General features: G+C 62.5%; 41 protein-coding genes and 1 pseudogene (1 of these 42 only partly in view). 23 read left to right on the top strand and 19 right to left on the bottom strand.

Annotated features, from left to right (window positions below; translation table 11 throughout):
* The first annotated feature begins 661 nt into the window (after positions 1-661).
* From NMG70_RS17035 to NMG70_RS17010, 5 genes are all read left to right on the top strand, one after another.
* Positions 662-1,138: a helix-turn-helix domain-containing protein gene (locus tag NMG70_RS17035; protein ID WP_301555160.1), complete on the top strand. Its 477-nt coding sequence runs from the start codon at positions 662-664 to the stop codon at positions 1,136-1,138.
* A gap of 127 nt (positions 1,139-1,265) precedes the next feature.
* A complete protein-coding gene (locus tag NMG70_RS17025; RefSeq protein WP_254025613.1) occupies positions 1,266-1,736 on the top strand; it encodes a hypothetical protein in 471 nt (156 codons plus the stop codon).
* A gap of 349 nt (positions 1,737-2,085) precedes the next feature.
* Positions 2,086-4,347 carry a 2OG-Fe(II) oxygenase gene (locus tag NMG70_RS17020; RefSeq protein ID WP_254025612.1) on the top strand — a complete coding sequence of 754 codons (2,262 nt, stop codon included), beginning with the start codon at positions 2,086-2,088 and terminating at the stop codon, positions 4,345-4,347.
* A 364-nt stretch (positions 4,348-4,711) separates the two neighbouring features.
* A complete protein-coding gene (locus NMG70_RS17015) occupies positions 4,712-4,996 on the top strand; it encodes a hypothetical protein (RefSeq protein WP_254025611.1) in 285 nt (94 codons plus the stop codon).
* Entirely contained in the window at positions 4,986-5,552 is a 567-nt protein-coding gene (locus NMG70_RS17010; protein WP_254025610.1) for a type II toxin-antitoxin system VapC family toxin, read from the top strand. Before NMG70_RS17015 ends, NMG70_RS17010 begins: the two co-directional genes overlap by 11 nt.
* Positions 5,553-5,861: 309 nt before the next feature.
* Here NMG70_RS17010 and NMG70_RS17005 read toward each other — a convergent pair whose 3' ends face one another.
* The 3 genes from NMG70_RS17005 to NMG70_RS16995 all read right to left on the bottom strand — a co-directional run bounded on the left by NMG70_RS17005 (position 5,862) and on the right by NMG70_RS16995 (position 9,596).
* Positions 5,862-7,076: an aldo/keto reductase gene (locus tag NMG70_RS17005; protein ID WP_436798404.1), complete on the bottom strand. Its 1,215-nt coding sequence runs from the start codon at positions 7,074-7,076 to the stop codon at positions 5,862-5,864.
* Between the two features lie 169 nt (positions 7,077-7,245).
* Positions 7,246-8,106: an AraC family transcriptional regulator gene (locus NMG70_RS17000; RefSeq protein ID WP_254025609.1), complete on the bottom strand. Its 861-nt coding sequence runs from the start codon at positions 8,104-8,106 to the stop codon at positions 7,246-7,248.
* 677 nt (positions 8,107-8,783) lie between these two features.
* The gene (locus NMG70_RS16995) at positions 8,784-9,596 is read right to left on the bottom strand and encodes a PDDEXK family nuclease (protein ID WP_254025608.1); all 813 of its coding nucleotides are present in this window, start codon (positions 9,594-9,596) and stop codon (positions 8,784-8,786) included.
* 233 nt (positions 9,597-9,829) lie between these two features.
* Between NMG70_RS16995 and rnk the strand changes: the two genes are divergently transcribed.
* The 11 genes from rnk to NMG70_RS16940 all read left to right on the top strand — a co-directional run bounded on the left by rnk (position 9,830) and on the right by NMG70_RS16940 (position 19,676).
* Positions 9,830-10,279, top strand: a complete 450-nt coding sequence (gene rnk, locus NMG70_RS16990) for a nucleoside diphosphate kinase regulator (protein WP_254025607.1) — start codon at positions 9,830-9,832, stop codon at positions 10,277-10,279.
* A 146-nt stretch (positions 10,280-10,425) separates the two neighbouring features.
* The gene (locus tag NMG70_RS16985; protein ID WP_254025606.1) at positions 10,426-10,965 is read left to right on the top strand and encodes a GreA/GreB family elongation factor; all 540 of its coding nucleotides are present in this window, start codon (positions 10,426-10,428) and stop codon (positions 10,963-10,965) included.
* Between the two features lie 108 nt (positions 10,966-11,073).
* On the top strand, positions 11,074-11,541 hold the full coding sequence (locus NMG70_RS16980; RefSeq protein ID WP_254025605.1) for a GreA/GreB family elongation factor: 468 nt from the start codon (positions 11,074-11,076) through the stop codon (positions 11,539-11,541).
* A 41-nt stretch (positions 11,542-11,582) separates the two neighbouring features.
* Positions 11,583-14,507 (top strand): monovalent cation/H+ antiporter subunit A, encoded by a 2,925-nt coding sequence (locus tag NMG70_RS16975; protein ID WP_254025604.1) that lies wholly within the window; start codon positions 11,583-11,585, stop codon positions 14,505-14,507.
* Positions 14,498-14,839 carry a Na+/H+ antiporter subunit C gene (locus tag NMG70_RS16970; protein ID WP_254025603.1) on the top strand — a complete coding sequence of 114 codons (342 nt, stop codon included), beginning with the start codon at positions 14,498-14,500 and terminating at the stop codon, positions 14,837-14,839. Before NMG70_RS16975 ends, NMG70_RS16970 begins: the two co-directional genes overlap by 10 nt.
* The gene (locus NMG70_RS16965; RefSeq protein ID WP_254025602.1) at positions 14,839-16,473 is read left to right on the top strand and encodes a monovalent cation/H+ antiporter subunit D; all 1,635 of its coding nucleotides are present in this window, start codon (positions 14,839-14,841) and stop codon (positions 16,471-16,473) included. The genes NMG70_RS16970 and NMG70_RS16965 overlap by 1 nt, the downstream gene beginning before the upstream one ends.
* Positions 16,470-16,955 carry a Na+/H+ antiporter subunit E gene (locus NMG70_RS16960; RefSeq protein ID WP_254025601.1) on the top strand — a complete coding sequence of 162 codons (486 nt, stop codon included), beginning with the start codon at positions 16,470-16,472 and terminating at the stop codon, positions 16,953-16,955. The genes NMG70_RS16965 and NMG70_RS16960 overlap by 4 nt, the downstream gene beginning before the upstream one ends.
* A complete protein-coding gene (locus NMG70_RS16955; protein WP_254025600.1) occupies positions 16,952-17,233 on the top strand; it encodes a K+/H+ antiporter subunit F in 282 nt (93 codons plus the stop codon). The genes NMG70_RS16960 and NMG70_RS16955 overlap by 4 nt, the downstream gene beginning before the upstream one ends.
* On the top strand, positions 17,230-17,685 hold the full coding sequence (gene mnhG, locus NMG70_RS16950) for a monovalent cation/H(+) antiporter subunit G (protein ID WP_367185544.1): 456 nt from the start codon (positions 17,230-17,232) through the stop codon (positions 17,683-17,685). Before NMG70_RS16955 ends, mnhG begins: the two co-directional genes overlap by 4 nt.
* Before the next feature lie 575 nt (positions 17,686-18,260).
* Positions 18,261-18,575 carry a DUF1127 domain-containing protein gene (locus tag NMG70_RS32970; protein ID WP_367185543.1) on the top strand — a complete coding sequence of 105 codons (315 nt, stop codon included), beginning with the start codon at positions 18,261-18,263 and terminating at the stop codon, positions 18,573-18,575.
* Between the two features lie 639 nt (positions 18,576-19,214).
* Positions 19,215-19,676 (top strand): PTS sugar transporter subunit IIA, encoded by a 462-nt coding sequence (locus tag NMG70_RS16940; RefSeq protein ID WP_254025599.1) that lies wholly within the window; start codon positions 19,215-19,217, stop codon positions 19,674-19,676.
* A 283-nt stretch (positions 19,677-19,959) separates the two neighbouring features.
* Here the strand turns inward: NMG70_RS16940 and NMG70_RS16935 are convergent, their stop codons facing one another.
* Positions 19,960-20,259, bottom strand: coding sequence for an XRE family transcriptional regulator (locus NMG70_RS16935; protein ID WP_254025598.1), 300 nt, complete (start codon positions 20,257-20,259; stop codon positions 19,960-19,962).
* A 347-nt stretch (positions 20,260-20,606) separates the two neighbouring features.
* Between NMG70_RS16935 and NMG70_RS16930 the strand changes: the two genes are divergently transcribed.
* Complete coding sequence (locus tag NMG70_RS16930) at positions 20,607-23,150, top strand: NAD-dependent epimerase/dehydratase family protein (protein ID WP_254025597.1); 2,544 nt, start codon at positions 20,607-20,609, stop codon at positions 23,148-23,150.
* A gap of 132 nt (positions 23,151-23,282) precedes the next feature.
* On the opposite strand, the gene NMG70_RS16925 is transcribed toward NMG70_RS16930, so the two are convergent.
* The 3 genes from NMG70_RS16925 to NMG70_RS16915 all read right to left on the bottom strand — a co-directional run bounded on the left by NMG70_RS16925 (position 23,283) and on the right by NMG70_RS16915 (position 26,435).
* Positions 23,283-24,131 (bottom strand): sensor histidine kinase, encoded by an 849-nt coding sequence (locus tag NMG70_RS16925; protein ID WP_254025596.1) that lies wholly within the window; start codon positions 24,129-24,131, stop codon positions 23,283-23,285.
* Entirely contained in the window at positions 24,104-25,273 is a 1,170-nt protein-coding gene (locus NMG70_RS16920; protein WP_254025595.1) for a CBS domain-containing protein, read from the bottom strand. Before NMG70_RS16920 ends, NMG70_RS16925 begins: the two co-directional genes overlap by 28 nt.
* A 313-nt stretch (positions 25,274-25,586) precedes the next feature.
* Positions 25,587-26,435 carry a LysR family transcriptional regulator gene (locus tag NMG70_RS16915; RefSeq protein ID WP_254025594.1) on the bottom strand — a complete coding sequence of 283 codons (849 nt, stop codon included), beginning with the start codon at positions 26,433-26,435 and terminating at the stop codon, positions 25,587-25,589.
* Positions 26,436-27,065: 630 nt separating this feature from the next.
* Here NMG70_RS16915 and NMG70_RS16910 point away from each other — a divergent pair.
* The 3 genes from NMG70_RS16910 (at position 27,066) to NMG70_RS16895 (ending at position 28,634) form a co-directional block, all read left to right on the top strand.
* Positions 27,066-27,362: a hypothetical protein gene (locus NMG70_RS16910; RefSeq protein WP_254025622.1), complete on the top strand. Its 297-nt coding sequence runs from the start codon at positions 27,066-27,068 to the stop codon at positions 27,360-27,362.
* Between the two features lie 324 nt (positions 27,363-27,686).
* Positions 27,687-28,367: a hypothetical protein gene (locus tag NMG70_RS16900; protein ID WP_254025593.1), complete on the top strand. Its 681-nt coding sequence runs from the start codon at positions 27,687-27,689 to the stop codon at positions 28,365-28,367.
* A gap of 45 nt (positions 28,368-28,412) precedes the next feature.
* The gene (locus NMG70_RS16895) at positions 28,413-28,634 is read left to right on the top strand and encodes a hypothetical protein (RefSeq protein ID WP_023797592.1); all 222 of its coding nucleotides are present in this window, start codon (positions 28,413-28,415) and stop codon (positions 28,632-28,634) included.
* A gap of 140 nt (positions 28,635-28,774) precedes the next feature.
* On the opposite strand, the gene NMG70_RS16890 is transcribed toward NMG70_RS16895, so the two are convergent.
* The 10 genes from NMG70_RS16890 to NMG70_RS16845 all read right to left on the bottom strand — a co-directional run bounded on the left by NMG70_RS16890 (position 28,775) and on the right by NMG70_RS16845 (position 37,918).
* Positions 28,775-29,791: a formate dehydrogenase subunit gamma gene (locus NMG70_RS16890; protein WP_436798403.1), complete on the bottom strand. Its 1,017-nt coding sequence runs from the start codon at positions 29,789-29,791 to the stop codon at positions 28,775-28,777.
* A 53-nt stretch (positions 29,792-29,844) separates the two neighbouring features.
* Positions 29,845-30,441, bottom strand: a complete 597-nt coding sequence (fdh3B, locus tag NMG70_RS16885) for a formate dehydrogenase FDH3 subunit beta (RefSeq protein ID WP_027151217.1) — start codon at positions 30,439-30,441, stop codon at positions 29,845-29,847.
* 15 nt (positions 30,442-30,456) lie between these two features.
* Positions 30,457-33,369 carry a formate dehydrogenase subunit alpha gene (locus tag NMG70_RS16880; RefSeq protein WP_254025592.1) on the bottom strand — a complete coding sequence of 971 codons (2,913 nt, stop codon included), beginning with the start codon at positions 33,367-33,369 and terminating at the stop codon, positions 30,457-30,459.
* 7 nt (positions 33,370-33,376) lie between these two features.
* Positions 33,377-33,595: a formate dehydrogenase gene (locus NMG70_RS16875; RefSeq protein WP_029350210.1), complete on the bottom strand. Its 219-nt coding sequence runs from the start codon at positions 33,593-33,595 to the stop codon at positions 33,377-33,379.
* 33 nt (positions 33,596-33,628) lie between these two features.
* Positions 33,629-34,300: a TorD/DmsD family molecular chaperone gene (locus NMG70_RS16870; RefSeq protein ID WP_254025591.1), complete on the bottom strand. Its 672-nt coding sequence runs from the start codon at positions 34,298-34,300 to the stop codon at positions 33,629-33,631.
* 103 nt (positions 34,301-34,403) lie between these two features.
* On the bottom strand, positions 34,404-35,099 hold the full coding sequence (locus NMG70_RS16865) for a DUF3306 domain-containing protein (protein ID WP_254025590.1): 696 nt from the start codon (positions 35,097-35,099) through the stop codon (positions 34,404-34,406).
* On the bottom strand, positions 35,096-35,608 hold the full coding sequence (locus NMG70_RS16860) for a DUF3305 domain-containing protein (protein ID WP_254025589.1): 513 nt from the start codon (positions 35,606-35,608) through the stop codon (positions 35,096-35,098). The genes NMG70_RS16865 and NMG70_RS16860 overlap by 4 nt, the downstream gene beginning before the upstream one ends.
* A 26-nt stretch (positions 35,609-35,634) precedes the next feature.
* Positions 35,635-36,651 carry a DUF6352 family protein gene (locus NMG70_RS16855; RefSeq protein WP_254025588.1) on the bottom strand — a complete coding sequence of 339 codons (1,017 nt, stop codon included), beginning with the start codon at positions 36,649-36,651 and terminating at the stop codon, positions 35,635-35,637.
* Positions 36,648-37,190 carry a DUF6505 family protein gene (locus NMG70_RS16850; RefSeq protein WP_254025587.1) on the bottom strand — a complete coding sequence of 181 codons (543 nt, stop codon included), beginning with the start codon at positions 37,188-37,190 and terminating at the stop codon, positions 36,648-36,650. Before NMG70_RS16850 ends, NMG70_RS16855 begins: the two co-directional genes overlap by 4 nt.
* Positions 37,181-37,918 (bottom strand): biotin/lipoate--protein ligase family protein, encoded by a 738-nt coding sequence (locus NMG70_RS16845; protein ID WP_254025586.1) that lies wholly within the window; start codon positions 37,916-37,918, stop codon positions 37,181-37,183. The genes NMG70_RS16850 and NMG70_RS16845 overlap by 10 nt, the downstream gene beginning before the upstream one ends.
* A 101-nt stretch (positions 37,919-38,019) precedes the next feature.
* Here NMG70_RS16845 and NMG70_RS16840 point away from each other — a divergent pair, with 101 nt between their 5' ends.
* Together NMG70_RS16840 and NMG70_RS16835 are read left to right on the top strand one after the other, a co-directional pair.
* Positions 38,020-40,059, top strand: a complete 2,040-nt coding sequence (locus NMG70_RS16840; RefSeq protein ID WP_254025585.1) for a 4Fe-4S binding protein — start codon at positions 38,020-38,022, stop codon at positions 40,057-40,059.
* A gap of 122 nt (positions 40,060-40,181) precedes the next feature.
* Positions 40,182-40,945 (top strand): annotated as a pseudogene (locus NMG70_RS16835) (GGDEF domain-containing protein); the annotation flags it as partial.
* Positions 40,946-41,070: 125 nt separating this feature from the next.
* On the opposite strand, the gene NMG70_RS16830 reads toward NMG70_RS16835, so the two are convergent.
* Positions 41,071-42,351, bottom strand: coding sequence for a c-type cytochrome (locus NMG70_RS16830; protein ID WP_254025584.1), 1,281 nt, complete (start codon positions 42,349-42,351; stop codon positions 41,071-41,073).
* Between the two features lie 109 nt (positions 42,352-42,460).
* On the opposite strand from NMG70_RS16830, the gene NMG70_RS16825 reads away from it, so the two are divergent.
* On the top strand, positions 42,461-42,667 hold the full coding sequence (locus NMG70_RS16825) for a DUF6494 family protein (protein ID WP_128180972.1): 207 nt from the start codon (positions 42,461-42,463) through the stop codon (positions 42,665-42,667).
* Positions 42,668-42,709: 42 nt separating this feature from the next.
* Here NMG70_RS16825 and NMG70_RS16820 read toward each other — a convergent pair whose 3' ends face one another.
* A protein-coding gene (locus tag NMG70_RS16820; RefSeq protein WP_254025583.1) for a substrate-binding domain-containing protein crosses the window boundary here: on the bottom strand, positions 42,710-43,228 show its 3' portion. It continues 357 nt past the right edge of the window; only the last 519 of its 876 coding nucleotides appear in the window; the start codon falls outside the window, past its right edge; its stop codon occupies positions 42,710-42,712.

Here is a 43,228-nt window from a genome sequence, read left to right as displayed (position 1 = left end):
TCCGCATACAGCTTGCCAGCCTCGTGCGAGGCAAATGTAGAGCGAATGTCGGCTTTGAAGAGACCTCGGGAACATCGGCAGATGGCGCGACTTTGTTGTCGCAGAGCAGGGCTCCGGGCAGTCAGCTCGTGAGGATGATCCGGGTCCGGCTTTCCAGGTCCGACCAACTCACCTGCAGATTTCCTCCTGCCGCATCGCCGTCGAAGCCGCGAAGCGGATGATCCGGCCAATTGGTGCAATCTGACAAGGATTTGCGTCGAAATGCGCGATCAGCCGATCGAGTTCATCCCGTATCGGTCGCCGGTCGTGCTCTTGGCGCTTTCCAACGAGCCCGAGCCGCTTCATGGCAATCCCGCTGTGTGCATGTCTTTTCGCGATGCCTGGCCGAATCTACGATGAGCACTTTGCAGGCTTAGGCGAGGGCAGGGCGCGAAGCTAACTTACTCTGACTTCGATCACCTTCTCTGCAGTTTGCCAGCCATTGAGCAGAAGCGAATCGGATCGAAGTGTTGGGAAAAATCGCAAGGTGGCGGGCAATATCGCACTCTGGCGTAGATTGCCGTTCCCGAGAGATGGGTGACAGTTCATTCAAGAGACATGGTGTAGTGCACCCCGATTCTGAGACACGAGAAGGGTAACAGTTCTCCATTAAGGAGAGCTGATGAGGAAAGAAGACCCGGGGCGGCGGTTCAGTGGCGATTTCAAGATAGCTGCGGTGCAACGCATGGCTGCAGGCGCCAACGTGAGCAAGTTGGCGCGGGAGCTCGGCATCTCTCGCAAAGGTCTCTATCAATGGCAGAAGCAGTTTCGTGCAGGCGGGCCAGCAGCTCTGCGCGGTGGCGTGGGTCCGCCGCGAGCGGCACGCCGGCTGGGTGAGGCGCATGACCCGGGCGGTGCAGCGCCGGCATTGCCGTCGGAAGCGCTTGACGAGCTTTCGAAAGCATTGGCTCGGATCGGCGAACTGGAACGTCTCGTCGGACAGCAGGCGGCCGACCTCGATTTTTTTCAAGAAGCCTTGCAGCACGTCGGGAAAGCGCCACCATCGGAGCGGCGCGCGTTATCCCGATCATGCACGACGTGTTCTGGGGGCCAATGGCCTACGCCATTGTCGGCGGGCTCGCCGTCGCGACTGTACTGACGCTCGTCTTCCTCCCGGCCCTTTATGTCGCCGTAAACGGCATTCGGGAAAAGCATGAACCTGTAGCAGCGCCTGACGTTCCGGCAATGCCCATTCTCGCCCCCCAGCATTGAGAAAGGGGCTTGCCATGCCGGAAACCTCCTCTCTTGTCGACCGCTTTCTGAGATCGGATGCCGGCATGTATGCCGGACCAGGCGAGATTACACGCGAGTATGCCGACAAGATGCTCCTCGCCGCGCTTCAGGAAGCACAAACTGTGGCGCGTTCCTACGACAACAAGGCGCCAATCGTTGGCGTGGGTTACATCCTCGCCCTCAACCTCGTGCTGCGCTTCGGCGATCTTTTGCCGACGCATGCGCCGATCGGGCCCCTGTTCTATGCGGTCGTTTGGGGGATCGTCATCATGCCGATTCTTCAGTTCGGCCAGGTGCTCTATCCGAGCCGGACACGCGCGGAGAGGGAATTCAATGGCAAGACGTCTCATGGTTCCAAGGCCCTACCGGTGTGCTATGTCGACCCCAGCTACTTTGCCGATGTGCGTGACCTGATGCACCAGGCCTTGAGGTCGGACTGGACCTCGGTTTTGGCCACCATCTGAACCGGCCTTGCGGTGGCTTTTGCCAGCTCGGCCTGGAAGGCGATTTGCCGGACCATTCGACATTCTCGAAGTGCGCATCATAGTCGCTTCCGCAATGCCTGCTGCACGAGCTGCCGTGGTGTGGCGCCGCATGACAGAACGCCTAGTTGGCGGCGAGGGCTTTGTGACGACTAGATTGATATAGGGAGGGTCGTCGTCGGCGGATGAACGAGAAGGGCCATTTCTCAGATAAAGCGCAACGACAAGTATCGGGTGTCTTGCTGTGCAAATTTCTTGAGAGGCCGACGCGCCGGGTCTAGGTAAGGTTTTCCATGCGTTGTGTTCATTTTCCAGACTGTCGGGAGTACTCATGTCGTCGATCGCCGCCGCCCTGCCTGATTGCCTGCGCTCGGTCGAGCGCCCCGGCGACTTCTGCGTCGGTGGCCTGCGCGAAATCTTCATGCCGACGATCGACGTGGAGGGCGTGGGCAGGATCGCCTTCCCGCTTCCGGCGGCGCAGGCTGAGCGACTGGTCGCCGTAGCCGAGGCGGCACCCCATGGACGCGGCGAGGAAACGGTGCTCGATCGCGACGTGCGCAGAACCTGGCAGATCGACCCGCGCAGGATCCAGATCGGCGGGCGAAGTTGGGAGACGACGCTGGCCGAGCTCGTAACCGACGCGGCCCGCGGCCTTGGCGTCGAAGAGCCAGTCGAGGCGGACTTCTACAAGCTTCTCGTCTATGACGCCGGCAGCTTCTTCCTTAATCACCGGGACACCGAAAAGACGCCCGGCATGTTCGCGACCCTGGTGATCGTGCTTCCCTCTGCTCATCGTGGCGGCGAGCTGGTCGTGCGGCACCTGGGTCGAGAGGTGATGTTCGATCTGCACCCCGAAGATCCGTCGGAAATTGGTTTCGCCGCCTTCTATGCAGACTGCTTGCATGAAGTGCGCCCGGTCATCACCGGACATCGCCTGATCCTCGTCTATAATTTGCGCTTCCTCGGCAAGAGACGCTCGCTGCGGGCGCCCGACTATCGCGCGGTCGAGGCGCACGTCGCGGACCTGCTGCGCGGGTGGGCTGGCGCGGAGGACGAGCCCGACAAGTTGATCGTGCCGCTCGAGCATGCCTACACGCCGGCGGAGCTGTCGTTCGACGCCCTCAAGGGGGCCGATGCGGGCGTGGCGTCGGTGTTGATCGAGGCGGCAGCGGCGGCGGAGTGCGATCTCCATCTTGTCCTGGTATCGATCGAGGAGAGCGGCAGCGCCGAGCACACCGGCAATTATCGCCGCAGGCGCTGGGATCGAGACGACGAGGGCGATGAAGAATTCGAAGTAGCGGAGGTTTTCGACCGCTCGCTGACCCTGTCAGCGTGGCGGCGTCCGGACGGCGGCGAGGTCGGGTTTCACGACTTTCCATTCGATGAGGAGGAACTCTGTCCGCCCGATGCGTTCGAAGATCAGAGGCCCGACGAGCAGCATTTCCACGAGGCGACGGGCAACGAGGGCGCCTCTTTCGACCGTACCTATCGCCGCGCCGGTCTGGCGCTGTGGCCGCGCGCGCGGCGGCTCGCGGTGCTTAACCAGGCCGGCCTCGGGGCAACGCTGCCGCATCTTGAAGACTTGGTCAGGCGTTGGGAGACGAGCAACACCGAGATCAGGTCGCAGTTATGGCGAGAGGCTGACGAGCTTTCCAGATACATGCTGAGCTCCTGGTCCCGTGAGACATGGCGCAGGGAGGACGATACCGATGCCGGTCGGATGCTCGACTTGCAGGTCCGGCTGAGGAATGCGGCGCGCATCGACGAATTTGTCGCGGAGTTGTCGGCCAACGGCCACTACGCCGCGTCCGATAACGACGCCATCGTGCGTGCCGCCGCGCTTCTTCCCCGACGGCGGGCCACGGACTTGCTGGTCGAGATCGTCAGACGCAATGCCGCGGCCCATCTCGGCGCCTGCGGCGACTTGCTGCTGCGTTGCGTAGCGGCGACCACCGACTCCATTGGCGACGCCGCGAAGATCGGCGCAGCCTTGATCGATGTCTTACCGGGCGACCCGGCAAAGCGTGCCAAGCTCGACCCCTGGACGCGACCTGCGTCCGTACGGCCTGACTTCGTCGTCGATCTCCTGACGGCGACGAGCAAGATCGACGCCGGGCTTGCGGCGCGCGCGATCGAGCACTTGCTGGCCTGGCCCCGGACCTACACGCCGGACGCGGTGCTGGTCCCGGCGGCACTGGCCTTCGCCAAGCGGGGGGAGAGCACGGCATGGCCGGCGATCGGCCGGCTGCGTGAGGCGGCTCTCGACCATCTGCGCGGTCGCATCGCGCTGCCGCTGGAGACCCCGCGGGACTGGTCGCGGACCAACCCGCTCAAATGCACATGCGACGACTGTCGCGCACTGGGCGCATTTCTGATCGACCCAAATCAACAGCAATGGCGCCTGAGGGCGGCCCAGAACCGGCGGACCCACGTCGAGGAGAGCGTCCGAAACGCCGCGTGCGACCTTGACCTCGCCACCGAAAGGCGCGGCAGCCCGCACACGTTGATCGCGACCAAGAACCAGGCCAGTTACGAACGACGCGCGAAACAGCGCCGGCAGGATCTGGAACATGTATCGGCGCTGGGCGGATGAAGGCTTGCCCGCGTTTGCTGGAACAGCAAATCTGGCCACAGGGCGATGAGTCGGAAGAAACGGACTCCACTTGCAAGTCGAATCATCAAGCCTGCGGAGGCGGCGCCTGCGCAAAGGGCTATGTGAGTTCCATTGACGTAGTCGTCGGGACGCGACGCGATCTGGAAGATCGGCGACACGGACAAGCGGTTGCGGGAGAGTCCGGACGACAGCCGCAATGATGAAGGGCCGCTCCGGATCAGTCTTCAGGGGGAGGTTCAAACCAGTCCGAACTGCTGCAGGCGCGGCGGTGAGCGCGGATCAACAGTCCGCATCTTGAATCTGTTGGCCAGAATCGCTATTTTGTCTAACAAGGAGATCTCTGATGCTGAAGTCGTCCCATGAAACTCCACCGATTCAGGCAAGTCTGCGGCGGCGAACGGTCATTGATACGGCGCGGCAGCTCGGGTTGCTTGAGGGCGAGAATGGCCGGATCGGCGGCCGGATCCGACGCCACCTCATAGCGGCTGCCAAGGAAAAGTCCGGCATTACCACCGATACAGAACTACTGGAATACGCTTTAGCGAAGGTCGCGCTTGAGGACGACTTTGGGGTGAAGTTCGTCCGCCGGAAGGGCCGGGTCGCGAAAGAAATCGACCTTGAGTTTTGATCTGTCCCGTGCGCTGCGGCGGATCAAGCCGCAACGCACCACAGATACTCTCCAACGCCGCTCGGCCGCCGATCTGCCTATTCTTCGGAAGCCGATTTCAGCGGGCCTTGAGCTGTTGCTCGATACCTGCGTCTATATCGACGTACTCCAAGGGCGCTCTCCCGTAAGCGTGGACGAACTGCTTGAGACCCGGATTGTCAATCACTCCACCGTTTGCCTGGCTGAGCTGACGCACCTGTTCGGCCGCCTCGATCCGTTGCACCCGGCCACGAAGACCGTGTTACGCGAAATCCGGCGCACCCTCGAAGACATACCCGGCCACCGGCTCTTTTCCCCATCGGAGACCGCCATGGGCGAGGCCGGAATGCTAGCCGGCTTGGTGATGCGTCTGTCAGGCGCTGCCCGCGGCGAGAGCCCAACCCTGCTGAACGATGCGAGCTTATATCTCCAAGCGCTGGAACGCGGCTGGATCGTTCTCACACGCAATGTGCGCGACTTCGACTATTTCGATCAGCTTCTGCCAGTGGGTCGTGTTCTTTTCTATGAGCAGGGGTAGCCGATTTGAGTCTATCGGTTGTCGATATGTGTTGCAGCTGAGAAGTAGCTGGGAATTTCGGTCTCGTGGCAATATTTCGAGCACGCCCTCCGGGCCCACCAAAGTCCCGCTAATGGTCAATTTCGCATTGAAGTGGGCCAATCTAGATTCGCTATTCCACCACTCAGGTGCATTCACCATAAGCGAGGAAAGGCGTTATGCCTGCTCTCACGTCCTATTGGCCGCTCGTTCGTCAGTCAGGGTTCGTGCAGCCATGTATAGTCTAGCTATGTATAGTCTAGCTATTTGACGGGCAGGCGGTCACCCGGACTAAGCCTTGGGAGGGGCCTCCACGCCGGACATTGCGAGAACCGGGAGAGGAAGCCGAGCGCCTTCGATCTTGACCGCAGCCACGGCAGCATTGAGCTCGTGCAGCTCGTCCCCGGTAAAGGTGATGGCAGCGGCCGCAATGTTCTCGTCGAGATGGGCGGCCTTCGTTGTACCCGGGATCGGCACGATGAACGGCTTCTGTGCCAGCAGCCAGGCCAGCGCCAGCTGGGCGGGTTTGACCTCCTTGCGTTGCGCCCACGTCCGCACGACATCGACGAGCGCCATATTGGCCGCCAAGGCATCCTCAGCCATGCGGGGGACCCAGGCGCGGAAGTCTCGCCCGGGGTCGTCGCCAAAGCGGGTTTCTGCCGTAATCGTGCCGGTCAGGAAACCATAGCCCAGCGGAGCCCAGCTCACGAAGCCGATGCCCAGTTCCTCGCACAGAGGCAGCACGTCGGCCTCGGGACCACGCCAGACCATCGAATATTCGTTCTGGATGGCGGCGAGCGGCAGAACCGCGTGCGCGCGTCGGATGGTCTCCAGTCCCGGCTCAGAGAGCCCGAAATGCAGAACCTTGCCCTCGGCGACGAGATCCTTGACCGCGCCGGCGACGTCCTCGATCGGCACCCGCGGGTCGACGCGGTGCTGGTAGAGCAAGTCGATGCGGTCGGTGCGCAGGCGGCGCAAGCTGCCTTCGACGGCGCGCTTGATGTGCTCGGGCCGGCTGTTCAGGCCCTCTCCGATCTTGCCGGTCTCAAGATCGACGTTGAACCCGAACTTGCTCTCCAGAACGACGGTCTCGCGCAGCCCCTGCAGCGCATCGCCAACGATCTCCTCCGAAAGGAAGGGTCCATACACTTCCGCCGTATCGATGAGGGTGACGCCTTGGTCCACCGCGCGCCTGATAAGCGCAACGGCGGCGGAGCGATCTATGCGGCTGCCGAAATAATCCTGGGCGGTGCCGTCGCCCTGGCCAGGTTTCCACTGGCATCCGAGCCCCACGGGAAACACTTCGAGGGCGCCCAGCTTGCGGCGCTGGCTCGCGGGTTGCGGGCTGGCCGTTTGCGCCGCCGCTTCGCCAAGCGAGGACAGCAGCCAGGGCGCAACGCCGAGAAAAGCTGCCGACGCCAGAAATTGCCGCCGCTGCGGGTTGTCAATGTTCGAGGGAGACCGGTTGTTTGAGGGAGACTGGTTGGTTCGGTGAGATTTCGTCATGTCACGATCCTTGGCTTGGGATAGGCCATGGGGCCGACGCGGATGCTCGGTGCGGTCGCCGGCCTCAAAGGGTGGTTTGCTGAAGATAGGCACGGCCGGCGCCACCGACAGGGTCGATTCTTGCTCACTTCGTGGCTCGCCGGCTTGAGGCGAAGCTGTCGCCCGAAGCCTATCGGTGCCGGATCGACTGAGCCCGCGCCTGCCTGCCTATGTCTGATGGCGGCACGCCGTACTGCCGCCGGAACAGTTGACGAAAATGATGCAGGTTCGAGAACCCCGCAGCCGCAGCCGCCTGCGGCACGGTTGCCTGGGTCGACCGCAGAGCGTGAAACGCTCGATCCAGCCGACTTGCCGTTACAAAGCGATGCGGCGGCATGCCGAAGGTGTTGGCAAAACTGCGCGCGAAGTGAAACGGGCTGAGTGCGGCCGCCTCGGCAAGATCTCCAAGGGTCAGCGGTTTGTCGGCGGTGTCCAGCACCAGTTCCACCACACGCTGACGCCGCCGCGCGTCAAGCGTTCGCGGGATACGATCGCGGCCACCGAAGTGCCGCCGCAGCACTTGAGCATAGGCGGCGCGAACCAGTGTCTCGGCCTCCATGTCCGACATCGATATCCAGCCGCGCAGGGCGGCGCGCAGCCTGGTCGCGACCGCCTGGATGATCGGGTCCTGCCAGCCATGCACGTCGTCGAGATCGGCGTGGCTTTCGACTCGCATGTCCCGCGCCATCTCGCGGCGCAGCCCGGACGCCCCGGTGATTTCCAGAACGTCGGAGGGAGAGTCCGTCTCCAACCAGGCGATCGGCGTGTCGCCGCCAAGCCCGATTGTCATAGGCAGCACGGGCCGCGGCCTTGCAGTGCCACCGGCTACGCGCACAACGGCAGCCGCCTGGCCTGTGAAAGCCATGCCGATCGACCCGGGCGCCGACTCCGACTCGATCTCGCCGTCGCGCCATGCCGGCAAAAGGCAATGCGCCAATCGGAAGGTCTTGCTTTCCCGGCGGATGATCTCGGGTTGTGCGCGGCTCGTCATCCTTCGGCTTTTCCCGCTGATGTGTGGGCGAAAACGGCCGCCTGAGCGGCTCCGCGGCTAAAATACGCCGCTGATTTGCGGCATTTTTTCGTCCGCGGCCTTTCTCCCAAGACGGCAGATTGGCTGCCGTGCCAAACAAATTGCCCACGGCGCGGCGACCGACAAGAGAGCGACCAAATGCGCCTCCTGAAGAGTCGAGAAGGCCGCGGGATCGCGGGTTTATCGATCCAATCTGAAACCCATGCGGCCGCTGTTTTCTTACTTTGGTTGCTCGGACCAACGGGAAATTAATGGACGAAGGGCGTGACGAGCTTGTTTGAGGTATCTCGCAGCCAGTGTTGCTGTGCGACTTCATCGGCAACCGCCGCCCTTGAGACGGTGGTGCTTACCTTACCCTCATTCGACCCGGTCTGGCCCGTCTCAAACTGAAGATCCAAGCCGCTCTCCTGTCGGGCAGCGTCCGCTTGGCTTAAGAGCCACTCGTAAAATGCGAAATCTGTTTCCCCCGATAGCGCCATAAAGAGCCCGATCTTGTCCTTGCTTCTATAGGCGGTAATCGATCGAACTGCACCGAGTCAATGAATGCCTGCCAGAACAGGCGGTTGGATTTCCGCGCCATCGCCTGTTCGGGATCGATCACCTGTTCGTTTGATTCGATGCTGTCGTCACTCTCATCCTCAACGCGCAGGGGGCGGCCCCGCATCGGTCATCAGGACGCGCTGGCGAATGACCTCAGTCCGGACGGGAATGGAAGGAACGATGAACGTGCGATCCTGGCTATCTTTCCAGAGTTGAATCTCCAGCAAGGAAAATCGGGCTGCTGCCAAACCGGACGAATTAAGATGGTCCGAGATCGCGTGAAGGTCGGATCGGATGCCGTCATCTGCCACGATCAAATAGAAATCTCCGAGATCGAGAGAGCGTGACACTGCATCGACGAAAGTGCTTTCGTCGAGCTCGGGCCAACGCTGCTTCGCGAGATCGTAAATCGGGTTGAGAGATAAGTGATTTCCCGTGCTTTGCCTCACCTTGGCTGTCAGGTCTCCATAGGTCAGTCCGCGCGTGAACGCGGCATACTCCAGCGTTTGGGCGATTACCTCCCGGCGCGCCTGAGGATTGCGCCAGAGCTTGCACTCGATCAGGACCAGGCGTCCTGTTCGGCTGACTCCAAGAATCTCCAGGAAGACGACACCGCCTAAGCGGGTCAGCGGAAGCTCGCGGACGATCGGAACGAAATTGCCTGCATCGGCATCCATACGATCGAGGATCACCAGTTCGGGACTCTCGAAAAGCAGCGACTGCAACCCCTTCTCGTTGTGCGCTCCCTCGCCAGCGTGAAGGCGTGAACGCTTGAAGAACGATGGGCGTTCGCCATCGCTCGGGATGAACATTGCAACCGGGTTAACGGTCACGCCGACGGGGCGCCCGCGATCGAGCGCCGGCGTCGTCGTCGGCGATTTCCGGGAGGCTTGACTTTCCGTCCTCGCCACCCCAAGTTCCCAGCATGTCGACCGAGCGCTTCACACTTTTCCTTACACGGGTGTGTCCCATCGCGGGCAACTAACCCCCGGCTCGGTCGCGTCGCGATCCGGCCGCGGGGCATAGGCTTCCTGCTCCCGTACTCCGGGACGCCACGAGCCTCACACGGCGACACCAATCCAATGACGAAAATCAATACCCCGGGCGCGCTGCGCACGGCGGTGGAATTCTTTAGGAGGCCGAGATGGCTCCCCATAACAAGAGACAGCGCAAGCCGGCGATTTCGATAACGCGCTCCGATTACGAGCGGCTGTCGCGTCTGGCTCAATCCTATGCCTTGAGAATGCCTGATGTCGCGGATGAACTTCTGGCCGAACTCGACCGCGCGCGTGTCGTGGGAGATGGGCGGATCGCCTCGGAGACGGTTCGCATGGGCTCGACCTTGCGCTTCACGAGCGATCTTGGTGAAGACATGCGCGTGACGCTGGTCTTCCCCGGCGAAGCGGATATCGCAGAAGGCAAGATCTCGATCCTCACGCCCATTGGCGCGGCGCTGATCGGCCTATCGGCGGGGCAGTCAATCGACTGGACCGCTCGTGACGGGCGTATCCATCGCCTGAAGGTGGAATCCATCGAGGCTCCGATTCAGCCTTCGGCGCAACCAGCCGCCATCGACCTGCGGCCGGCGACATGACGAAGGTCCGGCCGCCCTGCCGCCTCTCGCTCTTCGGAGGCTGCCTCATCGCAGGATCGTAACCCCTGCGCCGCCAAGGGCGGCCAGGGGATTCTCCGTTCCGTTTCAATGCAACCGCTCCCAGCAAGGAGCGATGGAGAACTGCGATGTCGACCGAAACCTGTATTCTCACCACGAAAGATCTCACCATCCTCGAGGTCATGCGCGAACGCTGCCTGGGCAGGGATGACCCGCTGGCACCGATCCTGAAGAGGAAAATCGAGAGTGCCCTGGTGGTCCTCCGCGATGACGTTCCCGTTGACGTAGCGACGCTCAGCAGCCGCGTTACGTTCAGGGTTGATGGACGCGACCCCGATACGCGCATTCTCTCGCACGACCGCATGAACGGGGCAGCCGGCCTGTTCCTGCCGATCACCACGCCGAGAGCGCTGGCCCTGCTTGGACTCACCGCGGGTCAGGACTTCCTTCTGCCAGACCACGAAGGGCGAGAGGAGCGAGTCTTGCTCCAAAAGGTGCAGTACCAGCCGGAAGCAGCGCGACGCGAAAGAGAAGCTTTGGCCAACTTCTCCGCTCCAGCACAGCGCGAGCCGTCGCTGAAGCTGATCCGTGGCGCCATCCACGACCAGCCCCGGCTGGAGCGTATCGGACCGGACGGTTTCGACGATCCAGGGCCCTCCGCAGCGTGACGTCGGCCCGAGGGGCGGGCCCACATGGGCCGTCCCTCGGCTGCCGTTTCGAGCAAGAGAGGGCATCTGGAGCAAACGGGTTTCTCTATCCCAGCCGGAGGCGAAGTGATGAACAAGCCGAATCTGCCCCCCGTCACATTGTCTAAAGGCGACCACAAGCGCCTGCAGAGGATCGCGCGTTCACTTGTCGAACAGTCGCATCCGCTGGCTGCTGCCCTGCTGCAAGAGCTTGGCCGCGCGGAATTGCGCGAGCCGGATGACATCCCGGAAGGGACGGCGGCCCCCGACCGCCTCGTTACCTACAGGATCGATGGCGCTGAGCGTGCTGAACAGCAGTACCTGATTCATCCCGAAGACAGGATGTGGCCGCCTGCGGAGATATCCGTGACCACGCCGGTCGGAATCACGCTGCTGGGGCTGTCTACAGGCCGCCCCATGCCCATGATCGGCAGCGCCCTTCGAGAGCCGCCTTGGGTGGAGGTGGTCGCGGTCGGCCGTGCGGCAACGAGCGGCCTCGCGCGCCAGCCAACCTTTGCGCGAGTATCGTCTCGATCGTTGGCGGATTGGAGTCGATAGCTTAAAGAACCCTGTAGTGCCGCCCAGTCACAAGGAGAGTGATGGAGCTTTACACGCTACTTGTGATCATAGCCCTGCCATTCGTGGCAGGCTTGGCGTCAATTCTTCTTCCGTCGGATTCGCGCACGCCTGCGACCTGGCTCGCAGGAGCGACGACGGCGGCTTGCCTCGCTTTGACCCTTTCGCTCTATCCATCGGTCCACGGCGGAGGGATCGTAAGGCATCGCCTCGAATGGGTTCCCTCGCTTGGTCTCGAGTTCACGCTGAGGATGGATGGTTTCGCGTGGATCTTCGCATCTCTGATCAGCGGCATAGGCTTCCTCGTCGTGCTCTACGCGCGATATTACATCTCGCCAGAGGATCCGGTCCGCAGATTCTATTTTTTCTTCTTGGCCTTCACGGGCTCGATGCTCGGTGTCGTACTTTCCGGCAACCTGATTTTGCTGGTCGTTTTCTGGGAACTCACCAGCATCTTCTCGTTCCTGCTCATTGGCTATTGGCATCATAGTCAGGCGGCCCGTGACGGCGCCCGCATGGCGCTGACGATAACCGCCATCGGCGGCCTGGCGCTGCTGGCGGGCGTTCTCGTCGTTGGCCACATCGTCGGCAGCTACGACCTCGACGCCGTTCTGGCTGCCGGCGACCGGGTACGCCGCCATGACCTGTATGTTCCGGCCCTCCTGCTGATCCTGCTCGGTACGTTCACCAAGAGCGCGCAATTCCCTTTCCACTTCTGGCTGCCCAACGCCATGGCCGCGCCGACGCCCATATCGGCGTTCCTCCATTCGGCGACCATGGTCAAGGCGGGAGTGTTCCTCATGGCACGACTATGGCCGGTGCTCTCGGGCACGCCGGAATGGTTTGTGATTGTGGGCCTTGCGGGCATGATCTCGCTCGTGCTCGGGGCTTATCTCGCCATGTTCCAGCAGGACCTCAAGGGACTGCTGGCCTATTCCACGATCAGCCACTTGGGGTTGATCGCACTACTCTTGAGCCTTGGCAGTCCGCTCGGCCTGGTCGCTGCGATTTTCCATATGCTCAACCATGCCACCTTCAAGGCGTCATTGTTCATGGCGGCCGGGATTATCGACCACGAGGCTGGGACGCGGGATCTCCGGCGACTCTCCGGCCTGTTCCGCTACATGCCGGTCACGGGCACGCTGGCCATGGTGGCAAGTGCCGCCATGGCGGGCGTCCCACTGCTGAACGGCTTCCTGTCCAAAGAGATGTTCTTCGCGGAAGCGGTCGAGACTCATGCCGACTCCTGGGTAGACACTATCGCGCCGTATGCGGCCGTGCTCGGAAGCGCGCTTGCGGTCACGTATTCCATCCGCCTGATCCATTCGATCTTCCTCGGCGCGCCTCCTCCGGAGAGCTTTCCGCGCGCGCCGCACGAGCCGCCGTTCTGGATGCGGTTTCCGGTCCTGTTCCTGGTGTTGGCGTGTCTCCTCGTTGGCATCATTCCAGGTTTGACTATTGGGCCTTTCCTCCACACGGCCGTGTCCTCTGTGCTGGGCGACGCGACGCCCGAATATAGTCTCGTGGTCTGGCATGGGTTCACACTGCCGCTGGCAATGAGTGCGGTTGCGCTGACTGCGGGAGCGCTGCTCTATTTGGCGGCCGGGGATTACCTTGAGCGAGCCGAAAAACCCCCACTGTTCGGCCGGTTCGAGGGCCAGCGCATCTTCGAACGGGTAACCGTCGCGATCTCGTGGCGGTGGGCGCGCCTTGTCGAGGATGTCTTCGGCACAAGACGACTGCAGCCGCAGATGCGCCTGCTCGTGACAGCCGCAATTGCGGCCGGCGCCATCCCGCTCCTGGCGTCAGGCCTGAGCTTTGGAACAAGCGGCAACGCAACGCTAGATGTCGCGTTCGCGGGGCTTTGGGCCGTCGGCATGGTGTGCGCGGTCGGTGCCGCGCAGCAGGCAAAGTTCCACCGTCTCGCGGCACTTGCACTACTAGGGAGCACGGGTCTGGTGACCTGCGTGACCTTCGTCTGGCTTTCAGCGCCGGACCTTGCCGTGACGCAGCTCGTTGTCGAGATCGTCACGACTGTCCTGATACTGCTCGGCCTGCGGTGGCTGCCGAAACGCTCGAAAGCACTGCTCGATCCAAGCGGCATCTTTGATCGAATGCGCCGTCTTCGTGACCTTGCGCTTGCCGTACTTGCCGGCGCGGGGATGACGGCGATCTCCTACGCAATCATGACGCGCACGCGGCCCGACTCGATCGCGGGCTTCTTCGTTGAGAGGGCCTACAGCGAAGGCGGCGGTCGCAACGTCGTCAACGTGATTCTCGTCGACTTTCGCGGTTTCGACACACTGGGAGAGATCACGGTCCTCGGGGTTGTCGCGTTGACTGTCTTCGCGCTGCTGAGACGCTTTCGCCCCGCGCCGGACAGCATCGAACGACCCGAGCAGCAGCGCATCCAGCGATCCTATGACGAGGCGGAAGCAAACAGGGAGGCCGGCGCGACCGCGGCCGAATACCTCTATGTGCCGTCCGTAATCATGCAATGGATGTTCCCGGTCATCATCGTGCTGGCCGCCTATCTTCTCTTGCGCGGCCATGACGCTCCCGGCGGAGGCTTCGTGGCAGGCGTGGCGATGGCGGCCGGCTTCATCCTGCAGTACATGGCGGCGGGAACGGCCTGGGTGGAGGAAAGGCTGCGGATCCTCCCCGTCGTCTGGATAGGCGTCGGCCTTCTCATGGCGGCCTTGACCGGGATCGCCTCAACCCTATTCGGCGATGCGTATCTCACCTCGTATTTCCGGTACGTGGAGCTGCCGCTTATCGGGAAGGTCCCTTTTGCAAGCGCGACCCTTTTCGACCTCGGCGTGTTCGGCCTCGTGGTCGGAGCCACAGTGCTGATGCTGATCGCTATCGCCCACCAGTCGACCCGCCGCCTGCGCGCGGCCCGGTTGGAAGAGGAGCGTGAGCAGGAGGAGCGCCAACAATGGAGCTGACGCTCGCCATTGCCATTGGCGTTCTCACCGGCTCGGGGGTCTGGCTGGTCTTGCGCCCGCGCACCTACCAGCTCGTCATAGGCCTCTCCCTGCTTTCCTATGCGGTAAACCTGTTCATCTTCAGCATGGGCCGACTGCGCGTGGGGGCTGCACCCTTGCTAGGAGCAGACGGGACAGGGAATCCGTCCAACTACGCAGATCCGGTTCCTCAGGCGCTGGTTCTCACCGCCATTGTGATCGGCTTTGCCACGACCGCGCTCCTTCTTGTGGTCCTGCTTGTCTCCCGCGGTCTGACCGGCAGTGATCACGTCGACGGGCGGGAGTCGCGCTGATGGATTGGACTCAGCACCTGCTCGTCGTGCCGATCCTGCTGCCGCTAGTCACGGGCGCGGCGCTGCTCCTGGTCGATGAGACGCGGCACACGCTGAAGGCAACGGTCAGCCTCGCATCCATGCTGTTGCTCCTCGGGGTGGCCATGAAGCTGATGGGCATGGCAGATGGCGCTCCGGGCGGGAGCGGCGCCTTGTCGTCTTCCTATGCCGTCGCAAACTGGCCAGCACCCTTTGCCATCGTCCTCGTGCTGGACCGGTTGTCTGCGTTGATGCTCGCATTGGCGGCCGTCATCGCCCTGGCATCTTTGGTCTTCTCGCTGGCGCGTTGGCACAGGGCGGGACCGCACTTCCACACTCTATTCCAACTGCTGCTGATGGGGCTCGGAGGAGCTTTCCTGACAGGAGACCTCTTCAACCTCTTTGTCTTCTTCGAAGTCACGCTAGCGGCGTCATACGGTTTGCTTCTTCACGGCTCTGGCGTGTTTCGGGTCCGGTCCGGGTTGCACTATATTTCGATCAACCTGGCGGCGTCGCTTCTCTTCCTCATCGGCGTCAGCCTGATTTATGGGGTCACCGGAACGCTGAATATGGCTGACCTGGCAGCACGCTTGCCGGCCATCCCTGCCGAGGATCGAATGCTGCTTCAGGCTGGCGCGGCGGTCCTGGGCATCGCCTTCCTTGTCAAGGCCGCGATGTGGCCGCTCGGATTTTGGCTGCCTTCTGCATACATGGCCGCGGCGGCGCCGATCGCCGCCATCTTCGTGGTGCTCACCAAGGTCGGTGTCTACGCGCTGCTTCGTCTCTCGCTGCTGCTCTTCGGGAGCCCTGCTGGCGAACTGACTGGTTTCGGGGGCACCGCCCTGCTGTGGGGTGGCATAGCGACTCTCGTCTTTGCGACGTCTGGCGTGCTCGCCTCTCAGGCGATGGGCAGGCTTGCCGGTTACAGCGTTCTTATCTCCTCGGGGACCCTGCTGGCGGCCGTCGGCATGGGGGACGCTACGGTGGTCTCGGGAGCCCTGTTTTACCTCGTCAGCTCGACTATCAGCACCGCGGCGTTTTTCATGTTGATTGAACTCGTGGAGCGCGCACGAGAGCCCGGAGCCGACCTGCTCGCCGTTACCCTTGAAGCCTATGGCGAGGAAGGGGATGGGGCCAAAGAGCATGAGGACGAGGAGGTTGGGGCCGCCATGCCGGGTGCGCTGGCCGTCCTCGGCATCTGCTTCGGATGCATCGCCCTCCTCCTCGCGGGGCTTCCGCCGTTGTCGGGTTTCATCGCCAAGTTCGCGATGCTAACGGGCATGCTGAATCTGGATGGGCTGGGTGCTCCGAGCGAAATCCCGGTGCGCACATGGCTGCTGGTTGCGCTGGTCATCCTGTCCGGTCTGGCGGCGCTGGTCGCCATGATGCGGACCGGCATACGAACCTTCTGGGCGCCGCTCGAGTCTATCGTCCCGCGTGTCCTGGTGGTTGAGGTGGCGCCAATCCTCGCGCTCCTCGCTCTTTGCCTGGCGATGACAGTAGGGGGAGGTGCTATGATCAGCTATACGGACGCAGCTGCCCGCTCCCTGCACGATCCGGCGAGCTATATTCAAGGAGTGCTGGGCACGGGCATGACTGGAAGCAACGTCAGATGAACCGCGTGTTGCCCTACCCACTCCTGACCGCAGCCCTGCTGCTGACGTGGCTGCTGCTGACGTCCTTTTCGCCCGGGCAATTCCTCCTGGGCGCCGTCATCGCGGTTGCGGCCTCGCGCGCGATGGCGGCGCTGCAGCCATCGAAACCGAGACTGAGACGCTGGCAGTTCATCCCGCGACTTGCGGGCATCGTGGCGCTGGACATCCTGCGGTCGAACATGGCGGTCGCCAGCATCATACTCGGGGGCCGCCGCCGTGATCGAGTCGCCGGCTTCGTAGCCATACCGCTCGATCTCCGCGACAAGACGGGATTAGCCGTGCTCGCCTGCATCGTCACCAGCACACCGGGGACGGCATGGATCGAGTACGCCCACGATACCGGCGTGCTTCTTATCCATGTCCTCGACCTGGTCGACAAAGACGAATGGATCGCTTTGATCAAGAACCGCTACGAAGCATCGCTAATGGAGATCTTCGAATGACCGCCAACATTCTCCCGTGGTCCGTCACGGCCGCTCAAATCATGCTCGTCGCCGCGATGGGCTGCTACGCGTACAGGGTGGTTCGCGGACCGCGCGCGCAGGACCGGGTGCTCTGCCTGGACGCCATGTATGTGAGCGCCATGCTCCTGGCGCTTACGGTGGGCATTCGCACGGGAAGCCAGGTCTACTTCGAGGCCGCTCTGATCCTCGCAGTGCTCGGCTTCGTTTCCAGCGTCGCACTCGCCAAGTTTCTCATGCGCGGCGAGGTGATCGAATGACCCATGCCATGGACCTGCCTGCCTGGGCGGCTGTGTTGACAGCCCTGCTCGTAGTTCTCGGCGCCGGGCTGACCCTCCTCGGAGCGATCGGTACGCTGCAGTTCGGCAGCTTCTTCGAGCGGGTGCACGCGCCCACGCTCGGGACGAGTTGGGGAACGGGCGCCATCGTGCTTGCGTCTATCGTCTGCTTCTCGGCGCTGGGTCTGCGCCCGGTCGTACACGAGCTGCTAATCGGGGTGTTCATCACCGCGACCACTCCGGTCACCCTCATGCTGCTCGCCCGCGCGGCTCTCTACCGCGACCGAACAGAGGGAGACGCCAACGTACCTCCGCGTTCGCTCCTAAGGTCGCCCGGCGGCAGCCTCTCGCGCGACAGAAGCAGCGACGGCCCCGGTGAATCGCCATCGCGCGATCCGCAAACGCCGGAGGTACGTCCTATGACGCCGATCTGAAGCTGAGTCCGGGTTGCGCTACGCCGGAACTTCGTTGGTTGTCCTGCTTAGGGCCGCGGGTTTCCCTGTTGCCTCTCCGGCCGACCCGTTTTTCCTCTCACATGTGCTGGCCGCGATCTGCATGCACTTTCCCCGGCAGACAGAGCTGGTCCCGGGCTTAGGCTACCGGCCTTTGCATCCCCGCCGGCAGGCCGTGAGCTCATTTTCACCGGCGCTCCAATGCCCGCTTCCGGTTGCCGACTCGGACGTTCGGCATTTTAGCGTCCAAAGGCCGCAGGGCTTCCCCCATCGATTGAACTGCTCCCAGGAATACCCATATCCGGAGCATGATCACTTCAGGTCGCCATAAGAAATACTTGGTCGTCTCGGCGTCCCTCCTGACGCTTTCATAGCCCCGAGCGGCTCGAACGATTCCGTTCGTCGTCTCGGGGAGATCAGCTTCATTCATAACGACTGACATGCCTGCCGTTCCGAGCCGCGTCCGCGGCGCCGAGAAGCGGCTAGCCATGCATGTCCGTCCATCAGCCGTGCACGGATGCCGCGTTGCGGTCATCCAATCATGAAGGAGGGACAAAGTGTCCATAATCGAACATTCATCCAGCACCGAACATCATACCCCCGCGTCGCGCACGCCAAGAGTGACTGTCGCGCAACTCTTCCTGAGAGCAGTCCGCCGCTGGCAGAGCAACCGCGCCATCAACGAACTCAGCCGCCTGGACGACAGGCAGTTGGAGGACATCGGCATCTCGCGGAATGATATCCCGAGGGTGGTGGCAGGCCTTTTTCGGCCGGAAGAGGTTCCGTTGAGGGATCGTGCGTCCGCGTCGACGCCGGAAGATGCGGCAGGCGGCCTGAAGCCGCCAGTCGGCCGGATGAACCGGAGCCAATGATGGACACGACCACCAGGACGATCATTGCCATCGGTATATTCGTGCTGATGGTCGTCTCTTTCGCGATGCTCTGATCGCCGGGCCGACGCGGCCGCCGCGGTTGAAAAGTAGGGCCTGTTAGACAAGGTAAACCCACATGTGCATGGAGACGTTCGTCAGGATTTCGAGGCTTGCCGGGGAAGGTCGTACCCTTGCCCGGAGCAGGCTCTCTCACCCTGAATCCCGCACATAATCCTGCTCCGGGGCATTCCAAAGCGGTTCATTCCTGCGGCGCCAGCGCGCCGTACCGAGGGAGCGTGACATGAGAATTTTCTGTTCAAGGCGTATCTGCCTTTCCTGTGGCCGTGCTTTGCCGAGAGCCGCCTCCCGCTGTGCCTGGTGCATCGCTTCGGTGGTCGCGCCTGCGGCGTTCATGGATCAGCCGGAGCCGCACCGCCATCCGTCCGGCCGCCCGGCATGGCGACAGGTGCGGCTGTGAGCCGGATTGGCGCCGGGCGCCCCAGTGTGGCTTTCCGCCCGGACGTGATCCCGATCGTGGTTCCGCGTCCGGAATGGCCGTGGTCCGCCTTTTCGATCCCGAGGCCGCGGCCGAGTCGTAAAGCTTGTTCCGGCGATGGCCATGCGAAGCCAGCTATGAGGTTGAGCGAACTCGTCGGAGGGCAGGATGATGTCCTGCTGGGTATGCAGGCTGACCGGAAACGCGCGGCCCTGAGCGGCATGGCAGCCCGACTATCGCAGAAGGTCGGCAGGAGCCACGGCGCGGTGTTGGCCTCTTTCCTTCGTCGCGAACGGCTCGGGCCGACCGCTGTTGGCAATGGCATCGCGATACCGCATGCCCGGCTGGACGGGATTGCCGCTCCGGCGGCTGTGTTGGCGACGCTGAAGCGGCCAGTTCCATTCGGCGCGCCGGACGACGATTCCGTCGATCTGCTGCTTGCCCTGGTGTGGCCGACAGCGGATACGAAAGGATTTGTGCCCGCCTTGCTCGGTGTCTTGCGCCAACTGCGGAGCGCTGAGCTTCCAGAGTTGCTCCGGCAATCCCGGACGGCCGTCGAGGCGCACGCCTGGATCCAAACCTTCGAGGAACGTGTCGGTCGCTGAAGCATAGGATTCTGGGACGTGCGGTCACCAATCTGGCGTAACTTTCGATCCACGGCCTTCGCGACAAGCCAATGAAAGATGACGAGGATGGCTAAACCGGGAGATTACCGCGGCAGCCGTTGCTTCGGCTTGTGGGCGGATAGCCTACCCAGCCACATCAGCGGAGGTGGCGAAGACAGAACCTTCGCTTGCCTGAACCTGGCTCCCGCTCCGGGACGCTTCGCAGCGGCATTCAAGGTTCTGTTTCCCCCGTAGACGTTCGGTCCAGGGCCGGAAGGTTGGATTAGGGTACTCTATCGCTTGCGACTATGCCGCCCTCGCTTTCCAGCCGTGCGATGCGTCTTCCTTCCGACTGGGTGAACTTCAGTCGGACGCCGATGCCGCCCCCGTTCTCATCGATAAACACCGCCCCAAGCGCCTCAAGCGCCGCTTGGAGGGCGGCGATCGCCTCCGGTTCCGGCTCCTGAAGTTTGCGCTCGAAGCCCTCGATGACGGCTTCATCAACGCCGGACCGCACGCTCAACTTGCCCCGCGTAACTTCTACGAGTGCGCGTCCAGCGCGACATTGGGAACCGGTGATCATGTTGCCCCTCCGTCTTCTTCACTTCATTGGGTACTTTCGTCGAGCATACCGCAATCGCAATAACTATGCAGGCCCATCGAGGAAGCTAGGGGACCGAGGACCGAGGTCATCGCTGAACCGCAAAAAAGATTGCGGGGAGCGATGGCGATGACGCGCTGCAGACGCGCTCTGGGTTGGTGCATGTTTCTTGCTGCAAAGCGCCAATATCTTTCGTTTGTCAGCTCCAATCGCGACCGTCAAAGTGTCCCGTGAAGAGTGATCGCGGTAACTCGATCCGATCGAACTGCAGCCCGGCTGACAAGCAACAATCAGTCAAGGACCTGCCGCTCGAACCAATCGGGAGCAACATGACGAGAAACAAAAGGCTGCCCATCGTACTGATCACCGGGTCTAGCGGTTTTCTGGGTCAAGCGATCACCAATGGCTTGAAGGGCCGATACCGCGTCATCGGCTTCGACCTGCCCAATGCGAGGCAAACGGCGAAAGGCACGGAAACGGTCCCCGTCGATCTCACCTCGGACGAAAGCGTCACGAAGGCGGTCAAAGAGGTGCGCGAACGCGGCAACGGGCGCATCGCCTCCGTCATTCATCTCGCTGCTTATTACGACTCGACGGGTCAAGACAATCCGAAATATGACGCCGTCACGGTGCAGGGAACGCGTAGGCTGCTTTCCGCCCTCAAGACGCTGGAAACCGAGCAGTTCGTCTTCTCCAGCACCCTGCTCGTCCACGCTCCGAGTCCGGAAAAGGGAGTCAGGATCTACGAGGATTCGCCGCTCGACCCGCCCTGGGCCTACCCAAAATCGAAGGTGGAAACCGAAGCTCTGATCGGCCGCGAGCGCGGCAGCATAAAGACCGTCATTCTCAGGCTGGCCGGCGTCTATGACGAGGACTGCCGCGCGGCCTTCATCGCGCAGCAGATCGCGCGCATCTTCGAACGACGGCCCACGGCCTACCTCTTCACTGGCGATCTCGAAAGCGGCCAACCCTATCTGCACAGGGACGATCTCGTCGACGCAGTGGTCCGAACGGTGGACCGCCGCGCGGAGCTTCCCAACGCGACGGTGCTCTTGGTCGGCGAAGAAGAGACCCTTTCCTATGAGGAGATGCAGAAGCGCATCGGACGGCTCGTTCACGATGAGGAATGGCGAACGCTGTCGCTGCCAAAGGGCTTGACCAAAGCCGGATCATGGTTCCAGACCGAGGTGCTAGACCAGGACACCGACATCCAGCCGTGGATGATCGAGAACTCCGACGACCATTACGAGATTGATGCCTCGCGCGCTCGGCGGCTGCTCGGCTGGCGACCGCGTCACAGTCTCTGGGGAACGCTGCCGGAGATGATACGCCGGCTTAAGGCAGATCCGACCGACTGGTACGAGAAGAACAAGCTGCATCCGGCCGCGGTGGCGGCATCTGGGCCGGAGCTCGCGCAGGCAAGGCGGCGGATAGCGGGACCGCTGGAGCGCAACGAGGCGGAGGTGGACGCAGGCCTGGAGCAACACCGCTATTGGACGCTCTGGGCACCATTGACGAGCGCCATGCTCGGCCTATGGCTGATTTCGTCGCCGATGATCCTTGGACTGTTCGATCCGGTGAGCGTCGCGCCGCCGCCGGCACTCGGACATGAGATCGACGAGGCCACCATTCGCAATATGCGCCTCGGGGTGAGCGAGATCGTATCAGGTCTACTGGTTGCCGTTTTCGCGCTGCTGGGCATGTATCGCCACTGGAACTGGATGCAGTGGGTCACCGCTGCCGTCGGCGTGTGGATCATGCTCGCGCCGCTCCTCTTCTGGACCAGCAGCGCTGCCGCTTACAGCATCGACACGCTGATCGGCATGCTGATCGTCGCCTTCGTGGTGATGATCCCGCCGACGCCCGGCATCAGCCGGCGCGCGCTGGCCGCTGACGACGACAGGCCGATGGGCTGGAGCTATTCGCCGTCATCTTTCACGCAGCGCATACCAATCGTGGCGCTCGCTTTCGTCGGCCTGTTCGTCTCGCGCTATCTCGCGGCGTACCAGATGGGCCACATCGACGGACTCTGGGATCCGTTTTTCGGACCGGGGGTCGCGCCGGTCGCAAATGGCAGCGAGGCGGTAGTCACCTCATGGGTGTCAAAGGGCTTTCCCATCGCCGACGCCGGTTTCGGCGCCTTCGCCTATGCCCTGGACATCCTGGCCGGTGCCATAGGCGACCGTCGGCGCTGGCGCACAATGCCGTGGATGGTATTCCTGTTCGGGCTGCTGATCATCCCGCTCGGCGTGACAAGCGTCTTCTTCATCATCATCCAGCCGCCTCTGATCGGCGCGCTTTGCACGCTTTGCATCGTCCAGGCGGCGGTCACCGTGGTGCTTATTCCCTATTCGGTCGACGAGGTGCTGGCGACCGTCCAGTATCTGTGGCGCGCCAAGAAGGCGGGCGAGCCGTTCTGGCGCACTTTCTGGAAAGGCGGACCGGCGCTGTCGGAGGACCAGACGCCGTCCCCGGACCTCGACCGTCCGGCAGCGAGCCTGCTGCGCGACTTCCTCATCGGCGGCGTCAACTACCCGTGGACGCTGGTGGCGAGCATGGCTCTCGGTATTCTGCTCTTGGCGACGCCGCTCGTCTTTGGCACCGAGCCGCCGCTCTATTTCAGCGACCATATCGCCGGTTGCCTGGTAATCATGGTGGCGGTCACGGCGATGGCCGAGGTGGCGCGGCCCGTTCGCTTCCTCAATGTGCCATTTGGTCTTGCCGTCGCAGCATCACCGTTCGTGTTCGAGGGCGGCACACTGATTGGGACGGCGGCAGCAGGGATCATTGGCGTGGCGCTGATGGGTCTAAGCTTGCCCCGGGGAACCCGCAGCGAAGAGCACTATGGCGGCTGGGATCGAGCAATCGTCTGACCTGAAATGGCTGAGGGGAACGAACCAGTTGTGCGAGGCTGGAGAATACGAGATGGGGCTGGAAAGTCGGTGCGAACTAACCGTTCGGTGCATCCGTGGGTCAACCGACGGTTTTTCGCGACAACGGCCGGTTTACGTGACGGCAGGGAAAAGCAGATCGACAGTCGTGCCCGTTTCCGGTTCGCTGGAGATCGCTATCGTGCCACCGACCATTTCCATGAACGCGCGCACCTGCGGAAGCCCGAACCCCGTCCCGCGATCACCTTTCGTACTAAAGAATGGATCGAACACTTCGCGGATGATGTCGGCGGGCATTCCACAGCCTTCGTCTCTGACCCTGACGCGAACGTGGCTCGAGGTGAGGTTGATTCCAGGTGTGTCGGAGCCAGAAACCTGACTGGTGCTGATGGCGATCCTGCCTCCGTTTGGCATCGCGTCCCTCGCGTTGGTGACAAGATTTAAGACGGCCGCGTCGAAGAAGGCGGGATCCAGCAGGCAGTTCGGCAGGTCAGGGGTGAGATCCAAGATAGGACGAACGTCCGGCCCCGCGCCGTATCTGAGAAAAGGCTCGAAGGTGTGCAAATACTCATTCACGTTGCCGACATGGGGGGCGAGGCTCTGATGCCTGGCAAATGCGAGAAGCTGAGAGGTCAGCGCGATCCCTCCGTCGATCGCGATCTTCGTTTCCGCGAGGTATGCACGCAGTTTGGTGGGATCCTCCCAGTTGTTTTCAGCCAGCCTGAGGCCTGACCCGATTGCTGTCAGCAAGTTCCGGAAATCGTGGGCTATTCCTCCGGTGAGTTCGCCAAGCGCTGCCAGCCTGCGTGTCGCAGTTGCCCGCTGCTCCGCCGCAGTGGCGGAAGGTAGCGGAGTCTGAGGCTGGACTGACGTTTCCTGGGTCACCTTGTTGCCAATTTGCGGCTTGGGAAAATCGGACGCCGTTGCCGCATTCGTCACGACGGCCCAGAGCCAATCCGCCACAATTCCTGTTCATAGCATAACAAGACGCAGGATGTCGTCTTACACACGGCAACGGTCGGAAAGCTCAGAATCATACGATGGTCCTCGACTTTCTGAACACCCGGAATGTTTTCGCATAGGACCCGGAGGGCGTCGCGTTCGGCGTCGGACTCTACGGTGCCCCAGAAGGAAACCACGCCGTTCTTGACCGTAAAATTGGGCGTGCTGGCGCTCGGCCACGCCTCATCGCGCAAAGCCAACTGAATGTGCTGACGGATAGTTTCGTCGTCTGCCCTGCAGGCGCTTCGTGGAAGGTTCGCGGTTGCAGCCAAGGCGCGAACTATGTTGGCGCGACTGACTATCCCCACGACCTTCCCGCCGCGCATCACGGGAACCCGCCTTATTTTTCGCTGCGCCAACAGGTCGGCGATGTCCGCGATCGGCGTGGATTCTTCGACGGTTACGACGTTCTTGGTCATAACGTCCACGACGCGGGTTGAATGCTCGCGGCTGTACGCGGCGGCAAGCACCGCCTTGTTCTTGAATATCCTGGACCACCATGACACCGGGCGCGCGGCCGTGCCGATTTCGGCTCGATGGAGGAGGTCTTCTTCGGTCACGATGCCCACCAGAACATCGTCGTCCAGGACGGGCACTCCGCTTATGCCTTGGGTGACGAGGAGTTCGGCGACTGTCCGAATAGTGGTGTCGGACGCCACAGTGATGACGTCGGCGGTCATTACATCTTTGGCCATCAGCATTTTGACTGCTCCTTCGATACCCACGCCTGGGCTCCGATCCCAGCGGGCTGCCGCGGCGTTCGACGACAAGGTCCGATAATACGAAACTGCTCGCTGCAGTTCTCTTGCGTGGAAAGCCCACGCCTCGAGTTCATCCGACAGTGGGACCAGTCGTCCGGACTTTCGAGCCTTGCTGAAGAACCATGGCTCCGAAAGGCCACCTGCTTGGGGACCTATAACAAGAGCTGTCACGAAAGGCCTGGCGGCGATCGTGTCCTCATCCATCAGTCTTTCAAGTGAGGCCCTGACAAGAGTTTCGTCGACGCCTGCGACGGTTCCAACTGATCGGAGCAACTGCCTGTAAGTGGTGGGTATTCCTTGGCACGCGTGCCTGATCAGTTCCTGCTGCAGGCGAATGCTCATGAGCCGTTCCTCCCGCTGCCCCATCGGTCTGCCGAACCTCATAGAGCTTTGCGCAATCGAAATCGGGAGCTCGGATCTAGAAGAAGTATGGAGAGGCATGCAAGCGCCCTTTCCAGTGGCAAGTGCCACTGGGGCCTGAGTTCGGAGACTGCAATCGATGCCCGAGTGTTTACCGAAAAGTGTGCTAGGTCCAACGAAAGTTATTGCCACTTGAATGCAGGTTCGTTGCTTGATCTCGCCATCGAGCCTGACCGGTGGTCATCAACGAATGCACGACAACAGCGTCAGCAAAAGCTCACTGCCGAAGTTGGACCTAAACGGTACTGCCGTTTGAAATGGAATGCAGTCCAGCCATGGCTGGCCCTACAACGGTTTCATCCGCGCTGGCGGACTGCACCGCGTAGACCGGATAGGAGAATTGCGGCATCTCGGGCACGAGGTGAAGCCTGCCTTCCGCTATATGAGGCTGCACCGCACTCATCCTGACATAGCCGGAACCTCCGGCCGAAAGAAGGTAGCTGAGCGCAAGTGGGCCGAGATCGAAAGAGAGATCGGGTGCGACATCCGGGAAATTCATGTCGTGGTGAAGCACAAAGTCGGGTCCCCAATCCGTATACACATACTCAGGGCCGCCTAGAAGGCGCGCTTCGGGATCGGTGGTCACGAGCACGAGCTTTTCTTCCGTGAGCAGGTCAATTTTCAGACCCGGGCGATGCTGGGGCGCGTACATGATCGCGACGTCGACCATCCCCGATGCAACTTGATTGATCAGATCCTGCGGCACATCGACGTGCACCCGAAGCGCGATGTCCGGCAGTGACCGGCGCATCCATCGCACCCAGTCAAGGAGGAGCGGTTGCCAAAGGCTGACCTCGCTGCCGACTGTCAGAACGGCGCGTCGGCCAGGCGGCACGGCAACCTGGTGAAGCGTACGCTGCCATAGCTGAACGAACATCGGTGCGTGACGCAGGAATTGCTCGCCTGCCGGAGTGAGCGAAGCTCCGCCCTTATGCCGAATGAAAAGTGCACGTCCCAGCTGTTGCTCGAGGCTGCGGATTCGGGCGCTCACGGTCGTCTGAGCGACATTCAGCCGCTCCGAAGCCCGAATGAAGCTTCCGGTCGAAACGATCTCGATGAAAGTTCGCGCGAGCTCGATGTCCATCCGACATAGCATAAAACTTGCACTCAAATGTCAAACAACTTCGTTTGTCAGGCAAGTTGCCTGCGCGGTATGCTTCAGCGGACGACAGCCGAGCCCCGTGGTTGATACCGAACGGCGAATGCCGCGGCGGAGTCCGCTAGAGACGGGGATGAAGAGTTCCGATCGCGGGGGCAGCGATGGCAGGCGCCGAGGTCGCGACGGTGCGGCCGGCAGCATTGAGAACTCTTGCCAGGCACCCGCTCACCGACACGGAGCTCGAAGCTTGTCTCGCGGATGGGAAGGAAGACAGGGCAGCGATCCTGCGACGACGGCGGATTGATTGAGTTAGCATAAAAGCTGCACCCAATTGCCGATTAAATTCGTTTGCGTGATACCGAAAACGGTCGGACACTCGGTTGAATGCGGCCCGACCAGCCTCGAGGTAGTTTCGGTTCGGGGTAGACGAAGCCGAAGGTGCCGGCAGGAGAGAATCCGAAGCGGCCGGGCGAACGCTGGCCGTCGCATCGATCTTCCGCGAAATCGAAGCCTCGAGGCCGAGGTAGCGATGGAACACCAATGGGCCGCGTAGGGAGGCGCTCTCGGGCTACGCAGTTCGGAGCGGAATGCCCCAGCGATCGAAAGGAATAGACCATGGCCACTATGCAGCAGGAATCGAACACAGCCAACGGTGTGCGTGCAGTTACGTCCCCGCAGCGCTATTCGGCGATCGTCAAGTTTCTCGACGAGGTCGTGGAAAGAGAATCGAACCATACCCCGACATCCGTTGAAATCTACGCCGTCGGCAACAACTGGTATTGCAATGTTCGCTGCGGCGACAAGAAGACCCGCCCGATGGGACCTTATAGCAAACGGCAGGCGGAGCGAATTCAGGATATCCGAAGGCGGTTGATCGCAAAGAGGGGTACCGCTCGTCTGATGTTCGAGTAGAAGGGGAGAGACCACAAGCCTCGTCGCACATTGCAGTCGGCTGCGTGAACATCCTTGTACGGACGACAGAGGACTCGACGCGAGATCGCCACAACGCAATTGCCCTGGGGCGGCTGCTGATATTGCATGCTACTTTTGAGAGGCAGCGGCTCAACCGGGACAACACAGTTCCTATTGGTACACCGAGCGCCTCGGCGGCGTCGGAATAGGTGAAGCCCAAAACACCAACCAGATGGAGAACGTCAATTCCATGGATCGTTCGGGCACCTTCTGACGTTATGTTGTCGCCGAGGCGGGTGATTTCATTAGGGAAGGAGCAAAGCGATGAAAAAAATGCTTCTCGCAGGAATCGTTGCCCTGTCGGCGTCGTCCTCGCTGGCGCAGACGAGCACGGCCCCCCAGTCAACGGCGCCAGCGGTCGTTCCTGCGACGCCCCAGCAGCCAGGCGGGCGCGGGCCCGCAAATCTCTGCCAGGAGCTCCTCGCCTTCATGAAGGCGCCTGCCGAAGCGGCTACCCCGACCGCAGCTGCCCCGGCTCAGCAGTCTGGCACATCTTCTACCAGCGCAGCCGCGCCCGCCAAGCCCGAAACCGGGACGGGCTCTGCGCAGAAAATTACCGGGCAGACCGGGGTTGCCAGCGATGCTCCACAACCGAGCAAGGAGAAGGTGGCCAACGGATCGGCGACGAACGCGCCCCAGAAGGAAAGCAGGGCCGCGCCGGTGCCCCCCGCCGATAGTTCGAGCACTCCCAAGGATTCGGTGATCAACGCCGCGAAAGCGGAGGAACTGGCCGCCGCCAACGACATTGCGCAATGCCAGAAGACCGCGCGGGAAATGCGAGTGGCCGGCGTCGCCATGCCGCCGCCGTTGCTTGCACTGGCGGCGCTCGACCTGCAGTATCAGCAAAAGTCCGGTGCGGCCCCTCAGGGATCTGGCAATCCATCTGTGACGGGGCAGGATCCAGCGCCGGAGACTCCAGCGCCGCAGACGCCACCGCCACAATGAGAGCATGACTGCGGAATTTTGAGCAGGTGAAAGGGAGAAGGCGGGATGGGTATGATCTTGACCGGAATTGTCGTTTCGATCGCAATTGCGTTCGGGGCCGGCTATTTTCTTCTGAGCGCGCAGCAGCAACAGCCTGCATGGCAGGTCTACAGCAGCGAGAGCACTCGCGTGGGCGATCCGGGACACAATCTGGTCGGTCAAAACTGGACGGGCGAGCCGGGCGACAACTCCACCGCAGCCGCGGGCGGCGAGGAGACGCCTTCCTAGTATGAGATATGGGGGGCTAGTCGGATGTAGACCTGCGTTCGCTGACGTGGATTTCGAGGCCGCGCAATGAAAGTCTGCGAGCACGCCAAAAAAATGCCCGGACCAATAGCCCGGGCATTTTCGATTGTGCGCAAAAACTACTATTCGGCCGGTTCGGCCGCCGAACGCGGCGGTATCGCACCTTTCGCCTCCTGCCTTTCGACCCAAAGGCTATGATGCTCCTTCGCCCAGTTAATATCGACCGTGCCCGAACCCATCGCTTCATAGGCGCCTTCCATCCCGAGCGTGCCGATATAAATGTGAGCGATAATAACGGCGATCAGGATTATGCCCACAGTCGCATGAACATACTGGGCCGTCTGCATGCCGTTTATGTCGGTGAATGCGAACGGGAACAGCATGAATATGCCCGATACCGACAGCGCAATTCCGCCGAGCACGACGGCCCAGAAGATGAGCTTCTGGCCGGTGTTGAAACGTCCGGCCGGCGGATGCGTCCTGTTGGTCTTGTCGAAAAAGCCGCCGCCGACCCTGAGCCAATGCGCGTCATGGCGATCCGGAAGGTTGTCCCAGGCCCATGTCGCCAGCATGACCAATATGCCGAGCATGAAAGCCCAGGAGACGAAGTCGTGGGCGTATTTCGCCCAAATCGACCAGGTTGAAAATGCATCGGCCCCGATCAGCGGCATCAGCAGACGCTTGCCGAAGATAAAGTTCAAGCCGGTGATGGCCAGGATGATGAACGCCGTGGCAGTCATCCAGTGGGTCAGCCGCTCCAGAGCACCGAAGCGCAAGATCCTTACTCTGGATCCGGGAGCCAGTGTGCGGATGCGGCCCCTGTAGAAATAGAACAGCGCCAGCAGCAGCAAAATGCCGAGTATCGCGATGCCGCCGATCCACGGCAGCCAGCCCTCGTGGAAGCTGCGGTAGTCGCGGCCTTGCGGCTGCTCGAGCAAGCCGGCGGCCGTATTGGGCAGGGTGACGCGACCCTCGATCTTCTGCAACTCGTCAAGAAGCTGCTGTTCGCTCACCGCCTGTGCGGTCGGGTTGCTCCCGGATGGAGTTTGCGCGTAAACGGGCCCTGCCACCAGCAGGGTGAGCGTCATGAACGCTGCGATAGCCTGCGGCGTCACTCCACCAAGCCTGTTGTCCGGCATTTCTGCGTCCTCCGTGATAGCTCCGGTGCGCGCGGGACGAGCCCGACTGCCTCCTAGACGTCGATTGTTTCCCGATAGGCCGTCTGCCAGCCCCAGGCTCCCGAACCATAGCCACGCTGCGTCACGCGCTCCTTGTAGATCGCCGCGATGATCTCCCCGTCGCCGGCCAGGAGCGACTTGGTTGAACACATTTCGGCGCAAAGCGGCAGCTTGCCTTCAGCCAGCCGGTTGGCTCCGTACTTGGCATATTCGATTTCGGTGGAATCACCTTCCGGGCCCGCGGCGCAGAAGGTGCATTTGTCCATCTTGCCGCGCGAACCGAAGTTGCCCACACGGGGATATTGCGGGGCGCCGAACGGGCAGGCGTAGAAGCAATAGCCGCACCCGATGCACAGGTCCTTGGAATGGAGCACCACCGCGTCCGCCGTGGTGTAGAAACAGTCGACCGGACAGACCGCCGCGCAAGGCGCGTCGGTGCAATGCATGCACGCCATCGAGACGGATCGTTCGCCAGGCTTGCCGTCATTGATGGTGACGACGCGGCGCCGGTTGATGCCCCATGGCACGTCGTGCTCGTTCTTGCAGGCGGTGACGCAGGCATTGCACTCGATGCAACGATCGGCGTCGCAAAGGAATTTCATCCTGGCCATTTCCGTTCCTCCCGTTCACGCCGCAACGATTTGGCAAAGCGTGCACTTCGGCTCCTGCATGCCCGTCACCGGGTCGTAGCCGTAGGTGGTTATGCTGTTGACGCTCTCGCCGAGAACATATGGATCGGAGCCCTGCGGATAGTGGGCCCGCAAATCCTTGCCCTGGAACCAGCCGCCGAAGTGGAAGGGCATGAAAGCGACGCCCCGGCCGACGCGCTCCGTGACCAGGGCCTTCACCCGCGCCTTCGCGTTGTTCTCCGCACCATTCACCCAAACCCAGGTCCCATCGCCGATGCCGCGTTCGGATGCATCGGCCGGGTTGATCTCGACGAACATCTCCTGCTGCAGCTCGGCCAGCCATCTGTTCGACCGCGTTTCCTCGCCACCGCCTTCATATTCGACGAGCCGACCACTGGTCAGGATAAGCGGGAACGTTCTGGCGATGCCCTTTTCCACCGCCGCCTGCTGCACGCTGAAGCCAATGTTCGGCAGCCGGAACTGTGTGGCGTCGGGATAGGTCGGATATTTTGCGACCAGGTCCACCCTCGGCGAATAGATCGGCTCGCGATGGGTGGGCACCGGGTCGGGCAGGTTCCACGCTACTGCGCGCGCTTTGCCGTTGCCGTAGGGATGGCAGCCATGGCTGAGCACGACGCGCTGGATGCCGCCTGACAGGTCTGTCGACCACGAGACCTTGTTGATGTCGTCGCCGATCGTTTCTATCACGGCGCGTTCCTGCGCCGTCAGGTCCTTGTCCCAGCCGAGTTTCTTGAGCACGGCCATGGTGAACTCCGGATAGCCGTCGGTGAGTTCCGAGCCTTGCGTGTACGAGCCTTCCGCCAGCAGGGTCTGGCCGTTTCGTTCGACGCCGAAGCGGGCGCGGAAGGGGCTGCCGCCGTCCATGACATGCAGGCCGGTGCTGTAAAGATTGGCCGTGCCCGGGTGGCGGATCTCAGGCTTGCCCCAACATGGCCAAGGCAGGCCGTAATAGTCGCCACCGACCTCGGGATCATCCTTGGGAGCCCGCATCGTCACCAGGTCGAACTTGTGCTGGTTCTTCATGTGCGCCTTGAGCCGCTCCGGCGACTGACCGCAATAACCCGTCGACCAGCTGCCGCGGTTCATCTCGCGCAGCACCTCCTCCGGCACCGGCCGGTCGCCCTCGACCGCAATCTTCTTGAACATCTTGTCGGCAAGCCCGAGCTTCTTCGACAAGAGATAAATGACCTGGTAGTCGTCCTTCTGCTCGAAGCTCGGCTTTACGATCTGCTCGCCCCACTGGATGGCCCGATTCGAGGCGACGCGCGAGCCTGACGTCTCGAACTGCGTGCAGACCGGCAAGAGATAAGTGTGGTCCTGACGCCCCGCCTCCAGGGCCAGTGATGCCCAGGTCGTGGGATGGGGATCGGCGACGACAAGCAGCTCCAGGCCTGTCAGGCCTTTCATCGATTCGGGGATACGGACGATACTGTTGCTGGCGTGGCCCTGAATGAACATGGCGCGCATGCTGTCACGCTGCCCTATCTCGTCCTTGGGCAGCGAGACGGAATCGAACCACCTTGTCAGCGGTATGCCCGGGGTTTCCATGGCTTCCTTCGAGTCGAACTGGCTCAGCAGGTCCTCGTAGGGGATCTCCCAGACGCGAGACCAGTGCTTCCAGGCGCCTTCCGTCAACCCGTAATAGAAGGGCAGGGTGACCACATCGAGCCCGATATCGGTCGCGCCCTGGACGTTGTCATGGCCACGGAAGATGTTCGCGCCCGTCCCCGGCTTGCCGACATTGCCGGTGGCGAGGCACAGTATGCAACTTGCGCGTGTATTGGCGGTGCCAACCGTGTGGTGTGTCTGGCCCATGCACCAGATCATCGTCGACGGCTTCTGCGTGGCGAACAGCTCGGCGACGTGCTTCACCTGATCGCCAGGCACGCCGGTGATCTGCTCAACCTCCTCCGGCGTGTATTTCGCGACTTCCTTGCGGACCTCATCCATCCCGTAGACGCGCTGCGCGATGAATTCCTTGTCCTCCCAGCCGTTCTCGAAGATGTGCCAAAGCATGCCCCACAACAGCGCTATGTCAGTGCCGGACCGGAACCGGACGTACTCGGTCGCATGGGCGGCGGTGCGCGTGAAACGGGGATCGATGACGATCAGATTGGCCTGGTTGAGTTCCTTGCCTTCCAGCAGATGCTGCATCGCTATCGGATGCGCCTCAGCCGGGTTGCCGCCCATGATGATCATGGTCTTCGAATTGCGGATATCGTTGAAGGAGTTCGTCATCGCGCCGTAGCCCCAGGTGTTGGCTACGCCGGCGACGGTCGTCGAATGACAGATGCGGGCCTGGTGGTCCTGATTGTTTGTTCCCCACAGGGCCGCGAGCTTGCGGAAGAGATAGGTTGCTTCGTTGGAAAACTTGGCCGACCCCATCCAGTAGACGGATTCCGGGCCGGACTTTTCACGGATCTCGAGCAGTTTGTCGCCAATGCCATTGATTGCGTCGTCCCAGGAGACACGCTCCCACTGCCCTGCGGTGAGCTTCATCGGGTATTTCAGCCGGCGGTCGCTGTGTACGAGCTCGCGTACGCTTGCTCCCTTGGCGCAATGGGAGCCGCGGTTGATCGGGCTGTCCCACGAAGGCTCCTGACCGGTCCAAACCCCGTTCTGGACTTCGGCGGTAACGGTGCAGCCGACCGCGCAATGCGTGCAAACGCTTTTCTTCAGTTCTATGGGCACGCCCGGCTGCGGCGGACTGATGGCTGCCGCCTTCTGAACGGTGCCGAGCTGGAACGACCCGAGTGCAGCCATTCCGCCGGCCGCGAGACCGGAACGGCGAAGGAAGGTTCGCCGGTCGATGGGAGCGGAGGCGACCGTGCCCATCAGGGTGTGCAATCTTGTGCGGCTCGCCTGACCGCTCTTGCGCTTGGTCAGCATGGCGCCCTCATTTCTTCAATGTCTCATAACCGTTCACACGGTAGAATGCCTTGACGTGCTCGGTCTCGCGGTAGCGGGCCCTCGTCTCCTCCTCACCGGGATCGTAAGCTTGCGCTTCTCCTGGGGTGAGCGTCACGGCGGCGGCGGCCACGGCGGTGGTGGATGCGCCGCCGAAGGCGCGAAGGAAATTGCGGCGGTTCATTGCCGTCTGTTGCTTTTCCTGCATCTGCCTTCCTCCCTATGCGTCGACGCGATCAGGTCACGAGCTTGGTCGCGCCTCCATGGCAAAACCATCGGCTTCGATGTCGATGAAAATCCGCCCCAACGCGCCGACTGCCCGGTAAAACCTGGCCGAGGCCGCGTTTTCCAGATCGGCGAAGAAACGGCTTGCCCAGGGCGCGATGTGACGTTCAAAGAAGTCCCGCTCCTCGCCGGCGGGAACGACGAAATGTGTGGCGGCAAAGCCGCTCATGATCTCGAATAGCGTGCCGAGATGATCTTCCGGGTCAAAATGACCGTCCGCGCGTTCAAGGCCGAGGCGCCTCATGTCCCCGCGCAGGCGGGCAAGCGGCCGTTCGTTGAGAAAGCCGGTCAGGTAGTATGAGGCGTAGGGAACGAGTTCGCCGCGCCCGACCCCGATGAAGAGCTCGAAATACTCGCGACTGACGGCAACCGGAGAGGCCGAAGAAGCGGCTTGGGCGAGTGCGGCATGAGCCTCGCCGAGCGGGGTCTCAGCGTCGCCCCGCAACCCGGAAAGCCGCGCTATGAGGTTTGCATCCGGAGCGGCCAGGAGAAGCGTGGCGAGCAGCGCGTACTCATCCGCGCGTGCGCTGTTCACGTCGTCGACGTCAGCATCTTTTACGCCGCGAACCAGAGCGTCAGCTCCGCGCGACGTGCCGATTGCCTCCTCTAGGTGCAAGTCTGGGTTCATCTACTGACCTCGACCGTGCCCCTCAACGAGTGGGTAGAGTGAATTCTAGTGCCCGGCCCGGCAATTGCAACAGCGACTGTGCCAAAATGGTCACAAATCCAGATCAGCGCGGCATGGCGCCGCCATGGCGCCGCTGGCGATTGATCGGCGATGATTCCGCAGCGCCGGCTCCTTCGTCGCGGTCGATGGCGGTCCCGGCGACGTCGGCCGAAGGGGATTGGGGGTTTGCCGGTTCGATCGAACTGTCCGGCGTGACAGAATCCGACCCGTCGGCTGAGGCGTTCACGTCCTCGTCCGCCAAGACGGCGCTGGCCGCTGGCGCCGTCTCCGGCGCCTGCGAAGCCATGGCGGCGCCTGCTGGATCAGTCGGGTTGCCGCCGCTCGACAGGAAATCCACGACAGGTTCGCTGGATGCTTTCAAGGGACCGAAACCCGGCATGGATCCAGGGCTGTTGAAGTCCCAGGCATATTCGGAAGGCCCGATATGATCACGAATTGCCGGATCGAGCGACCACATCTTGCGCAATGCGGCGCGCTTCAACATCTTGGGAACGCCTTTGCGCAGGAAGGCTGAAAGATCGCTTTGAGCGGTCAGATCCTCGACGCGAGGGAGGGGCTCGGCGGGCTGGGCGGCCTCCGGCTCCACAATTGCAGGTGCAAGCTGCTCCCCGGTATCGGCCGGCGCCGCCGCTGCGTCAGGCGCAGGCTGATCGGTCTCCGGCCCCGCAGTCGAACTGTAACGCGCCGCCTGTTTGAGGCGCGACCAGCGGGCGAAGACATTGTCGCTCCCCGCGCTCATTCGGCATCATCCCTCGTTCCGTAACGAGGACCGCGCCTGGCCAGGGCATTGGTGTCCGCCCGATCGCGCTTGCGCTTGATGAAAGGACGCTCAACGTGATGCGTCTCGACGAAGGCGGCCAGCCATTGCTGAAGCTCGATCGGCATCGGCACGGCCTCGATGATGTCGGGGCCAGCCTCGGTCAGCGACTCGCCTTCGAAAGGGTCAGCGGTCACCAGGTGCAGCACAACTCCGGGTGGAGCATCGCACGACCGGAGCGCGATCCAGAGGCTAGGCCGCCCCGAACGGAGGTTGTCCCGGTACATGCCCGTGTCGCACCCGAAGAGCTCGAGCTTGAAAGTTCCGGCGTAGAAGCGCGTCAGGCCGTCGGATTCGTGCAGCACCGACCATGGCGCAGCGCTTGGCGCGCCCGCCAGCACGGCCACAGGCACCCAGACATGGTCGATCCACGGGTTGTCCCGAACCCGTCGCTCGACGATCACCCCGACTTCCGCAGTCTCCCGCACCATTGCACCAATCCTCCTAGTTCACCGTCCTAGTTCACCGTCCCTTGGGCGCGAAACGGCAGGCCAGCGACGAGGTTCTGCGGCTTCATGCGGATCGTTCGGTCAGGGGTCATGGCCATTATGAGCCAGACGGGCCTGGCGCCCACCTGCGGCTGAACTTCGCCCGTGTCGGAGAAGGTGAGCCGGAATAGTGCAATGACGCGCTTTGCAGTCTCCGGGTCAAGTTCACCGCCGGCCCAAAGCGTATTGCCGATGCGGGTCGCTTCGGCGTCGAGGCCGACGAACCAGGCCCAGTCCTCGTCCTCGATCCGCTCCACCGGCTCGATCTCGACGCCCACCGCAACAAGATGGCGAATCCAGATCTCCATTGCGGTCGCAAGGCCGCGCCGGGCCGGACTCCGTGCGCTGCCGAGCTTAAGCACCATATCGAAAGCGTCGCTCCTGGCGAAGTAACTCTCGGGGTTGTTCTCGTCGAGTATCTCCAGTTCCGTGACTGCTGGACCACCAAGCATGCCGAGGAGCGGCGAAGCATGGCGGTTCTGTTCATGCAGTTCGATGGTTTCGGCATCGGCGAGAAGCACAGCCCCCTCGTGAGACGTCACGCGTTGTGGCCGATAAAACAGCTCGGCGGCTCGCACAACGCAGGCGTCGTGCTGACCATCCAGCGCATTGCGCAGGACGACCTGCGCAAGCTGGTTCATGAACAGCGGCGGAATATTTTCGGCCGAGCCGCGCGCCAGCGCGACATACGCGGCCTCGAGTGAGGGAGCGGCCAGAACATGGTCGCGAAAGGCAATCATGAACTCCCAGTTCTCGCGCGCATCCGGGTCCTCCAAGGCGGCGATCTCCTGCTTTGCGACCGGCCGGCGCGGATGATGCATCAAGAGTTCGTGATGCAGGCGCAACTCCGCCGGGCAAGCGGTCGCCGGGGGGAGAAGCTCTGGCCGCGCAAAATACGCCTTCAGAAAGGAGTCGGTCACCAGCAGGCGCCCGGCCTCATCCCTGTCGAGAAGGTGATGACCTGAGGAAACCCAGAAATCCTTCACTTCTGCCTCCCGGCCAATGCAAGGAGATCGAACTTTTCCGTCGACGCGTCCTCGCCCTCGATTTCGACAAAGCGGAATGCCGTTGCCGGCTCCAGCCGGCTCGCCTTGCGGTGCAGGGTGCGAAAACACTCTCGGGTGCCGGCCTGTTCGCTGGTGCGGTTGACCCCGATCAGCGTGTTTGGCGGGTGGTCGCACAGCGATTGCGCGAAGGCTATCTCCTCTTCGGCGGCGGCGCGCGCCGTTTCAATGTCCGGCGCACCGCATCGCACCACAAGCTGCTCGGCCAGCCGATCGACGGCTGCCGCGCGATCATGCGCGGTCGCGTCGGTGACCACGACGAGGGTGGACCAGCCGAAGCTGTCAATGCCGAGGAACGCGGCGCGGAACGCCTGCCGTTGCTTGCCGGAAAGCCTGGCCACATCGGCGCCGAAGAACAGGAAGGTGCCGGTCACCGCCCACTCGCCCGGTTCTGCAGCGCGCGAATAGACAAACGTGTCCGATGGATCGAGGCGGATCGTTCGCGGCAGCTTCAAAGCCATGGCGTGCCCGTCATCGGATCGAGCCAGGAGGGCCTGGCAAGCGCCTCGGACAGGCTTTTTCGCTCGCGGAGCCCGTGAGAGGCCGTGTGGGAAATCACTAGATCACCGTTGCCGGCAAGCTCTGTATGCTCATCGCCCTTTCGGGGCAGCCGGTCGAGCCAGCGGCTGGCGATCGAACCGAAGCCGGTATCGCTCCATTCGTGGAATGCGGCCATCAGATGGCGGGAGAAGCTCGCAACGATCTCACCGGCATCGAGCGCAACGAAGCCGAGTTCGTCAAGCGCGCCAAGCAGCGGACGCAGACCGGGCTCGCCGGCGCGGATGACGGCGGTGCGGATCATACCGGAGAAGACGAGCCAGTCGGGGATTTCGTTCTCCCGTGCCCCTTCCGGCCAGCCCAAGCGGGCGCCGCCGACGAGAACCCCGTCCACGCGAACAGTGTCGGGCCAGTCGAAGGTGATGGGCCGCGACGGCGGAGCATGGACCGCAAGTGCATCGGCAAGTGCGTTCATGCCGGCATAGATCGCGCGACGCGCATCCTCCAGCGGGTCATCAGGCTCAAGCACCACTGCGAATTCGGCCAGATCGTAGCGGCGCACCCAGGCAAGCGTGCCTGCGCCTTCGTCCGCCGCGATCGCGCAGGCGTGCGCAAAGGCGTCACCGGCCTCTCTCAGCGGCACGAGGCTGTAAGGCGGTGGCAGTTGGAGGTCGCTGACAGAGGGCCGCATAGGCCGATCCATATTTTGATGACGGCGACTGTAATGTCTTTATAATACTTCCAGGCAAGAGGCGCTACCGCGTGGACAAGCAAGATGCCACGGGAGTCGGAATGAGCCTGGACAAACGACGCACGGTCCTGGTCTGCTCCTGCGAGCGGAGCATGCCACGCTTCGGCACCAGCGTCGCCCGCGGATGCAAGGGCGCACGGGTCGAGGCGGGGGACCAGTTCTGCGGCGCGGAACTCGACCGGGTGCGCAGCGCCCTGAGCGGCGGCGAAGCAGTCACCATCAGCTGCACGCAACAGGCGCCGCTTTTCGGCGACCTCGCCGAGGAACTCGGTTTCGCAGGCGATCTGGTTTTCGCAAACATTCGCGAGACGGGCGGCTGGTCGCAGGATGCTGCTGCCGCCGGCCCGAAAGCGGCGGCTCTGCTCGCCATGGCGGCCGAACCCGCTTCGCCACCCGCGCTGGTTACGCTTTCGAGCAATGGTGTCGTCCTGGTCTATGGCTGCGACGCGACGGCGATCGATGCGGGCCGGCAACTCGCCGAAAAGCTGGACGTCACTGTGTTGCTTAGCCGCCCGCGCGAAATCGCGCCGCACCGGGTCTGGGATTTTCCCGTCATGCAGGGAACGATCCGGCAAGCGCGCGGCCATCTTGGCGCCTTCGAGCTGACAGTCGACGATTTCGCGGCGCCCAATCCATCTTCGCGCGATCGGCTTGCCTTCGGGATATCGCGGGACGGAGCGGTCTCGAACGCCGACATCATCCTTGATCTCTCCGGCGGGGTTCCGCTTTTTCCTGCTCATGAATTGCGCGACGGCTACGTCAAGGCCGATCCCGGCGATCGCGCCTCCGTTGCCATTGCGATCGCAAGGGCAGCTGATCTGGTTGGCGAGTTCGACAAGCCGCGCTTCATCGATTTTTCCGCTGATCTGTGCGCCCATTCGAGATCGCGCATCACCGGCTGCACACGGTGCCTCGACCTGTGCCCGACAGGGGCAATAACGCCTGCCGGCAACCACGTCGCGATCGATGCGGAAGTATGCGCCGGCTGCGGCAGCTGCGCGGCGGCATGTCCCACGGGTGCTGCCGCCTACGCCGTGCCGGATGCCGAGTCGCTGCTTCGGCGGCTGCGGACGCTTCTTCTTACCTATCGTGAGGCGGGCGGCCTGGATGCGATTGTGCTTTTCCATGATCTCGGCCATGGCGAGCCGCTGATCGACGCACTTGCCCGGTTCGGCGCGGGGCTGCCCGCAAATGTCCTGCCGGTCGCGGTGAACGAGATAACCCAGCTAGGGGTCGAGGCGTGGACCGCGCCAGTCGCCTGGGGCGCTTGCGCCGTAAGGGCGCTGTCGTCGGCCAAGCCAAGGCATGAGCTTACGGGAATTGCCGCAAACATCGCGATCGCCAATCTTTTGAGCAGGTCTCTCGGTTATGGCGCGGGGGTCTGCGGATTGATCGAAGCGGATGATCCCGACATCCTCGCTTCGGCGCTGGACCTGATTACCCCAGACGTTGCGTCGCGGCGCCCGGCGGCATTCCTGCCGCTCGGCAAGAAGCGCAGCCTGCTGACGAGCACCATGCTCGAGCTCCATCGAGCTGCGCCGACGCCGGTCGACCGCGTGGCGTTGCCTGCTGCAGCTCCGTTCGGCGGCCTGGACGTCAATGTCGACGGCTGCACGCTCTGCCTCTCTTGTGTTTCGGCCTGTCCGACGGGGGCGCTTTCCGACAGCGAACAGCAGCCGGCCTTATATTTTTCCGAGAACGCCTGCGTGCAGTGCGGCCTTTGCGCCGCGACCTGCCCGGAGAAGGTCATCACCTTGACGCCGCAGGTGGATTTCCAGGCATGGGGCGCTCGCAGCCGGGTCGTGAAGCAAGAGCAGCCGTACAACTGCATCCGCTGCGCAAAGCCGTTCGGCACAAGGAGCACTGTCGAGCGGATCGTCGCCAAGCTCGAAGGCAAACACTGGATGTTTGCAGGCGAGAACGCACGGCGGCTCGACCTTGTACGGATGTGCGACAATTGCCGCGTCGATGCGGCCATGAATGAGGGCTTCGATCCTTATGCAGGCCCTGGCCGCTCGCCGCCGCGAACCACTGAAGACTATCTGCGGGAGCGTAAGGCCTCGAGCGACAAGGCGGTCTGAGCCTTGGGGCTGATCGTCCTCAAACATGCGTTTCTCGGCGATCGAGGCGGAGAGCCGGCTTCGAGGGTGACCAAGAGGGTTACAATCAACACGCAAATGAACGCCCTTTAGCAATCAAATCTCTCTACCTCGTCTTTCAGTTGCGAACCCAGGCCTTGAGATTGGCAATGCGGTGGCTGCCACGTTGTTTTTCGCCAGCGGCATTCTCGCTACGGTTGCCGCGCGGCGTACGATGACAATTCTGGCTCAGAAAACTTTTCTGTTTGAGCGTCGAGACCGGCACAGGGTTGCCGAACTCGCCGAAGCGAACGATCGGCTGGAGCTTCTGGCGAGAACCGATTCGCTAACCGGCATCGACAATCGGCGCCGGATGACGGAAACGCTCCACCACGTGTGGGGCGGTGGCGGAAAATGCCCGGCGGTGCCGCTATGCTGATGTGCGACATCGACCATTTCAAGAAGCTCAACGATCATCTCGGTCATGCTGAGGGCGATCGTTGCCTCATCGAGGTCGCCCGCTTGATTCGGGAGAATGTGAGGCGCGATCGCGATCATGTGGCGCGCTATGGCGGTGAGGAATTTCTCGTGCTCCTTCCAAGTGTGAACGAGCAGGAGGCCGCGGTTGTAGCCAAGCGAATTCGCGAGTGTGTGGAAGCTGCCTGTTTTCCTAATCCTGGATCGCGCGTGTCCCGCTGTATCACCCTTAGCATCGGCGTGGCGGTCCAGGCGCCGGCCCAGGTCATTTCGCCAGAGCAGCTCCAGCGCCAAGCGGATGAAGCACTCTATGTTGCAAACCGGCCGCAATCGGGTGGTGTTCCACAGGCAGGAAACATCGAGCCTTTTTGGGCGCTCGGTCGAGACGATCATGTCGGAGTTCATGGCCTAAAGCGCGTCGCGTTCGGCCGGCCTCATGCGACGAGCTTTAGGTTGTTGCTTTCATGCATGTCGTTATCGCAAAACCGCTGCACACCCTCGGGTCAAGGCCCGTGGGCATGCTTTGCGCGACATGCATTAGTCGGTGCGTGTCTCGGCCTGAAGAAAGCGGATCAGGGCTGCCCGATCCTCGGCGTTGCTGATCGTCTGTTCGGGCATTTTGGTGCCGGGGGTGTAGGCGTTCGGACCCAACTCGAACAGCTCCGACACGGTTTGGGGTGTCCAGACGATATCCATTTTCCGGAAAGCGGGCGAATAATGGTAACCCGGCACGGACGCTATTTTGCGCCCGAAAATGCCATGCAGCGTAGGCCCGGCTCGATTGCCGTCGTTCGGGTCGAGCGTATGGCAGGCAACGCAGGCGCGAAATACCTCCGCGTCCGGATTACCCGCGTATCTGGCCATCGGATCGGTCCTGCCGGTCGCAGCCGCCCCAAGACGCTCGCCCGTCTCGATGTTCCATTCCCGCACCAGATGGTCGGCGCCGCCAGCCAGAAGCGTCTTGCCGCCAGCCGCGAACGCAAGTGACCATACCGCCACGCCGGACGTGTCGAGAGTGCGGATGGTGGAGAGGCTCATAGCGTCCAGCAACAGGATTCCATCACCGATGCCGGCGACGGCGAGATGGTTCGCGTCTGGCGTGGCGGCGAGGGCAATCACCGGTTTGCGCAAGACCTGAACTTCCAGCTGCACTTTGCCGCGTCGGTCGAGCAATCGTACCTGCCCGTCCGCACCTCCGACGAACAGGCGATCGCCGTTAGCTCTTGCAAGCGTATTGAGCGGCGTCGGCATGACCGCCCGAATCGGCGGCGCCTCAGCCTGGTTCGGCCAAAACATGACTGTAGCGTCATAGCCGGCGCTGACGAGGGTTGCGTCGGCCAGGAAGGCAAGCGCATTGACGTTTGCGCCATGGCCTTCCAGGACGCGCGCTTCCCCACCAGCAAGCGGCCAGAGCCGGACGGTGGTGTCCCAGGACGCCGAAGCCAGCATCGATCCGTCAGGTGACAGTTCGAGGTCGGCGACAGGTCCGGTGTGACCCTCCAGGATGCGGGCCGGCTCGCCTCGACCGGTTTGCCAGATCGCGATGCGACCATCTGCGCCGGCGCTGGCAAAGCGCCCGTTCGGCAATGCTGCGACGGCACTTACCTCACCTTCATGAAAGAGCAGCACGTCGCGCGCTTCGCCGGTCTCAAGCGACCAGATGATCGTCTTGGTATCAAAACTGCCGGTTGCCACCGTCTTTCCGTCCGGCGCCACGGAAATCGCCCGCACCGGACCGCCATGCCCGCGCAGTTCCGCACTATGTGCCGTCGCGCCGAAAACAGAAGCGAGCAAAGCTATTGCGAGCGTCTTATGCATTGCGCATCATACGTTTCCGTGTTCCGCTGGCGGGCAGCGCCTTCGCCGGGGAGCAGCATGCGACCGCGACCCGACCAGCCGCACCCTCCCAGCTATTAGAGGCAATCCTATGACTCAAAACATGGAAACCGATCCCTTCAACGTGTCGATGCGCAAGTTCCTGAAGCAGGTCGGCGTAACCTCGCAGCAGGCGATCGAAAAGGCCGTGGCCGATGCGGGACTGAAAGGCCAGGGGCGCCTGACCGTGAGGGCCGTGATTACGGCTGAACGCGCCGGTCTGCACCACGTCGTCGAAGGCGACATCGACCTTGGCTGAATAGGTTCGGCGGTGCGCCCGGCGCCCCATCGACACGACACATCAATGGAAGAACCGGACCTGCCCGGCCGGGCCCGTGTCATAGCCTGTGAGTTCTGCGGCGCGCTGAGCGAAGCTGTCCTGGGCCATGAGGCGGATCAGCGCCTGGATCGAAGGCTGGAAATAGGTTCGCTGCCGCATCAGCAGATCGAAATTCTCCCACGCCAAAGATACGAACTCGAGGCCGGCGGCGCGCGCGGCGGCGCGTGTGGCGATGCCGCAATCGGCCCTGCCGGTCCGGATCGCGGCAGCGAGATCCGGCCCTGTCAGGCATGGCGGCTCGAGCCGGTTCAACCGCCTCTGGCTGGCGCCGGCGCGGGCGACCAGGACATCCAGCAGCATTTGGGCTCCGGCCCCGGCCTGGCGCACCGCTATTTTGGCTCCGCTTTCAAGGACATCGGCCAGGCTGTTGAGCGATCGGGGGTTGCCCGGCGGCAGCAGCAGCCCTTGTTCGCGCCGCGTGAAACCGATCAGCACCGCATCGTGCAGCCGCGGCATGGCGCGCGCGGCCTCCACATTGGG

Source organism: Mesorhizobium ventifaucium (assembly GCF_935822925.1).
Classification (GTDB): domain Bacteria; phylum Pseudomonadota; class Alphaproteobacteria; order Rhizobiales; family Rhizobiaceae; genus Mesorhizobium; species Mesorhizobium ventifaucium.
Note: the sequence above shows the minus strand (reverse complement) of the source record. Positions and strands in the feature narration are given on the sequence as shown.

Coding starts and splice junctions, on each gene's coding strand:
- mnhG (WP_367185544.1), top strand. CDS start 17,230: ATGACCCATGCCATGGACCTGCCTGCCTGGGCGGCTGTGTTGACAGCC.
- NMG70_RS16955 (WP_254025600.1), top strand. CDS start 16,952: ATGACCGCCAACATTCTCCCGTGGTCCGTCACGGCCGCTCAAATCATG.
- NMG70_RS16870 (WP_254025591.1), bottom strand. CDS start 34,300: ATGAACCCAGACTTGCACCTAGAGGAGGCAATCGGCACGTCGCGCGGA.
- NMG70_RS16865 (WP_254025590.1), bottom strand. CDS start 35,099: ATGAGCGCGGGGAGCGACAATGTCTTCGCCCGCTGGTCGCGCCTCAAA.
- NMG70_RS16875 (WP_029350210.1), bottom strand. CDS start 33,595: ATGCAGGAAAAGCAACAGACGGCAATGAACCGCCGCAATTTCCTTCGC.
- NMG70_RS17020 (WP_254025612.1), top strand. CDS start 2,086: ATGTCGTCGATCGCCGCCGCCCTGCCTGATTGCCTGCGCTCGGTCGAG.
- NMG70_RS16930 (WP_254025597.1), top strand. CDS start 20,607: ATGACGAGAAACAAAAGGCTGCCCATCGTACTGATCACCGGGTCTAGC.
- NMG70_RS16915 (WP_254025594.1), bottom strand. CDS start 26,435: ATGGACATCGAGCTCGCGCGAACTTTCATCGAGATCGTTTCGACCGGA.
- NMG70_RS16920 (WP_254025595.1), bottom strand. CDS start 25,273: ATGAGCATTCGCCTGCAGCAGGAACTGATCAGGCACGCGTGCCAAGGA.
- NMG70_RS16960 (WP_254025601.1), top strand. CDS start 16,470: ATGAACCGCGTGTTGCCCTACCCACTCCTGACCGCAGCCCTGCTGCTG.
- NMG70_RS17025 (WP_254025613.1), top strand. CDS start 1,266: ATGCCGGAAACCTCCTCTCTTGTCGACCGCTTTCTGAGATCGGATGCC.
- NMG70_RS16890 (WP_436798403.1), bottom strand. CDS start 29,791: ATGCCGGACAACAGGCTTGGTGGAGTGACGCCGCAGGCTATCGCAGCG.
- NMG70_RS16845 (WP_254025586.1), bottom strand. CDS start 37,918: ATGCGGCCCTCTGTCAGCGACCTCCAACTGCCACCGCCTTACAGCCTC.
- NMG70_RS16840 (WP_254025585.1), top strand. CDS start 38,020: ATGAGCCTGGACAAACGACGCACGGTCCTGGTCTGCTCCTGCGAGCGG.
- NMG70_RS17035 (WP_301555160.1), top strand. CDS start 662: ATGAGGAAAGAAGACCCGGGGCGGCGGTTCAGTGGCGATTTCAAGATA.
- NMG70_RS17005 (WP_436798404.1), bottom strand. CDS start 7,076: ATGACGAAATCTCACCGAACCAACCAGTCTCCCTCAAACAACCGGTCT.
- NMG70_RS16830 (WP_254025584.1), bottom strand. CDS start 42,351: ATGCATAAGACGCTCGCAATAGCTTTGCTCGCTTCTGTTTTCGGCGCG.
- NMG70_RS16975 (WP_254025604.1), top strand. CDS start 11,583: ATGGAGCTTTACACGCTACTTGTGATCATAGCCCTGCCATTCGTGGCA.
- NMG70_RS16965 (WP_254025602.1), top strand. CDS start 14,839: ATGGATTGGACTCAGCACCTGCTCGTCGTGCCGATCCTGCTGCCGCTA.
- NMG70_RS17000 (WP_254025609.1), bottom strand. CDS start 8,106: ATGACGAGCCGCGCACAACCCGAGATCATCCGCCGGGAAAGCAAGACC.
- NMG70_RS16980 (WP_254025605.1), top strand. CDS start 11,074: ATGAACAAGCCGAATCTGCCCCCCGTCACATTGTCTAAAGGCGACCAC.
- NMG70_RS16935 (WP_254025598.1), bottom strand. CDS start 20,259: ATGATCACCGGTTCCCAATGTCGCGCTGGACGCGCACTCGTAGAAGTT.
- NMG70_RS16900 (WP_254025593.1), top strand. CDS start 27,687: ATGAAAAAAATGCTTCTCGCAGGAATCGTTGCCCTGTCGGCGTCGTCC.
- fdh3B (WP_027151217.1), bottom strand. CDS start 30,441: ATGGCCAGGATGAAATTCCTTTGCGACGCCGATCGTTGCATCGAGTGC.
- NMG70_RS16910 (WP_254025622.1), top strand. CDS start 27,066: ATGGCCACTATGCAGCAGGAATCGAACACAGCCAACGGTGTGCGTGCA.
- NMG70_RS16985 (WP_254025606.1), top strand. CDS start 10,426: ATGTCGACCGAAACCTGTATTCTCACCACGAAAGATCTCACCATCCTC.
- NMG70_RS16895 (WP_023797592.1), top strand. CDS start 28,413: ATGGGTATGATCTTGACCGGAATTGTCGTTTCGATCGCAATTGCGTTC.
- NMG70_RS16880 (WP_254025592.1), bottom strand. CDS start 33,369: ATGCTGACCAAGCGCAAGAGCGGTCAGGCGAGCCGCACAAGATTGCAC.
- rnk (WP_254025607.1), top strand. CDS start 9,830: ATGGCTCCCCATAACAAGAGACAGCGCAAGCCGGCGATTTCGATAACG.
- NMG70_RS17015 (WP_254025611.1), top strand. CDS start 4,712: ATGCTGAAGTCGTCCCATGAAACTCCACCGATTCAGGCAAGTCTGCGG.
- NMG70_RS16970 (WP_254025603.1), top strand. CDS start 14,498: ATGGAGCTGACGCTCGCCATTGCCATTGGCGTTCTCACCGGCTCGGGG.
- NMG70_RS16860 (WP_254025589.1), bottom strand. CDS start 35,608: ATGGTGCGGGAGACTGCGGAAGTCGGGGTGATCGTCGAGCGACGGGTT.
- NMG70_RS16825 (WP_128180972.1), top strand. CDS start 42,461: ATGACTCAAAACATGGAAACCGATCCCTTCAACGTGTCGATGCGCAAG.
- NMG70_RS16850 (WP_254025587.1), bottom strand. CDS start 37,190: ATGGCTTTGAAGCTGCCGCGAACGATCCGCCTCGATCCATCGGACACG.